This is a genomic window from Xylanibacter ruminicola Ga6B6 (assembly GCF_000687715.1).
Classification (GTDB): domain Bacteria; phylum Bacteroidota; class Bacteroidia; order Bacteroidales; family Bacteroidaceae; genus Prevotella; species Prevotella ruminicola_B.
Window position 1 is genome coordinate 1 of sequence record NZ_JHXD01000007.1, and the last position, 57,671, is coordinate 57,671.

Annotated in this window: 44 protein-coding genes and 4 tRNA genes (1 of these 48 running past the window's edge); 14 read left to right on the forward strand and 34 right to left on the reverse strand. The window is 49.0% G+C overall.

Annotated elements, in window-relative coordinates; all coding sequences use genetic code 11:
* Positions 1-118: 118 nt before the first annotated feature.
* From coaW to T500_RS0106010, 18 genes are all read right to left on the reverse strand, one after another.
* On the reverse strand, positions 119-946 hold the full coding sequence (gene coaW / locus T500_RS0105925; RefSeq protein WP_028907348.1) for a type II pantothenate kinase: 828 nt from the start codon (positions 944-946) through the stop codon (positions 119-121).
* Positions 947-1,045: 99 nt separating this feature from the next.
* Positions 1,046-1,118: transfer RNA gene (locus tag T500_RS0105930), tRNA-Phe, on the reverse strand.
* A gap of 110 nt (positions 1,119-1,228) precedes the next feature.
* A complete protein-coding gene (gene thiL, locus T500_RS0105935) occupies positions 1,229-2,293 on the reverse strand; it encodes a thiamine-phosphate kinase (protein ID WP_028907349.1) in 1,065 nt (354 codons plus the stop codon).
* Positions 2,284-3,156, reverse strand: a complete 873-nt coding sequence (locus tag T500_RS15290) for a purine-nucleoside phosphorylase (RefSeq protein WP_051611907.1) — start codon at positions 3,154-3,156, stop codon at positions 2,284-2,286. Before T500_RS15290 ends, thiL begins: the two co-directional genes overlap by 10 nt.
* Entirely contained in the window at positions 3,041-4,225 is a 1,185-nt protein-coding gene (lpxK, locus tag T500_RS16640) for a tetraacyldisaccharide 4'-kinase (RefSeq protein ID WP_028907350.1), read from the reverse strand. Before lpxK ends, T500_RS15290 begins: the two co-directional genes overlap by 116 nt.
* 15 nt (positions 4,226-4,240) lie before the next feature.
* Complete coding sequence (gene sppA, locus T500_RS0105950) at positions 4,241-6,037, reverse strand: signal peptide peptidase SppA (RefSeq protein WP_028907351.1); 1,797 nt, start codon at positions 6,035-6,037, stop codon at positions 4,241-4,243.
* A gap of 313 nt (positions 6,038-6,350) precedes the next feature.
* Positions 6,351-7,982, reverse strand: coding sequence for a chaperonin GroEL (gene groL / locus T500_RS0105955; RefSeq protein ID WP_028907352.1), 1,632 nt, complete (start codon positions 7,980-7,982; stop codon positions 6,351-6,353).
* 33 nt (positions 7,983-8,015) lie between these two features.
* The gene (locus T500_RS0105960; protein ID WP_028907353.1) at positions 8,016-8,288 is read right to left on the reverse strand and encodes a co-chaperone GroES; all 273 of its coding nucleotides are present in this window, start codon (positions 8,286-8,288) and stop codon (positions 8,016-8,018) included.
* 114 nt (positions 8,289-8,402) lie between these two features.
* A complete protein-coding gene (locus tag T500_RS0105965; RefSeq protein WP_155267453.1) occupies positions 8,403-9,185 on the reverse strand; it encodes a hypothetical protein in 783 nt (260 codons plus the stop codon).
* 81 nt (positions 9,186-9,266) lie between these two features.
* Positions 9,267-10,640, reverse strand: coding sequence for a phosphoglucosamine mutase (gene glmM, locus T500_RS0105970; RefSeq protein ID WP_028907355.1), 1,374 nt, complete (start codon positions 10,638-10,640; stop codon positions 9,267-9,269).
* Between the two features lie 18 nt (positions 10,641-10,658).
* Entirely contained in the window at positions 10,659-11,306 is a 648-nt protein-coding gene (locus tag T500_RS0105975; RefSeq protein WP_028907356.1) for a DUF4827 domain-containing protein, read from the reverse strand.
* Positions 11,307-11,369: 63 nt separating this feature from the next.
* Complete coding sequence (locus T500_RS0105980) at positions 11,370-12,401, reverse strand: DHH family phosphoesterase (RefSeq protein WP_028907357.1); 1,032 nt, start codon at positions 12,399-12,401, stop codon at positions 11,370-11,372.
* A complete protein-coding gene (locus tag T500_RS0105985; protein WP_013065641.1) occupies positions 12,402-13,343 on the reverse strand; it encodes a nucleotidyltransferase in 942 nt (313 codons plus the stop codon).
* A 93-nt stretch (positions 13,344-13,436) separates the two neighbouring features.
* Positions 13,437-15,719: a BamA/TamA family outer membrane protein gene (locus tag T500_RS0105990; protein WP_230580861.1), complete on the reverse strand. Its 2,283-nt coding sequence runs from the start codon at positions 15,717-15,719 to the stop codon at positions 13,437-13,439.
* A 43-nt stretch (positions 15,720-15,762) separates the two neighbouring features.
* Positions 15,763-20,391, reverse strand: a complete 4,629-nt coding sequence (locus tag T500_RS0105995) for a translocation/assembly module TamB domain-containing protein (RefSeq protein WP_051611908.1) — start codon at positions 20,389-20,391, stop codon at positions 15,763-15,765.
* A 94-nt stretch (positions 20,392-20,485) separates the two neighbouring features.
* On the reverse strand, positions 20,486-21,157 hold the full coding sequence (locus tag T500_RS0106000) for an RluA family pseudouridine synthase (protein ID WP_028907360.1): 672 nt from the start codon (positions 21,155-21,157) through the stop codon (positions 20,486-20,488).
* Between the two features lie 13 nt (positions 21,158-21,170).
* Complete coding sequence (gene fabG / locus T500_RS0106005; RefSeq protein ID WP_013064524.1) at positions 21,171-21,908, reverse strand: 3-oxoacyl-[acyl-carrier-protein] reductase; 738 nt, start codon at positions 21,906-21,908, stop codon at positions 21,171-21,173.
* A gap of 32 nt (positions 21,909-21,940) precedes the next feature.
* Entirely contained in the window at positions 21,941-22,534 is a 594-nt protein-coding gene (locus T500_RS0106010; protein WP_013065131.1) for a TetR/AcrR family transcriptional regulator, read from the reverse strand.
* Between the two features lie 213 nt (positions 22,535-22,747).
* Here T500_RS0106010 and T500_RS0106015 point away from each other — a divergent pair.
* A tRNA-Met gene (locus tag T500_RS0106015) sits at positions 22,748-22,820 on the forward strand.
* A gap of 138 nt (positions 22,821-22,958) precedes the next feature.
* On the opposite strand, the gene T500_RS0106020 is transcribed toward T500_RS0106015, so the two are convergent.
* Both T500_RS0106020 and T500_RS0106025 read right to left on the reverse strand, forming a co-directional pair.
* Positions 22,959-23,405 (reverse strand): lytic transglycosylase domain-containing protein, encoded by a 447-nt coding sequence (locus tag T500_RS0106020; RefSeq protein WP_410543878.1) that lies wholly within the window; start codon positions 23,403-23,405, stop codon positions 22,959-22,961.
* A 227-nt stretch (positions 23,406-23,632) separates the two neighbouring features.
* Positions 23,633-26,206 carry an endonuclease MutS2 gene (locus tag T500_RS0106025; RefSeq protein WP_028907362.1) on the reverse strand — a complete coding sequence of 858 codons (2,574 nt, stop codon included), beginning with the start codon at positions 26,204-26,206 and terminating at the stop codon, positions 23,633-23,635.
* Between the two features lie 206 nt (positions 26,207-26,412).
* Here T500_RS0106025 and T500_RS0106030 point away from each other — a divergent pair.
* The 3 genes from T500_RS0106030 to T500_RS0106040 all read left to right on the forward strand — a co-directional run bounded on the left by T500_RS0106030 (position 26,413) and on the right by T500_RS0106040 (position 29,115).
* Positions 26,413-26,497 (forward strand) — tRNA-Ser (locus T500_RS0106030).
* Positions 26,498-26,587: 90 nt separating this feature from the next.
* Positions 26,588-26,980, forward strand: a complete 393-nt coding sequence (crcB, locus tag T500_RS0106035; protein WP_028907363.1) for a fluoride efflux transporter CrcB — start codon at positions 26,588-26,590, stop codon at positions 26,978-26,980.
* A gap of 89 nt (positions 26,981-27,069) precedes the next feature.
* Entirely contained in the window at positions 27,070-29,115 is a 2,046-nt protein-coding gene (locus T500_RS0106040) for a sensor histidine kinase (RefSeq protein WP_028907364.1), read from the forward strand.
* A 15-nt stretch (positions 29,116-29,130) separates the two neighbouring features.
* Here T500_RS0106040 and T500_RS0106045 read toward each other — a convergent pair whose 3' ends face one another.
* Complete coding sequence (locus T500_RS0106045; protein ID WP_028907365.1) at positions 29,131-29,694, reverse strand: hypothetical protein; 564 nt, start codon at positions 29,692-29,694, stop codon at positions 29,131-29,133.
* Between the two features lie 141 nt (positions 29,695-29,835).
* Here T500_RS0106045 and T500_RS0106050 point away from each other — a divergent pair.
* From T500_RS0106050 to T500_RS0106075, 4 genes are all read left to right on the forward strand, one after another.
* Positions 29,836-29,907, forward strand: a tRNA-Arg gene (locus T500_RS0106050).
* 317 nt (positions 29,908-30,224) lie between these two features.
* Entirely contained in the window at positions 30,225-31,268 is a 1,044-nt protein-coding gene (locus T500_RS0106060; RefSeq protein WP_196243479.1) for a hypothetical protein, read from the forward strand.
* 88 nt (positions 31,269-31,356) lie between these two features.
* Positions 31,357-32,643 carry a M18 family aminopeptidase gene (locus T500_RS0106065; RefSeq protein WP_028907367.1) on the forward strand — a complete coding sequence of 429 codons (1,287 nt, stop codon included), beginning with the start codon at positions 31,357-31,359 and terminating at the stop codon, positions 32,641-32,643.
* Between the two features lie 252 nt (positions 32,644-32,895).
* Positions 32,896-33,105, forward strand: coding sequence for a hypothetical protein (locus tag T500_RS0106075; protein WP_028907368.1), 210 nt, complete (start codon positions 32,896-32,898; stop codon positions 33,103-33,105).
* Between the two features lie 77 nt (positions 33,106-33,182).
* Here the strand turns inward: T500_RS0106075 and T500_RS16880 are convergent, their stop codons facing one another.
* Together T500_RS16880 and T500_RS0106080 are read right to left on the reverse strand one after the other, a co-directional pair.
* On the reverse strand, positions 33,183-33,284 hold the full coding sequence (locus tag T500_RS16880) for a smalltalk protein (RefSeq protein WP_155267454.1): 102 nt from the start codon (positions 33,282-33,284) through the stop codon (positions 33,183-33,185).
* Positions 33,285-33,300: 16 nt separating this feature from the next.
* Entirely contained in the window at positions 33,301-33,873 is a 573-nt protein-coding gene (locus tag T500_RS0106080) for a hypothetical protein (RefSeq protein ID WP_028907369.1), read from the reverse strand.
* Positions 33,874-34,419: 546 nt separating this feature from the next.
* Here T500_RS0106080 and T500_RS0106085 point away from each other — a divergent pair.
* From T500_RS0106085 to T500_RS0106105, 5 genes are all read left to right on the forward strand, one after another.
* Complete coding sequence (locus tag T500_RS0106085; protein WP_196243480.1) at positions 34,420-35,472, forward strand: hypothetical protein; 1,053 nt, start codon at positions 34,420-34,422, stop codon at positions 35,470-35,472.
* A gap of 266 nt (positions 35,473-35,738) precedes the next feature.
* Entirely contained in the window at positions 35,739-36,431 is a 693-nt protein-coding gene (locus tag T500_RS0106090; protein WP_080694811.1) for a Rha family transcriptional regulator, read from the forward strand.
* Positions 36,428-36,712, forward strand: coding sequence for a hypothetical protein (locus T500_RS0106095; RefSeq protein WP_028907372.1), 285 nt, complete (start codon positions 36,428-36,430; stop codon positions 36,710-36,712). The genes T500_RS0106090 and T500_RS0106095 overlap by 4 nt, the downstream gene beginning before the upstream one ends.
* The gene (locus T500_RS0106100; RefSeq protein ID WP_036908636.1) at positions 36,667-39,045 is read left to right on the forward strand and encodes a BT4734/BF3469 family protein; all 2,379 of its coding nucleotides are present in this window, start codon (positions 36,667-36,669) and stop codon (positions 39,043-39,045) included. Before T500_RS0106095 ends, T500_RS0106100 begins: the two co-directional genes overlap by 46 nt.
* Positions 39,046-39,114: 69 nt before the next feature.
* Entirely contained in the window at positions 39,115-39,525 is a 411-nt protein-coding gene (locus tag T500_RS0106105; RefSeq protein ID WP_028907374.1) for a hypothetical protein, read from the forward strand.
* On the opposite strand, the gene T500_RS0106110 is transcribed toward T500_RS0106105, so the two are convergent.
* Both T500_RS0106110 and T500_RS0106115 read right to left on the reverse strand, forming a co-directional pair.
* The gene (locus tag T500_RS0106110; protein WP_028907375.1) at positions 39,522-40,361 is read right to left on the reverse strand and encodes a transporter substrate-binding domain-containing protein; all 840 of its coding nucleotides are present in this window, start codon (positions 40,359-40,361) and stop codon (positions 39,522-39,524) included. The two genes, T500_RS0106105 and T500_RS0106110, sit on opposite strands and share 4 nt — an antisense overlap.
* Positions 40,362-40,463: 102 nt before the next feature.
* A complete protein-coding gene (locus tag T500_RS0106115) occupies positions 40,464-41,210 on the reverse strand; it encodes an MBL fold metallo-hydrolase (protein WP_028907376.1) in 747 nt (248 codons plus the stop codon).
* A 199-nt stretch (positions 41,211-41,409) separates the two neighbouring features.
* Here T500_RS0106115 and T500_RS0106120 point away from each other — a divergent pair, with 199 nt between their 5' ends.
* Complete coding sequence (locus T500_RS0106120; RefSeq protein WP_028907377.1) at positions 41,410-42,192, forward strand: ZIP family metal transporter; 783 nt, start codon at positions 41,410-41,412, stop codon at positions 42,190-42,192.
* Here T500_RS0106120 and T500_RS0106125 read toward each other — a convergent pair whose 3' ends face one another.
* The 9 genes in view from T500_RS0106125 to T500_RS0106165 are tightly spaced (at most 51 nt apart) and all read right to left on the reverse strand, a layout consistent with a single transcriptional unit that may run on beyond the window.
* Positions 42,193-46,101, reverse strand: coding sequence for a hybrid sensor histidine kinase/response regulator transcription factor (locus T500_RS0106125; protein ID WP_028907378.1), 3,909 nt, complete (start codon positions 46,099-46,101; stop codon positions 42,193-42,195).
* Entirely contained in the window at positions 46,098-47,348 is a 1,251-nt protein-coding gene (locus T500_RS0106130) for a DUF6055 domain-containing protein (protein WP_028907379.1), read from the reverse strand. The genes T500_RS0106125 and T500_RS0106130 overlap by 4 nt, the downstream gene beginning before the upstream one ends.
* Before the next feature lies 1 nt (position 47,349).
* The gene (locus T500_RS15295; RefSeq protein ID WP_051611909.1) at positions 47,350-48,711 is read right to left on the reverse strand and encodes a CotH kinase family protein; all 1,362 of its coding nucleotides are present in this window, start codon (positions 48,709-48,711) and stop codon (positions 47,350-47,352) included.
* Between the two features lie 18 nt (positions 48,712-48,729).
* A complete protein-coding gene (locus T500_RS0106140; protein ID WP_028907380.1) occupies positions 48,730-51,048 on the reverse strand; it encodes a DUF6055 domain-containing protein in 2,319 nt (772 codons plus the stop codon).
* Positions 51,049-51,054: 6 nt separating this feature from the next.
* The gene (locus T500_RS0106145; RefSeq protein WP_028907381.1) at positions 51,055-51,465 is read right to left on the reverse strand and encodes a hypothetical protein; all 411 of its coding nucleotides are present in this window, start codon (positions 51,463-51,465) and stop codon (positions 51,055-51,057) included.
* 51 nt (positions 51,466-51,516) lie between these two features.
* On the reverse strand, positions 51,517-52,509 hold the full coding sequence (locus tag T500_RS0106150; protein ID WP_028907382.1) for a DUF4859 domain-containing protein: 993 nt from the start codon (positions 52,507-52,509) through the stop codon (positions 51,517-51,519).
* 51 nt (positions 52,510-52,560) lie between these two features.
* Positions 52,561-54,231, reverse strand: coding sequence for a RagB/SusD family nutrient uptake outer membrane protein (locus T500_RS0106155; protein ID WP_028907383.1), 1,671 nt, complete (start codon positions 54,229-54,231; stop codon positions 52,561-52,563).
* Positions 54,232-54,244: 13 nt separating this feature from the next.
* Positions 54,245-57,220, reverse strand: coding sequence for a SusC/RagA family TonB-linked outer membrane protein (locus T500_RS0106160; RefSeq protein WP_051611910.1), 2,976 nt, complete (start codon positions 57,218-57,220; stop codon positions 54,245-54,247).
* A gap of 40 nt (positions 57,221-57,260) precedes the next feature.
* Positions 57,261-57,671: the end of a glycoside hydrolase family 127 protein gene (locus T500_RS0106165; RefSeq protein ID WP_155267455.1), read on the reverse strand. It continues 1,992 nt past the right edge of the window; only the last 411 of its 2,403 coding nucleotides appear in the window; the start codon falls outside the window, past its right edge; its stop codon occupies positions 57,261-57,263.

Below are 57,671 nucleotides of genomic sequence, written 5' to 3' on the forward strand. Positions count from 1 at the left end.
AAAAGGAATGAGCCCGGCATTATACCGAGCTCACTACTATAGAGAGATAAATAATTAATGTTTAATTAATCGTCCAACTTTTCGGGGTCACATCATTGCTGGTTCCCATTTTTTCTATTTATTTGTGATTAGTGGTATAATCGAGGGCGGCGCCGATGGCGGTGCAGTACTGCGAATACTTGGGGATGTGGAAACGGATGTTGTAAAGCGTTTCGAGGGCAGGGAACACCTCTTTACACTGCGGCAGCAACGAGAGGTTGCCAATGAGTACGAAATCGCGTATATCGCTGCCTATAGAGGCGAGCCAGGCGGCTGAACCTATCGACTGCAGTACCATGTGGATCAGGCCTGCTGCAATATCCTCCTTAGAGGCATCGCTCTGGGCGTTGGCAAAGTTACTGGCGGTGGTATCCATGGTTAAGCCTGGCACAGGGATGGCGCTGATATCGCCAATCGTCAAGTCGATATTACGGATATTGCCATGCTTGGCCATGGTGGCCACCTGCTTGATATCGCTGGTGTTGAGCATAATGCGGGCCAAGCCGGCCAATGTGCCACCACCCACGCCAATACCGCCTATATGGCGCATATCGTTGCCATCGCAGCGCACAAACGAGGTACCAGTACCCATTGACACCACGATGGTGTGATCGAGCTTTGACTCGAAACGTGCACCTAAACCATCGGCAACGAACTCCTGACTCTTGGCCGTGGGCAGACCGTAGATGGGCTGATCGATATAAGCTGCACCTACGCCCGTGAGCATGACCTGATCGACATCCTGCAGATTGATATCATTATCGTGCAGATACTTGCCAAAGGCACCAAAAAGTGACGTGATAGGATCGGCTGCGGTGATGCTGATTGGAGCCGACACCTTGCCATTCTTGATTCCAACAATCTTTGTAGTTGAAATACCAACATCGATACCAATAACTATGCCCATAGGAAATGTAAAAATTCAAAAATGTAATAATTATAATTCAGTATATATACGAAAAAACCCGGCTGCATTACTGCAAGACCGGGCTAATGAAAGGAGGAGTGGTACCTCCAGGAATCGAACCGGGGACACACGGATTTTCAGTCCGATGCTCTACCAACTGAGCTAAGGCACCAACATTTCAAATTCGTTTTGCAAACATCCCTTCGTTGTTTTGCGGGTGCAAAGGTACGACTATTTTTTGAACCCGCCAAACTTTTAAACACCTTTTAACAAATAAATTTACTAAGATAACGGGTTCCATCCTTGCGCTTTTAACGCAAACTCCTGATTATCACGGGTTACCAGCACCTGGCCGAATTTTGCATCGGTAATATGACCAATGAGCTTAACGCCATCAATCTGCTGAATCTTCTCGTGATCGCCGATGGGAACGGTGAACAATAATTCGTAATCCTCGCCTCCATTCATGGCGCAAGTGGTAACGTTCATGTTCATTTCTTCGGCCATAACGGCTGTCTGATAGTCGATAGGAATATTCTTTTCGTAGATACGGCAGCCTACCCCACTCTGCTTGCAGATGTGCATGAGCTCGCTTGAGAGGCCATCGCTGATGTCCATCATAGCGGTAGGACGGATGCCTGCCTCGCGCAGCTTCTGGATGATATCGCCACGGGCCTCGGTCTGCAACTGGCGCTGCAACAGATACTCCTTACCGCTGAAATCGGGCTGGAAGTGCGACAGCTCTTCGAGAGCGCGCTTATCGTTCTTTTTACGTGCCTCCTCTACCTGCTGGTAGTAAACGCTCTTTTCGCGCTCGAGGAGCTGCAGGCCCATATAGGCTGCGCCCAGATCGCCACTAACGCACACCAGATCGGTATCCTTGGCACCATTGCGGTACACGATATCCTGCTTGGCTGCCTCGCCAATACAGGTGATGCTGATGGCCATGCCTGTGAACGACGAGGTGGTGTCGCCACCAACCACATCTACATTCCACTTATCGCAGGCCAGGCGCAAGCCGCTGTAGAACTCCTCGATATCCTCGACACTGAAACGCTTGCTGATGGCGAGCGAGACGGTGAGCTGACGGGGGGTGCCGTTCATGGCGAAGATATCGCTGATGTTTACCATGGCCGACTTGTAGCCCAGGTGCTTGAGGTCGATATATGTAAGGTCGAAGTGTACGCCCTCCATCAGCATATCGGTGGTTACCAATACCTGGTTATCGGGGTAGCTGAGTACGGCGCAATCATCGCCAACACCTTTTACGGTGCTGGCGTTCTTGATTGCGATATCCTTTGTTAAACGGTCGATGAGACCGAATTCTCCTAATTTTGCTATTTCCATCCTTCAGTTGGGTGATCGGTATTAAACTTGTCTTGGTTGTGAGCCTGGATACGCTCGGCTCGGATAATCATCTCGCGCATGATGGCAGTCATCTTAGGCTGTGCCATGTTGGCAGCCTCCTGCACCTCCTCGTGGCTTACCTCGACGGGCACGTCGAAGCCACCCAGGTCGGTGATGACTGAGATACCAAAGGTCTTGATGCCACAGTGGTGGGCTACGATCACCTCGGGTACGGTACTCATACCTACGGCATCGCCACCAAAGATGCGATACATCTTATATTCGGCAGGGGTCTCGAAAGTGGGGCCCTGAACGCCTACATACACACCGTGTTGCACGGGGATATCGAGATCCTTGGCGATGCTGTCGGCCTCGGCAATGAGGTTGTGATCGTAGGTCTCGTGCATATCCGGGAAGCGGGGACCTGTGGGGAAGTTCTTGCCACGCAGCGGATGCTCGGGGAAGAGATTGATGTGATCGGTGATAATCATCAGGTCGCCAATCTTAAACTGGGGGTTCATACCGCCTGCTGCGTTCGACACATACAGGGTGGTGATGCCCAGTTCGTACATGACGCGAACGGGGAAGGTGACATCCTTCATAGAGTAGCCCTCGTAGAAGTGGAAACGGCCCTGCATGGCCATGATGTCGACACCGCCTAACTTACCAAAGATGAGCTTACCCTTGTGGCCCTCGACGGTTGACACAGGGAAGTTGGGAATATCTTGATAAGGAAACTCGTAGGTATCAGTTATTTCTGAAGCTAATTGTCCGAGGCCTGTCCCCAGTACTATCGCTGTTTTGGGACTTGTGGTCATCCTTTCTTTTAGCCAGGATGCTGTTTCTTGAATTTTTGTATACATATCCTAAAATTTTTTGATTAAACTCTTTCTGCTGGCCTTGCATGATAGCAATACGCAGCGGTAACGCATAAAGATGGCGCTTCACGTCGTCGGTAAGTCCATCAACCACCATGAGGCGCGTGGCATCCTTTTCGGTGGTGAGCACCAGTCGCGGTTCGGGCAGCTGGGCAAAGGCCTCGTTGATGGCCTGGATATCCTTACGTTTGAAATCGTGATGATCGCCAAAGACGAGAGGGGTAATCTGCGAGTCATACTGCTGCAGATCGTGCATCAACTGCTCGGGCGAGGCAATGCCTGTAAGGAGCAATATATTCTTGCCTGCGAGCGCCTCCAAGCTATCTACGGGCGTGATATTAGGCTCGTTGGTAAACACGGGGCGCGGAGCATCGTACTCTAAGGTAGAGAAGAACAGCTGCTGATAGGGATACAGATTCATGGCCTTGGTGATGACACGGAACTCCATAGGCTTGAGATCCTTGGGGCACTTGGTGATAATCACGATGTCGGCCCTGTCCTTGGCCTTAACGGGTTCGCGCAAACGGCCGGCAGGCAGCAAGCGATCGTAGATAACCAGACGATGGTAATCAACCAGCAGGATGTTGATGCCAGGCTTGACATAACGGTGCTGGAAAGCATCGTCGAGCAGTACCACATCGATATCCAACCCGCTTTCGTCGGCAGTGAGCCTGCTGATACCACGGGTGCGCTTGCGATCTACGGCTACAGTGATATCGGGGAACTTCTGCTTCATCTGGAATGGCTCGTCGCCAATCATGGGCATGGGGGTATCCTTATCGGAGAGCACAAACCCGCTGCTCTTGCGCTTGTAGCCACGACTGAGCACAGCTACGTTATGCTTGCCCTTGAGCAACCGGATAAGATACTCAACATGCGGGGTCTTGCCTGTGCCGCCCACGGTGATATTACCCACAGAGATAACGGGGGTACTGAAGGAGCGGCTCTTCAAGATACCCATCTCGAACAGCAGATTCCTGATACCCACGCCCAGGCCATACAACCATGCAAAGCCCAGCAGCTTATTATTAATTTTGATGAAATCGCCTTCCAAAACTTCTTTTCTTTTTTACTTCACGCGGATGTCGTCGAGCATACGTGCCTGCATACGACTATTGTTCTTGAGATCGTTGCGAATCTGCATGAGTGGCAGATAGGCATCGCCCAACAGCTCGCGAATCTGACCATCGAGGTATGAACCCTTGGTGTCGTTGCTCATGAGCTTCTCGAACCAACCTGGCTCGGCAGGATAAGTGGCTGTGTGATACTCCTTGAGCTTAGCCAGCTCGGCTGCCTTCTTAACAGCATCGTCGAGGCTACCCAGCTTGTCGACCAGCTTGATGCCAAGGGCATCGCTGGCCAGCCATACACGGCCCTGACCAATCTCGTTAACCTGCTCGGGCTTAAGGCCACGACCCTCGGCTACTACATTCAGGAAATTCTGATAACCACGATTGATGTAGTTCTGCATCTGACGCATAATCTCCTGGGTATCCTTACCTGCTACCAACTCGGTTTCGTAACCAGCAAACTGGTGGGTCTTCACACCATCGAAGGTAATGCCCAACTTATCGGTAACCAGACCGCTGAAATTAGGAATCAAGCCAAAGATACCAATACTACCAGTGATAGTGGTAGGCTCGGCAAAGATATAGTTGGCAGGTGAGCTAATCCAGTAACCACCTGAAGCTGCTGCACCACCCATAGATACTACAACGGGTTTCTTGGCCTTGACGAGCTTAATGGCATGGCGGATATACTCGGAAGCCACAGCGCTACCACCGCCTGAGTTAACACGGAACACAACGGCCTTTACATCATCGTCGTCGGCCAGCTTGCGCAGGTCGTCGGCCACGGTCTTACCTACAATGCAATGACCACCGCCATCGAGCATATTCATGGCCTCGCTATCTACAATGCTACCATAAGCATAGTAAACAGCAATCTTCTCGCCATTCTCCTTCTGCTTGCTCTTTACGTTGAGCATGTCGCTCAGGGTAAGCTGATTCACCTCATCGTTCTTACCCAGCTTGAGGCGGGTTTTAATCTCGGCCTTTATCTCCTCGGGGAAGAGCACCTTATCAACGAGCTTGCTCTTGATGAGCTGCTCGGCAGGTGTGAATGCCAGCAGACTATCGTTAACCAGCTTGTCGAGTTCGTCGGCCTTTACCTTGCGGCCCTCGGCCATCTCCTTGAGCCAGTACTTCCAGATACCACCCAGGTAAGCCTGGCGCTGCTCGCGATCGTAATCGCTCATGCCTGCAAGGGTGTTACTCTCTACATAGCTCTTATATTTACCAACCTTGGCCACCTGGAACTTGATGCCAAGCTTATCGTACAATCCCTTATAATACTCGCTCTTGCCACCAAGACCGCGCAGATCAACAGAGCCCTGACCATTAAGGTAGATCTTATCGGCAACGGTAGCTACATAATACGAAGCCTGCGAATAGTTATTGGCATAGGCCACAATCCACTTACCACTGGTCTTGAAGTCCTTCAGTGCATCGCGCAACTGCTGGGCTGTGGCAGGACTATCGAAGCCAGCCGAACCACCCTCGATATAGATACCCTTGATATCATCGTTGTCCTTAGCCTTGCGGATGCTGGCAATGAGATCGTCGAGGCCCATAGAGCCTGTATCGCCCAAGCCTAAGAAATCGTCGAACGGTGTACCCTCTTCGGCACGCTCGTTGACTGAGCCACTGAGTTTAAGCACAAACACAGAGTTTTCCTTGACCTTAGTTGGAGCTGAATCGCTGGCAACCATGCCTACCAAAGAAATAACGAAGAACAGTCCGGTAATCAGACTGAGGATAACAATACCACAGATAGTGGCCAATGTCATTTTCAGAAATTGCTTCATAAAATGTCTTTTATTGGTTACGTAACAGTTTGCAAAGATAGCAACTTTTTTGCATACGGCCAACAAATAAACGAAAAATAACACAAAAAACCGGCTGTCATCACGACACCCGGTTCTCGAAAAACAAACTACTTAAAAACTAATCTACTAAAACAAATCAAAAAAATTATTATTTGCGAGTGCAAAATTAGCGTGTTTTTATGTAACCCGCAAAAATTTTGTGATTAAAAACCGCATTTTTTGGCTAAAATAACTAAAAAAGGGGACGGATTGCAGAATCCATCCCCTAAATTGTTATGCAAGGTTTGCAAAATTACATCATGCCGCCCATACCTGGGGCACCGCCCATTGGCATAGCGGGTTCCTTCTCAGGTTTGTCGCAAATAATGCACTCGGTAGTGAGGAACATACCAGCGATAGAAGCGGCATTCTCGAGCGCAACACGGGCCACCTTAGCAGGATCGATAACTCCTGCCTCGCGCAGATCCTCGTACTTGTCGAGACGGGCATTGTAACCAAAGTCGCCCTTACCCTCGCGAACCTTCTGAACTACTACGGCACCCTCGCCACCAGCGTTGGTAACAATCTGGCGCAGAGGCTCCTCGATAGCACGGCAGATGATGTTGATACCTGTCTGCTCGTCGGCATTGTCGCCCTTCACGTTCTTCAGAGCCTCCTGAGCGCGGATGTAGGTTGTACCACCACCAGCTACAACACCTTCCTCGATGGCAGCACGGGTAGCGCAGAGAGCATCGTCGACACGATCCTTCTTCTCCTTCATCTCAACCTCAGAGTTGGCACCTACGTAGAGTACTGCTACGCCACCAGCCAGCTTAGCCAGGCGCTCCTGCAGTTTCTCCTTATCGTAAGATGAGGTAGTATTCTCGATCTCCTTCTTAATCTGAGCGATACGATCCTGAATGGCCTGCTTGTCGCCAGCACCGTTAACGATAGTGGTGTTATCCTTGCTTACAGTTACCTTATCGCAAGTACCCAGCATCTCGAGTGTAGCCTGCTCAAGCTTCAAGCCCTTCTCCTCGCTGATAACTACGCCACCAGTAAGTGTAGCGATATCCTCGAGCATGGCCTTACGGCGATCGCCAAAGCCAGGAGCCTTAACAGCACAGATCTTCAGACCACCACGCAGACGGTTTACTACCAGTGTGGTAAGAGCCTCAGAGTCGACATCCTCGGCGATTACCAGCAAGGGGCGTCCGCTCTCGGCAGCTGGCTGCAGAATGGGCAGAAAATCCTTGATGTTTGAAATCTTCTTATCGTAAATCAGGATGTATGGGTTCTCCATTACGCACTCCATCTTCTCGCTATCGGTGATGAAGTAAGCTGAGAGGTAACCACGATCGAACTGCATACCCTCAACTACACCAATGTGTGTGTCGCGGCTCTTGCTCTCCTCGATAGTGATCACACCATCCTTAGATACCTTACGCATAGCCTCGGCCAGCAGCTCACCAATCTCCTTATCGTTGTTGGCAGATACGGTAGCTACCTGCTCGATCTTATCGTAGTTGTCGCCAACCTGCTCGGCACTCTTAGCAATGTGCTCAGTAACAGCCTTAACAGCCTTGTCGATACCACGCTTCAGGTCCATGGGGTTAGCACCAGCGGTAACGTTCTTCAAGCCCTCTGATACGATAGCCTGAGCCAGGATGGTAGCTGTGGTTGTACCGTCACCAGCGTCGTCGCCAGTCTTTGAAGCTACGCTCTTAACGAGCTGAGCACCTGTGTTCTCGAACTTATCCTCGAGCTCAATCTCCTTAGCTACAGATACACCATCCTTAGTGATCTGAGGAGCACCGAACTTCTTCTCGATAACCACGTTGCGGCCCTTAGGACCAAGTGTTACCTTTACTGCATTTGCCAACTGGTCAACGCCCTGCTTCATAGCATCGCGGGCCTCAATATTGAATTTGATATCTTTTGCCATAATGTTTCAAAATTAAAAAATTTACATTGCTATTTATTTCTCGATAACGGCGAGCACGTCGCTCTGGCGCATCATCAGATACTTGGTTCCCTCGAACTCAAGCTCTGTGCCACTATACTTACCATAGAGCACCTCGTCGCCCTCTTTCAGAATCATAGCCTCATCCTTTGTGCCCTGACCTACGGCCTTGATGGTTCCGTGGAGTGGCTTCTCTTTTGCGGTGTCGGGAATGATAATACCGCCAATCTTCTCTTCTGCAGGTGCTGGCAATACCAACACACGGTCTGCTAATGGTTTGATGTTCATAATACTACTTTATTTTTTATGTTATACTTTTAATTTCTGCCATGATAGCTGCCAAAACCGTGCCAAATACAGGTAACGGCACGGGTAATGTGACACATTGGCAGAAAAGAACACCTATTTCTGGCGGTGCGAGCCGTCGAGGCTATTAATCTTCATGGCATAAGAGGCAATCTCGATGACGCCACCATACTCGCTGACGGCATAGTAGATGAACCAGAACACCAGCATGCCGCCACCCGAAAGCAGAGTGTAAGGCCAAACCTGGGTAGGAAAGGCTGCCGTAATGGCGATACTGCCCAAACCAAAAATAACGATGAGAACGCAACCTGTGATAAACGAGTGGTGCTTGCTAAGCAAATGGCGTTTGGTTTCGGGCGTCCACCAGCTGGGAGCGTTAACCTCGACAGTGGTCTGCTCAATGCTGTTCTGCGTTTTAAAATAGTTGCTCAGGAACATATACGACAGATACACGCCATGCAGGAAGAAGATGGCAAACGGCCACTCGCTATAGGGCCTGAGCACAGGAATAACAACTGGCAACCAGTAGGTAATGATGCCAACACCTAAGATACAGATGTCGCGGATGGCAATCCGGCGGGTAAGATAATCGGGGCACATCAACGGGGTGTGGCTCCAGCTGAACATAACAGCACCAACGTGAAAATACGACACGCTGAGGGCCGAGGCTGCTACCGGGTTCTGAAAACGCAACGTAAGATAGCCATGAATAAAGAAACCTATGGCAAAGTTGATGTAGTTGATAGCTGTAATCTTACAACTACGGTGATACACATCGTACTTACGATAATCGTAGTTATTAAACAATAGCAAGAGTGCTAACAGAAAATTTACCAGGCATGCTGCATAAAGTACTGTTTGATATAATACCAGATCCATATATTTATAGTTGAATGTATAGTTAATAGAAGAATCCCCGCCACAGATTGGCGAGGATTCGAAATAATATTTATTGATGTATTATTGCATATCGTAAACCACCTGCATGAGCTGCTTACCAAGGTCGTCGGCCTGCTCCATGGTCTGAGCCTCGCTATATACACGAATGATAGGCTCGGTGTTCGACTTGCGCAAGTGTACCCAACGATCGGGGAAGTCGATCTTCACACCGTCGATATCGTTAACCACAGCGCTGCTATCCTTAGCAAACATCTCCTTAACCTTAACCAGGATGGCGTCAACATCAGTCTCAGGAGTCAGGTCGATGCGGTTCTTGGCAATCTGATACTCAGGGAAGGTAGCACGAAGCTCGCTTACCTTGCACCCCTTCTGTGCCAGACTCGACAGGAACAGGGCGATACCTACGAGGGCATCACGACCATAGTGGCTCTCGGGATAGATTACTCCACCGTTACCCTCGCCACCAATCACAGCACCTACCTCTTTCATCTTGGTAGTTACGTTAACCTCGCCTACGGCTGCAGCGGTGTACTGACCACCGTGCTGCTCGGTAACGTCGCGCAGAGCACGGGTTGAGCTGAGGTTAGAAACAGTATTACCAGTAGTGTGACTGAGCACGTAATCGGCAACTGATACCAGTGTGTACTCCTCGCCGAACATGGTGCCATCCTCGCAAATAAAGGCCAGACGGTCGACATCGGGATCAACTACAATACCCAGGTCGAAACCACCCTTCTTCATCTTATCCATGATACCATGCAGGTTCTTCTCCAATGGCTCGGGGTTGTGGGCAAAGTCGCCTGTGCACTCGCCATTCAGAATCTCGTAATCTACATCAAGCGCCTTAAACAGGTCGGGCAGGATAATACCACCTACAGAGTTGATGGTATCTACACACACGCGGAACTTGCGCTTGCTGATAGCCTCGCGATCAACCAACTTCAGTGCCAGCACTGAGTCGATATGACGCTGGTTAAAGCTATCATCGATGGTGCAAGAACCCAACTGATCAACTTCGGCATAATCAAAATCCTCAGCCTCGGCCAGACGGAGCACCTCGGCGCCATCGGCTGCTGTGAGGAATTCGCCCTCGCTGTTGAGCAGCTTCAGGGCATTCCACTGACGGGGATTATGCGAGGCGGTAATGATAATACCACCATCGGCACCTGCCATACGTACAGCCAACTCGGTGGTTGGTGTAGTGGCATAACCAATATCGATTACATCGTAGCCCATACCCATCAAGGTTCCAACTACTACGTTACGAACCATCAGGCCTGAAATACGACCATCGCGACCCACTACTATCTTCTTGCCACCAATAAACTGGGCATAAGCAGTGGTAAACTTTACTATGTCTAAAGGATTAAGCGTGTCACCTGTGCGTCCGCCGATTGTACCACGGATGCCGGAAATAGATTTGATTAATGTCATAATATGTTTATAATTCTCTTAAGATTCACGTTGGAATGTGAGCTCATAATAATAGGGTGTTACATAGCTCGAAGCTGTGGCATGACCCTGAGAATGAGGCACAATCAGGCGCACCTTGGCGCACTCGTCGGTAAGCGACTGAGGGCGGCCCACCTTTACATAAGTAAGGGGGACCAACCAGCCTGAAGGTACCGAAGCACTCGAATAAGCCTTATACATTAGTCCGCTCTCAAACGATGCTGTGAAAGAGCTGCCTGAACGAGATACTGATATAATGTCGGGCAGAGTTACTACCGAAACACCATTATAAGCCAAGCGGGGATCGCTGTTGCTGATAGTAGTGGTATCCTCAAGGATATTATACTCAGCGAATCGGGCTACCAGACGAGTGCTCTCGCCATCCTGCAGCTGGGTGCCACAGCCTGGGCGAACAATCTGCATATACACACCACTCTTATCAAGCTTTACATACTGGTTCTTAACCGTATCGGTGGTATAACCCTGCTGGTTAAACTGATCTTCGCTAATAACAACAATCGAGCGGTCGGAAATGAACTTTGCAATGGCAGTACGTTCCTTTTCCTTCTTATCGCCGTAGGTCTCATAGTCGTTACAACTGCTGAGAACAGCGGCCATGGCTATCATGATAAACAGTATCTTCTTCATCTTGCATTTACTATTTGATGGTGCAAAAATACGAATATTTTCGTAAACACCAACAATATTAGGCTACTTTAACTTGTTTTCATAGGCAGAAATTGCCTTTTTGGTAATTTCTATCGCCTCTTCGATGGTTCCTTCTATCTTTCCACCCGATGCATTCAGGTGTCCACCACCATTAAAGAACTCCTCGGCCATCTGGTTACAGGGGAAGTCGTCCACAGAGCGCAGACTAACCCAGACCAGGTTTTTCTCGGTATCCTCGCGCAACGAGATCGACAGCTTAAGGCCCTTAATCTGCTGGGGCATGTTTACCAAACCCTCGGTATCGCCCTTGATATAGTTGAAACGCTTCAGCTCGTCGCGAGTAAGCGAATAGAAAGCGGCATGATACTCAGGCATATAAACCAGCTTCTCGTACATCACATAGCCCATCAGGCGGATACGATTCTCGGAATAATTATGATAAACGTTACGATAGATACGATCCTTATCGATGCGCTTGGTGAGCAGCTCGCTGATAATCTGGAAGATCTCAGGACGGGTGCTGTTGAAGGTAAAGCCACCTGTATCAGTCATCATTCCACAATACACGGGTACGGCAAAAGCCTTATCCAGCTGGGCAAAGGCGCCCATCTGCCATACAATGCGGAACACCAGTTCGCAAGTGCTCGAAGCCTCGGGCTGCGACACAATCAGGTCGGCAGCTACATCGGGCTTCAGGTGGTGATCGATGAGCACCTTCTTGGCCTTGCTGCTTACCAGGGCCTGCTCCATCTCGTCGACACGACTTGGAGTATTGAAGTCGAGACAGAACACCAGGTCGGCAATCTTAAACAGCATATCGCACTTTTCGCGATGCTTATCGTAACGCACAATCTTATCAGTATTGGGCAACCACATCAGGAAGTCGGGATACTGATCGGGCACAATCACGGTAACATCCTTTCCGCGTAAGCGCATATACTCGGCCCAACCTAACGACGAGCCAATAGCATCGCCATCAGGACTTTTATGACAGGTAACAAGTACCGTATTTGCATCAGAAATCAGCTGGTCCATCAGGGCCAGCTGATTAGTATCTAAAATGTTTATATTCATTTAGAACAATTTGTTAGGATATACACCCTCGTCGACCAGCTGCTTGATACGAGCAACAGTAGCGTCGCGATCGGCTGCATAGGTTACACCGAACCACTTGCTGGTGGTATCGAGTACCTCAACGGTAGCTGTACCGTCGTTGATGAGCTTGTTAACCATGAGGGGGATAAAGAACTCGGCCTTGAGGTTCTCGAGGTTCTTTGGATCGCTCAGGAACTCCTTGAAGTACTCCTCAGAATACTGGAAGTAATCGGGTGTGAAGCCCCACATATTCATTGATACAGGGGTATTATCCTCGACAGCTACCCACTTGCCGTCCTCGTCCTTGTAACGAACAGGCTCGTTAGCAGCACCTGCGTTTGAACCATCCTCAGCGCAACGTACAATCTCAGTGCGCTCTACTACAGTTGTGAGGTGACCCTTTTCGTTCTTTGAGCATACGCCACGTGCTACAGTACCATTCTCAGAGAGAGTATTGCCTACACGGAAACCTACCATAGCATACTGGTTCTTAGCACCCTCGGGCAGATTTGCCAGGTACTTACCAATAACCATGAAGGCATCGCGATTGTAGAAGTCGTCGCAGTTAATTACACAGAAAGGCTCCTTGATAACGTCCTTACCCATGAGTACAGCGTGGTTGGTACCCCATGGCTTCTGACGACCTTCGGGAACGCTGAAGCCCTCGGGCAGTGCGTCGAGTGCCTGGAAGCAGAGCTCACACTTTACCTTACCCTCGTACTTAGCGAGAATCTGAGTGCGGAACTGCTCCTCGAAATCCTTACGGATAACCCATACAATTTTGCCAAAGCCAGCCTGGATGGCATCGTAAATACTATAATCCATAATGGTCTCGCCATTTGGGCCCAGACCGTCGAGCTGCTTCAAACCGCCGTAACGGCTACCCATACCAGCTGCGAGCAAAAACAAAGTCGGTTTCATTTTTTCTTAAAATTTTTGAGTTATATCAATTTTTTGCGTGCAAAGGTACAAAATATTTTGGACTTAAGCACAAAAGAATCGAAAAAAAATGCGTTAGAACGGATAACCAACTGCAAAATGCAAAGTATGGGCACCACTAAAGCTGGGCACATTAAAATAGCCCGACTTACCCGTTTCGTACGGGCAGTGGATGGCCAAGCCCCAGTCTAAGCGGATAACCAGGAAGCCCAGATCGTATCGCAAGCCCACACCAGTGCCAAGCGCCGTGGTCTTTACCAACTGCTTGAGCGATGTGGGGAATTTGCCACCCTCGACATACTCATCGGTAAAGTCCCATACGTTACCTGCATCCAGGAATACGGCACCATTCAAATCGCCAAACAGCTTGGTGCGATACTCCAGGTTGCCCACCAGCTTTGCCTCGCCAGTCTGTATCAGGTAGTCGAGCTGGCGACCTAACCCACGACCATCGAAGGAACCAGGACCAATGGAGCGTACACCAAAGGCACGGATGGTATTGGCACCACCCACATAGAAGTACTCGCTATAAGGTGCCTCGCTACTATTACCATAGCAATAGATAACGCCACCATTAAAATGACCTATCAGCTGCGAGGTTGGGGTGAGATTCCACGTTTTTGAAAAATCGGCCTCTAAACGCAGGAACTGCGAATATGGGGTCTTAAACAGCTCTTTATCCTTCTCGTTGAAAGAACGTCCAAAAGCATAATCCCAAAGCGACACCAGATTGCCCGACTCTTCGAGTGTTACCTCCCAACGGACGGGATGGCGCAACGACGACGGACTGGTGTACATATAGGTATAGCGCATCTTGGGCATAAAGCAGTCCTCCATCGAGGCTGCCAGATAGGGATTCTCAACAATCACCGAGTCGAACTTCTCGGTATGGCTGTTTACAAACTGGTACTTGAGCGTGAGGGGCGAGAACTCGTGACGACTATTGGCCGACGACTGCCAGCGATAGGTCCACTCACCACTAACGATATGCATCTTATAATAATCCGGGCGACGAATCACATCGCTCGACACCTTGGCATAGGTGGTAGGCGTAGAATAGAAATGGCGACGGATGACACGACCATTCTTATCGCGACGCACACGATCGCTATGAATAAAAGGTGCAATGATACGTGGGAACTCAATCGACACATCGGCACCATACTGATAGCTGTTCATATCCGAATCGGCACCCTTCTGCCACTCGTAGGCACCATGCAGGTTCAAATCAAGCTTCTCGCCAGCATGGAAAGCATTACGACGGGTAAGACCGATTCGGGCCTGAGGACCATAACGACCACTGGTACGTCCGATGGCATTACACTCGATATAGAAATCGTAGGGTTTATCGAAGGTGCAGTTCAAACGCAGGTCGAGGGTATCAGAATCGGGACGAGGCGTGAACTGGAAGTCGGTACTGCTGAATACGCCTGTGGCATTAATCCTACTGGCCGACTCCATATACTTCTCGTAGCTGTACTCCTGACGTGGGCGCAGACTGAGGTTACGCAGCACCACGCGAGGCATGATAGGCGACTTTTTGCCATTGAAATGAATGGTGAGATAACGACGCTGTACAGAGTCGGTAAGCACCTCGCGGGCCGACTTACGGAAGTTAACATCCAGCTTGCCGATATACCACTTGCGCAGGGCCACATCGGGCAGTCCGTGCGCCAGCTGGAATCGTAGCTGCGCCTTGTTATCCACAGCAAATGTATCAGCCAGGTACGAGGCATAGCTGGGACTGTAATAATAGTAGCCATTGTTACGCAGCAGTGTGCTGATACGTGTACGCTCGGCATCAAGGTTATTGATACTGAAAGGCGACTGACTCTTGATGAGACTCTCGTCGCGGGTTGAATCGATGAGTGCCTGAATGGGCGCTGGGAAGTTGACATAGCTCACTGAGTCGAGTGTAAACAGCGAGTCGAGATGTACGGTATAGCCAATCTTGCACTTTTTGGCATTCTTCTGTGGCACCAGCTCGTAAGTTACATCACCACGGAAATAGCCGTTGTTGCGCAATACCGAGCGTGCCACACTACTGCGAAGCTCTGGGTTAACCTGACTCATCAGCACAGGTGGCTTACCAAACGTTTTGGTCATCCAGCGTGCAAAGCCCGAGTCCTTACCCGCGTACTTATTATATACCCACAGGTGCCACGACCAAGGCACAGTGTAATAGCTACTGCCAAACAGCGATCCGTTGGGTTCGGTAGCCAGGGCGGCCTCGAGCTCAACCTTGGTATTCTCCAAGTGGGTGCCGTAAGCCTCTACGTCGTAATCCTTCGCATCTTCGTAGGCAATCTTGGTAAGTCCCGTAAAGAGCTGCTCGCCTTCAGGGATATTCTTTGTCATTGAGCACGAAGCCAGACAAAGCACTAGGGGTATATACTTGATATTATTTAGCATGGCGTTCTCTGTTTGTGGCTGGAACACTATCCCTACGGATGGTATCGCGAGGCGTGGTGGTTCGTGGCATCAGCATGGGCTGTTCCTTCTTCCAGAAGCTAAACACATCCATCAGCGAGTTCAGCTTACGGCGCCAAACAAAACCTATACCATATTCGCCTGTGTAGCCCTCCAGCCAATCGTAAACGTTCTGGTTATAGAACAGCTTCAGGTTCTTGGTAGCATCCTGATTCAGGCGATACTCCATCGTGACGTTATCGAAGAACGACTGGTTCTGACCACCCATCGCATCATTGGCACCCGACGATACTTTTCCACCCAATTCTATGCGCAGGCGATTATTGAAGAATCGCTTGGCAAACTTAAACGAGTAGTCGGTATGCATCGCACCCGAAGCATCAGTAGTGTTATCGATACCCAAGCTCAGGTCGAGTGTCTTCAAGGCCGAACCTGCTATCGTATTAATCTCGCTCTGTAGGAACGAGCTCAAGGCCGAGTTCATCGAGAAGGCACTGGTGTTGGTATCAGCCAGATACATACCGGTGGTAAGCATCGCCACAGCCATTTTTCCACGTTCCTCTTTCGACATCGTAGTCAACTCGCCACTCACCGTCTGATCCTCAGGTGCATCGATGATAAACTCCAGACCCATATCGTTCAGTGTCTTGGTGATTATCACACCACAATCAAACAGCACTGAACGGGTACCACCAGCCTCGTTGGTGACATTAGCCTTAGTACGCTCGGTAGCCGTGATGTTCAGTTTAGGATTCATTGGATCGCCTGTAAACTCTACGTAGCTGCCCTCCTTAACGGTAAAGGTCTTGAGCGGGATAACAGGCAACGAATATTTCATCTCGCCACTCGACAAGGTATAACGACCAGTAAGGTTGATACCCTCAGCATTATACTTCATACGCAGGTCGCCACCACCCATCAAATCTACGTAGTTGCTCTCATCTACATTCAGGGCGCAAACCACATGGGCACCCTGCGATACATTGATAGTAAGATCAACATTCAGGCCCGATGGTGTAGGACGGGTAACCACCGTAGTGGTAGAATCGCTGAAGTCGGTAAACTTAACCAACTCGTCCAAACGGTTATCAGTTGAAAGTGGCGAATCGAGCAGCATATAGGTCATATCGGTAGAACCCAGCACATCCAGACGACCACGCATGTTCAGCGCCTCGAGCGGACCTTGCAAGCGACTCATAAAGTTAACGTATGCCTTACCCCACGCCACACTCTTGGCCTGACGCTTAGAGTTGATAAGCAGGAAATTATTGGCACGCATACGCATATCCATCATGATATGCTCGGTATCCGAGAAGTCGATGTTACCCATCAGGTTCAGCAGGTCGTTATTGCTCGAGTAGAGTCCGAAGTTCTCCAGCATCAGCTTAGAACCTACGATACGCACGGGGTCGTTATCAAAACGCATGCGGATACCATAGGGGATGCTGACCAGATAAGCCGAATCTACATACATCTCACCATTCACCTCAGGATGAGTGGTGGTGCCACGAATGGTTACACTCCCCTCGCCATAGCCCTCCAAGCCTACCAACTGGTCGGGTACAAATCCATTTACCAACGACAAAGGCAGACGCGTCATCGTAAAGTTGGCATCGATAAAACCCTCGCCCTGACTCTTGTAGATACCACTCAACAGACCAAACTCCTCGTCGTCGAGCATCAGGCGGGCCTCAACGGCGTGGGTATCATCCTCCTTCATCAGATAAACCAACTCGGTACTGATATTACCAATGGGCGAACCCTCGTAGGTCATCTGGCGCACAGCCATATCGCTGGCCACAGAGATATTCTCGTTCTTATCCTGCAGGATATGATAATCGCCATTCAGCTTACCTGTAATGCGTGGCAGATAGGGGATCACAGAGGTGAGTTCGCCCAAATCAAAGCTGTTCACACTCAGGGTGATGTCCTGCAGCATGGTAGAATCCTGGTTCTCGGTATAGAGTTTGATACCCGTCTTATCGTCGGCAATCAAATCCACCTTAGCCTGCAAGCGTTTGTTGCGACCCATAAACAGGAAGTTATCCTTATTCAAGTTAAACTCCTTATAACCAATAGTTGGGCGCTCGGGCAACAGCTTAAAGCGGATACCATCGCTCTCCATCTCGGCTGTAACGCCTAAGCGCAAGCCCATTTTTTCGTGCTGGTCGAAAAAGCGCAGACCTACCAAAGCACCATGCTGGTGAACAGTACCATCAATCAGCGCATTGAAAATAAACTGCGGATTACGCTTGTTATTGCGCACCTGACCTTGGTAGGTTAAGCGATCACCCTTCTGCGTCAGATTCAAACGGATGGTATCAATACGGGTACTATCGTAAACCAACGAGTAGAGATAGCTCTGACCATTAATACCTGTTACAGGAGAGGTGTTCACATCCAGCATCAACTCCTTAAACTGCACGTCGAGCGCCTTCAGCAAGCTGGCCATCGGGTTGTCGCGCTTACTCTCAACATGCAGTTTCATCTCGGGCAGCAGACGCTTGATGGCTGGCTGGTCGATAATGCGCTTATCAATCTGCGCCATCGTTGAGTCGCCTAAGATACTGAGTTTCTTCAGCAGGCGCTCGTAGTTGCCATGAGCATCCAGCTTCACAATAAAGTCGCCACTCTGAATACGGGCAATCACCGTATCAACGGTAGTATTGATATGCAGTCCGATAAAATCGGGGCGCAGGGTTTCGTTCTTACCTTTGATGTAGATTTCATCTACCAATCCTGTTACACGGTGCGTGAGCTTCATATCCGATACCACATCAACCGATCCGCACATACCTATGGCCAAAGGCATGTCTACCAGGCGCATACGATACAAATCGGCCTTATCCAGATCGGCACTGATGGTAGCCATCAGTTTTTTGGTATTCAGCATGGCGTCGACACCTATGGTACCCTGCAACAGTTCGTTATGTCCTGTGATAGATGCCAATGCATGTCCGTTTGCCAAGGTGGCTTCGGCATTCATCTGCTTCAAGTCCCAACTGCCATACTGCAACTGATATACCTTAGCACTGGCAGTCAGCTTGCTCTTGTTCGACAGGAAATCGGTACCATATCCCTTGGCCTTCACATCGGCTGTGAGGGTATAGATCGAGTCACGAGGCATAAAATGATGCAGATTCAGGCGGTTGATACTCACATCAGCATCGTAGCTCATAGCAGCAGTCAACAAGTCGCCTTTGGCATTAGTTGGTATGCTGGCGCTACCCTTCAGCTTTACTGTGCCTGCACCCTCGCGCAGTGTGAGATTGGTGGCATAGCGGGTGCCATCGGCCTTCAGCTTACCATCTATCGCCATACCTGGCAAACGATAATCGCGCATAAAGGAAGGATCGGCCAAAGCCAAGGCAAAGTTCAGATTCTCGGTCTTGGCATTCAGGGCGATATCAGCCTTCAGCTTGGTGATATCTGTTACGTTATCAGCCGTACCAGTAGCTGTGATACGGAAGGCAGTTGGCAGATGGATGTTGAGTCCCGTAAACGCCATGTGCTGCATGTTACCATTAACAGAGCCCTTGATGCTGATGGGATGGTTAGGATAATTACGCACAAAGGCCTGTGGCATATCACCAGCAATGCGCATCACGTCCTGCTTACCTATCTGCGCATTCAAACGCAGCTTCATCGCACCAGGTTGTTGTTCATCGAAGGTATTAAAGTCCATCGCCAGCTCAGTCTCGATATCTGTATCAGGCGTTTGCAATCTCAGCTGGGGAATGGTCAGTCGCTTGTCGTCCATCGTGACGCGGGCCGACAGGTGATTTACCTGCAAGCCGCTTTTCTCCTTCGCCCTCAGGTCCCTAATAATAAGAGAGGTGTTAGGCTCCACGTATTCAATCGAATCGATACGCAGGTTGATATCTGTAAGTGCCAGATGGTTATAATCCAGTCCGCTCACCTCTGGCTCGTAGCGGTTGTCGTAGTTCAGGCGTCCTTCGTTCCAATCCAGACTGCCCACTTTATAAATCTTGTTACCAAGGTCGGCCAGCACCTCGCGTGCCACTGCCCTACCCATATAGGCCTGGGCATTCAATGTGTCGCCTGGCAGGTGAACCATGAAACTACTCTTCAGGATACTCACCGAATCGGCATTTACTATCCATTTCATTGTCGATTCCGTGGTGTCAACAGCCGCTGTATCGCTCAGGGCGATATCCAGTTGGGCTTCTGAAAGTCGGGCACCATTCACTTCTACGGTTTCCTGATCAAGGTCGATACCTTTCGACGATAGCCAAAGCTCCTGCAGATTACCTTTGATACGCAGGTCACCAATAAAGCCATTGGTATTCAGTTTGGCATCAGTCAGCGATAGCTCGTCTATCACCACACGCTTGCTAAACAAGGGTATCAAGCGCACATCGCACACCATCTTGCGCACATCGGCAATGGTGTCGGTCTGGTTAGCTATCGAATCATTCTTGGACGAGCCAAGCGGCAAAGCCGAGCGCGGGTGTAAAGCACGAAAGCCCTCGATGCCTAAGTCGAGCGGAAACTCCAGGCATACCCGTTCCACAGTGATGTCCATGCCCGTTTTCTCCGAGGCGACGGCGGCCACCTTCTTTACCGCCCAATTTTGCACAGGCGGCAAATAAAGTAGCGCGGTTAAAATCACAATAAGCAGTATGGGTGTCAAAACCGCTACTCCCAACCACTTCAGGACTTTCTTCATTTGTTTATCTGGTTGATGCAGCCTGCCACAACGGGTCGTTGGGCAACGGTGCCTCTACGATAATGGTTTCTTTCGAAACAGGATGTACGAACTCCACCCTTCGCGACATGAGCGAGATACTGCCATCTGGATTGCTGCGAGGCGCACCATATTTCAGATCGCCCTTGATGGGACAGCCCATAGCAGCCAACTGACAGCGTATCTGGTGATGACGACCCGTCATCAGGTTCACCTCAAGCACCGTATAGTTATCCGTCTGTCCTATCACACGATACTTCAACAGGGCTTTCTTGGCATTGGGGCGCTCCTTATCGTAGGCATAGCTCTTGTTCTGTTTCTCGTTACGCACCAGCCAATGTTCCAGTGTTCCCTCGAGGGCCTTAGGACGATTTTTTACTATCGCCCAGTAGGTTTTATGCACCTGCCCCTCGGCAAACATCTTGTTCAATCGGGTAAGCGCTTTCGAGGTACGGGCAAACACCACCAGCCCCGAAACAGGACGATCCAGGCGGTGCACCACACCCAGGAAAACAGCACCTGGCTTGGCGTACTTTTCTTTGATATAGTCTTTCACCAATTCAGAAAGGGGGCGATCGCCAGTCTTATCGCCCTGTACGATCTCCCCACTCTGTTTGTTGACTATGATGATATGGTTGTCTTCGTAAACGACCTCCATAATTATCAATTGATTACATGTTCATACCACCATCAACCTGGATAACCTGACCACTTACATAGCTTGAGAGGTCAGAAGCCAGGAAGGTAGCAACGTTAGCGATATCCTCAACCTGACCACCACGACGCAGAGGAATCTTGTTGATCCACTCCTTACGGATATCGTCGGGCAGAGCCTGAGTCATTGCTGTATCGATGAAACCAGGAGCGATGGCGTTAGCACGGATACCCTTAGGACCCATCTCCTGACCGATACTCTTAGCCAGAGCAATCAAACCAGCCTTTGAAGCAGCATAGTTAGCCTGGCCAGCGTTACCATGAACACCTACTACCGAAGCCATGTTGATGATAGAACCACCACGCTGACGCATCATAACGGGTACACAAGCGTGAATGAAATTGAAGGCCGACTTCAGGTTTACTGCGATTACAGCATCCCACTGCTGCTCAGTCATACGCAGCATCAGTCCGTCCTTGGTGATACCAGCATTGTTAACCAGAATATCGATTGATCCGAACTCTTCCTTTACAGCCTTAACTACTTCCTCGGTCTGAGCAAAGTCGGCAGCGTTCGAAGCATAGCTCTTAGCCTTTACACCCAGAGCAGCAATTTCCTTTTCGGTCTCCTCGTTCACCTCAAGGTCGGTGAATGCGATGTTACAGCCTTCAGAGGCATACTTCAGTGCGATAGCCTTTCCGATACCGCGTGCAGCACCTGTAATCAGCGCTGTCTTACCTTCTAATAATCCCATAATTGTTTTCTATTATTAATAATGTGTAATGTTTATCTTTTCTGAATCTTTCCCAGCGCGCCATAAACCACCTTGGCCACCTGGGGTTTGGTATCCTCTTCCTTCATACCATGGGCAATACGTCCATATATATAAGGTACTTCGAGGCCCTTGATACAATAGTGTGTAATATCAGCCACCAGGTCCACGTTGTCGATATCAAACTCGCCATCGTCCTTACCCTCGGCATAAACCTTGCGGAACAGCTCAATCTCGGCATCGTCGAAATGGCGACGCACTTTCTCTACCATCCAGATGTTACGGAAGAACTCTGCACGCAGGTTACCGTTACGTACCACCGTTTCGCGAATCATACTGAGATGGGTATAGATCAGCTCGATAATCTTGTCCTGTGGACGGATCTTTCGGGCAGCCACCTCATCGAGTTTATCGCTCAATCGCTCCAACTCGCTCTCGATAACAGCATAGTAGATTTCCTCTTTCGACTTAAAATAGGTATATAGCGTACGACGCCCCTTACCCGATTGCAGGGCAATATCGTTCATCGTCGTATTCTCCAGTCCGTTCTTGGCGAACAGCTGGCGTGCTACATCTACCAGTTTCTGTCTTGTCTTGGATATAGACATGTCTGTTTCCTCCTAAATTTTAAAATTGCACACTATTCTACGATGTGCAAAAGTAAGCCTTTTATTTGAAACTGACAAGAAAAACGAGGAAAAATATTACAAAAACAACAAATTTACAAAAAAATGGCCGAAAAATTTGGTCAATTCAAAAAATAGTCGTACCTTTGCACCCGCAAATCAGGAAACACCCTGAAATGCAGCGAAAATTAACATCGCGGAGTGGAGCAGTTGGTAGCTCGCCAGGCTCATAACCTGGAGGTCGCACGTTCGAATCCTGCCTCCGCAACTAACGAGGAGATGCAAGCTGAAAAGCTTGCATTTTTTGTTTGTATCTCCCACCCCGACTTACTGCAAGATTAAACTGCATACAAAAAAAATGATCCGATCGTCAGGGCTTAGGCCCTCGACAATCGGATTATCAGATTTACTTTTTCATTCTTGCTATAACCTTTCGGTAGTAACTGTTAGTAGTTTTTATACCATAATTCATACCACCATTCCAAGAACGTATAGCCTTCTCGACGCTGTTCTCCGGGTTAAAATAGCTTTGAATCAACAGAAACATCTCCTTCGATTTTTCTACACTATAACGATCGTCTAAAGTGTAGCGCTTCTTACTTTTGCGTTTACTCAGGATGTTATTGCATTCCTTAACGAGTACTGGAGTAATCTGCATCGCGCCTACTGAGTTTCCACTCACGGCTCGGGGATTTCCTTCGCTTTCAACTTTAATGATAGCATCCATCACTGGATTCCAGTCAAAGCCTAACGCTTTTTTGCTCCGAGTAGCAAAATCTTCGGCCGAAACCGATAAAGTTACTAAAAACAGAGCCATTAAGCTCAAACCAGTCTTCTTAATAAAACCAATCATAATTCTCTATACTTTAGGCGGAGGGTTCTCGCGAACAAACCGCGTTATCCTTTAGATAAATTCATTGAAATTGAGAGTACCGACTTCACGTCGGAATTGCGTTCATATCAGCGCTTAGTTACGCTTAACTGGCGCAAAGATACGACGAATAACCCAACCTCCCAAATATTTTCAGGTTTTTTAAGCATTATTGGGAAGTTTCACGATTTAAATCAAGTATTGTATTTTTATTCTAAATCCACCACTGTTATGCCTGCGCCACCAAACTGCACATGCTCATCACGATAGTGCGAAACGTTAGGAATAGTGCCTAAATACTGCCTGATTAGCTGTCGTAAAATTCCTGTTCCAGTACCATGCAGAATGCGCACTCTGCTCACACCTACCAGTATAGCATCGTCTATAAAATAGGTAATAGCGTTAATAGCCTCGTCGCCACGCATACCTCGTACATCTATATCCTGTTTAAAGTTCAGTTTGCGATTATCAATCACATTGCGGGTATCCTTCGATACCACGCCATACGACCCGGCAATATTACTGTTACGTTCCTCGGCCTTGGTCATCTGCTCCTTGGGTTTCTCGGCATGTTCCAGACGCTCCAAGCGCATCTTGGTTTTCATGCCACCAAATACAACCACAGCCTTTCCGCCATCGATACTGTCGATAACACCCACACTGGTAAGGCCTTTGATACGTACGGTATCGCCAACTGCCAATGGCGCCTGGCTAGCGCTAGCATTACTAGAAATACTAGTATCTCTAGTGCTGGCCGCGGCCGATTCGGCCGCTTTACTAGATTTTTCCTGCTTACGCTTTTCTCTGCGCTCCTTACGTTCCTGAATCTGGCGCATCTTCTTGGCAATGGCCTCATCAGTAGCACGGGTATCAACCTGGGCCAACTCTTCCTTAAAGGTATCCAGCTCCTCGCGAATCTTGCGGGTACGCTCCTTCTCGGCCTGAGCCTCACGTATCTCACGGATGGCGTTTTCAATCTTCTTGTTACTCTCGCGCAACAGCTCCTCGGCCTGCTCTCTGGCCTTACGCAGAATAGCCTTGCGCTCTGCTTCAATCTCTTCTACAGCAGCCTCCAGACGCTCGCCGCTGGCCTGCAGTTTCTTCTCGTGCTGGTGAATGGTCTGTCGTTTACCCTCCCAGTAACGCTTATCGCGCACAATATCCTGCAGGTATTTATCACTCTGGATATAATCCTGACCCACGATATCGCTGGCATCCTTAATCACCTCTTCGGGGATACCCGTCTTACGGGCAATCTCGATGGCAAAGCTCGAACCAGGCTGACCAATCGACAGCTGGAACAAGGCCTGCATCTCATGTCGGTCGTACAGCATGGCGCCATTCACCACACCCTCGTGATCGTCGGCAAAATGCTTCAGGTTCTGATAGTGAGTGGTAATCACACCAAAGGTACGCTTCTTCCAGAACTGCTTCAGCATGGCCTCGGCAATAGCACCACCAATGGCGGGCTCGGTACCGCTACCAAACTCATCTATCAGCAACAGCGAGCGCTCGCCAGCCTGTTTCATCATCTGCTTCATGTTCATCAGATGACTCGAGTAGGTACTCAGATCGTTCTCGATGCTCTGCTCATCGCCGATATCAATCATGATACTCTCGAAGATACCTGCGGTAGAGCGATCACCGATAGGAACAGGCAAGCCGCACTGCAACATATATTGCAGCAAGCCAACCGTTTTCAGGCATACCGATTTACCACCAGCATTAGGACCACTGATAAGCAGCAGTCGCTTTGCACGGTTCAGCATAATATCCAGAGGCACCACATGCCCACCCTTCTTCTCCAGCGAGAGCTGCAGCAAGGGATGGATGGCACGAATCCAGTCGATAACAGGTTCGGCCTTTACGGTTGGTTCAAAAGCCTGAGTCAGCTCAGCCCACTTGGCCTTGGCCTGAATCAGGTCGATCATAGCCAACAGCTGATACGAGTCGATTATCTCGCGCACGTGCGGGCGTACCTCATCAGTAAATACCGTCAGAATACGAATCACCTCACGACGCTCCTCAGCCTCCAGCTGTCGCACCTTATTGTTTGCCTCAACCACTTCGGTTGGCTCAATAAACACCGTCTTACCAGTAGCACTCTCATCGTGCACAATACCGTTAATACGGCGCTTTACCTGTGGAGCCACTGGTATCACCAGTCGTCCGTCACGCATAGCGGGGGCTGCATCCTTATCTACCAACCCATCGCGCTGGGCCGCATGTAATATAGTATATAATGTACGCGAGATACTACCCTGCGTTTTCTCTAAGTCGTGACGGATACCAGCCAGCGTCATCGAGGCCGAATCCTTTACCTTACCAAATTTATCCAGAATAGAGTCGATACGACGAATCATAGCGGGGAAGGTAGCCACGCCATCAGTTAAACGGTACAGGGCCGGATACGGATACACCACCTCGCCGTTAGGTTTCTCGTCGCCATCGCGCTGCAAAAAGCGCACAATGTTGGCAATTGTTTCCAACGAGCGACGCAAATCCCACACCTCATCCTCTTCAAGATGGGTATTCTCCAATCGTATGCGCGCAATGCTCTCGCGCACATCAAAGAAGTATTGCATGGGAAAATCATCGTGTTCGGCAGTCAACCTACGGAACTCGCGCACCTGCGTTAACCATTCATTTACTACATCGGCATCAACCGAGAAAGCCATTTCGTCGACTTTCTCCTGCCCCAAGGTGCTCTGGCAACGTGCCTTCAGCAACCTACGAATCTCATCGAATCCGAGCTTACGCTCAAAGTTATTTGGATAAATCACGGGTGCAAAGGTACGAATAAGTGAGTAAAATACCAAATTTATTTGGGTATTTTCGAGCGTGAGTACCTTCGAGCTTACTCAAAAGTACGCATTTTCGGGCGAAAAACCACTAATTTTGCAATTTATTTATAAAAAGTTAGCGAAAAATTTGTTTATTCCAAAAATTCTCCTTACCTTTGCACCCGCTTTCGAGACAGAAGAGCACTGGAGAGATGGTAGAGTGGTCGATTACAGTAGTCTTGAAAACTACCGTGCTGAGAGGCACCGGGGGTTCGAATCCCTCTCTCTCCGCTGAATAATCCGCGTAACTGATTAACAAATTAAGTTACGCGGATTTTCTGTATGTTCAAAGTGCAATGTTGATAGTTAAAGTTTTATAGCATGAAGGAATTACTCTTGGTCTGCATTGGCAGCTTCTTTGGAGGTGGTGCTCGCTATCTGATTAGCAAGGCTGTTCAGTCGTGGGTAGCCACATTCCCGGTCTTCGACCGCCTACCCGTAGCCTTTCCTTGGGGAACGATGGCAGTCAATGTCATTGGCTGTTTTCTGATTGGTCTGCTTTCCGGACTGTCACTCGGAGGACAGATCTCACCAACTACCAAGCTGGTATTAGTTACAGGCTTTTGCGGTGGCTTCACTACGTTCTCTACATTCATGAATGAAAATCTGCTGTTGGGACGCGATGGCGCCATGCTTTCCGCAGTGCTATATACCCTGCTCAGCCTCGCCCTTGGACTCATTGCTGTAATCGCTGGTTATCAGATTGTGAAATGATCAGTGAGTGATCCATGCAGAAAACTCGATTTTCGCTTGCGAGTTTCGTTCCTTTTTTGTACCTTTGCGCCATAAAAAACAACTTAACGATGACAAAACTCTGTATCAGACTGATATTCATTACTTTAGCACTGTCAACTCTTGGTAGTTGCGAGCAAAAGCAACAAAATAATAATTTCGAGTCAGCTGAAGGTTATGGGATAGCCGACTCGATTGTTTCGGCTATTAGCGACGAACGCGACTGGCCCAAATTCCTGGCTACCTGCGACAGTTTCCAGCAGGCAGGCGACATATCGAGAGTAAAAGCTATTTTTTATAAAACTGTAGCCTATAACCTGATGGGCAAATACCGTGCCTCGTTGAGTCTTTACAACCAGTTGGCCGATGTAAGCGTGAACGAACTGGTAACCGAGGCCGATCTCGAATCGTTCATCTACTCAAGTAAGGACTATGTACGTATGTTGTGCGATATGCGCCGCTACGATCGTGCCCTGCGACAGGCCCGTAATGCCGACCGCAAACTCAGGGCTGCAGGCTACAATGAGTTTACCAACCATCAGGATATCGCCCAGATGATTGGCGAGTGTCAGCTCTGTCTGGGACAGAATGCCGATGCGATGCGTAACTTCGACAAGTCGTTGGAAGCCATCAAGAAGCGTCTGAAGACCAACAACGGCGACCTAGACCTGCGCGAATGCCAGAAAACCATGAACGCCATCGCCACCGTTTACATGCGTCGTGGTCACTTTAGCGAGGTTACCCCATGGATTCTGCGCCAGGACACGCTGTACGCCCAAGCCTTAAAGCTTCCCCACCCCGACTCGGTTTATCTGGATGAGATGAAAGCCGAAATAAGCTACACGCGCGCCATGCAGGCACATGCAATGGGACGTATCGAAGATGCCGAGAAGGCGTTTGCCGACTACTCATCTACAGCCACATCCAAACAGCCAAGCAGTCTGATTAACAGCTGCCGATACCTGATGGCCACCCACCGATACGAAGAGGCTGCCAACAATATGACCCAGCTTGATAAGTTTATGTCCGAAGGTGCTTACGAAGAAGCCGACCTTGAGAATATCGGCAGATTTATGATACCCAAATTCCACGTCAACCTGATGGCAGGTCATCGCGACTCAGCACTCCAGGTAGCCACCAAGATTGCTAATCTGTACGATTCGGCCCTGGTACGTCAGAAAATTATCGATGCCGATCTGCTTTCTACCGTTTACGATACCGAGGGTAAAGAGCGCGAGATAGCCGAGCAGCGTGCCAAACTGAGCCATCAGCGCATGCTTTGGGTTATTGGCGTAAGCCTGGTATTCATCATTCTGCTGCACCTGCATCTGGTACAGCGTCGCAAAGCCTACAAGAAGCTGAGCGACACCAACAAACAGCTCATCGAGGCCAACAAGCGTGCCGAGGAATCGGAGCGCATGAAGAGTAAGTTTATCCATCAGATATCACACGAGGTGCGCACACCGCTTAATGTACTTTCGGGCTTTACGCAGGTACTGGCAGCCCCTGATATCGAGATCAGCGCCGACGAACTGCAGTCAATCAGCAAGAAGATTGTAGAAAACAGCGAGCGCATCACCCGTTTGGTTGATAAGATGCTTGACTTGAGTATGGTTAACGCCCATACCTGTGCCGAGTGTAACGATAAGATATGCCCTGCCGACATCGCCTATCAGGCCGCCCAGCTGGCAGGCATTACACAGGCCACCCACCTCGACTTTAATCTTAAGCTGGGTGCACGCACCAGTCAGGTTATCCTCACCACCCATCTCAAATCGGCTGTCAAGGCCTTGGCATTGCTGCTCGACAACGCCCAGAAGTTTACCCAGCCCATCGCCTTTAAGGGCAAGGCGCCCGAAGGCAAGGCCAGCGTGGTACTCAATGTAAACATCGACGGACAGAACGTGATTTTCAGCGTAGAAGATACAGGTATTGGTGTGCCAGCCGATCAGGCCGAGAATATCTTTACCGAGTTTGTGCAGCTCGACGAGTACACCGATGGTACAGGTATCGGTCTTTCGATAGCACGCTCACTGGCACGCAATTTAAAAGGTGATATCAAACTTGATACCACCTATACTGCCGGCGCACGCTTTATCATGCAGCTACCGATTTAATAATCAAATATTGTTTTAATCGTATACCTCTATCTCAATGCGATAAAAATCGCCCTCTTTTGTAATTGGGTACAAGGCAAACTGTGTTTCATAATTGCCGTCGCCCCAAGGGTTGGTAATATACAGGCGCTTATCGTCGGGCTTGGTAATCACGTTAAAGGTCTTACCGTTAAACTGCACCGTTTTCTCCTGAGCAATTCGTGCCAGGAAACGTTCGGCATCGCCCTTGTCTACGTAATAAAGACCTGCTGTTACTGACGAATCGAAACTCATGCAGAAGAAATAAGCATGAGGCGATGAGGTAGTAATCTCGTAGCCCACATCTTTCTTGTCGCCCTTCTTCACGCCGTGACCATAAACTACCTCGGCATAGTGTTTGTCGCCTTCCTGCACATCGTCTCTACAGATAAACTGCAGAGGTGTATTAGGCCTCCTGCCTGTGCCCTCGTAGTTGTACAGCAAGTCGAGCAGATTGGTAAGAGAAATCTCCTGTCCCGTATCATCCGACGATGACGAGAGCGAGAAAACGCCCGCTGCTATAACAGCCAGAACCACGATTGTTGTTATAACCTTTTTCATTTTACCTTTTTTACTTGTTATTTGGTTTTATTGAATTGCGGCACAAAAGTACTAAATTAAACTTAATCCACCAACATTTTTGGTATTTATATGCTTAAATTATTTTTTTTTAGTACCTTTGCACCGCATTTGGCAACACATGCACCCGTAGTTTAAAGGATAGAATAACGGATTCCGGTTCCGTTGGTCACGGTTCGATTCCGTGCGGGTGTACTGGTTTTTCAAACACAACGCTAATTAATGCTATCGCAAACATACCAAGCAGTACCACATATCCAATCAGATGCACGATTACCCCTAAAATCTGTTTCATTTGTATTTTTGTTTATTTGTTTAATTACGCTGCAAAAGTAAAACAACTAATTTATTTACCCAAATAAATTCAGCCAACGGGCTTTTCTAATCAGTAAAATGCCACGCACAAAAATACAACATAAGTTCTAAACTTTCCTAATATTCGCTGCAAAGGCACGTTTTATCGTAGTTTTTTATTTACCTTTGCCCCTGATTTTAATATGTTATGTAATATGATGAAGAAGATTATTTTTGCGTTGCTGGCAGGAATGTTGGTTTGCCAGCCCGCCGATGCACAGTTTTTAAAGAAGATTTTCAAGAAGAAGGCCAAGACCGAGAAAAAGGCAAAGAAGAGTGCCGATGGTATCGATGATGCAGCACAGATTGCTATGGCCGATATAGCCACACTGGCCGATAACTCCAATAATCGCAATGCTTTTATGGGCATCCCCTTGGGCATCAAGGCCAACCTGTTCGAGAAGCAGCTGCTTGAGAAAGGATTCACCGAGCGTGTACTCGAAGGCAAGCACACAGCCAAGTCGTACATCTACGATGGCGAGGTGTACGGCGCCAAGTGTACTGTTACATTGGCCGTAAGCGATGGGACCGACCGCGTATATGCCGTTGATGTAACCGAAGATACCATCTACCCATCTTTAAAAGAGGTAAAGACCCGATTTGCCAAAGTAAAGGCCGAACTGCTTAAGGTTTATGGTCGTGGCTTTGTAGATAATCAGGGCGAGGCCTACACCATCCAGACCCAGTTAGGCACCGTTAGCCTGCATTACGAGCGTGGTTCGCTCACCAGCAGCTATACCTTCGGTTTTGCACTCGACGATGCCAAGGCCTACCAGATGGCCTATAACGAGATGGACGACAAGGAGTACGAAACAGCTCCACGCACCATCGCCAGCGGACTGGCCTCAGCCTGCAACCATACCGATTTGGTAGGCTTGGGCGTGCTGCTGTATCAGAACCGCACCCTGAAAGGCGCGCAATCTGTACTCTCCAGCTACGATTACACCGTAGGCAAGGCCACAGCCAAAGTGCTGCCTGCCTCGTTTAAGATGGATGGCTATCAGGCCACAGCCTCGCTCGCCCGTCGCAAGCAGGCCATCACCGCCGTCACCCTCACCGCTACCGACGATGCCGAAGCCCTTTGCAAGGACCTCAAAACCTATGGTTTCACCAGCAACGATCAGAAAACATGGCGCCAGGGCAAGATGACGGCCATCGTAACCACCAACACCCAGGGCCAAGTAGTGCTTACATTTAAATAATTCACTATATTTTTAAAACTATCACCCCCACCCTCGCAATACCGAAAAGGTAAAGTTTATTAAGTAATACCCACATAAATTTGATATTATGCGCGTAAAAAGATTATTAGATTTCCTGGATGCTTCGCCAGTAAACTTCCTGGCAGCACAAAATATCGCCACCGAACTTGAAAAGGCTGGCTATCGTAAACTCGACCCTCGCGAGCCGATTGGCAACGTGAAGGCAGGCGACAGACTGTATGTAACCAAGAACGATTCGTCGGTCTATGCCTTCCATATCGGCCTTAAGCCTATGGCCGAGGCTGGGTTCCGCATGATTTGCGCCCACTGCGATTCGCCTACCTTCCGCATCAAGCCCAATGCCGAGATGCTGTGCGAAGGTGGCATCGTAAAGCTGAATACCGAGGTGTATGGCGGTCCCATCATGTCAACCTGGTTCGATCGTCCACTCACCATCGCAGGTCGTGTAATCGTGCGTGGCCAGGATGCACTCAACCCTCAGACACTGCTGCTGCACGTAAAACGTCCGCTGCTGCAAATCAGCAACCTCGCCATCCATTTCAACCGTCAGGTAAACGATGGCGTCAAGCTCAGCAAGCAAAAAGATATGCTCCCCATCTTGGGCATCATCAACGATGAACTCGAAAAGGGAAATCTGCTCATGAATATCATCTGCGGCGAACTCAGCATCAAGCCCGAGGAGGTACTCGACTTCGACCTGTATCTGGCCGACGCCACCCCCGCCTGCACGTTTGGTGTACACGATGAGTTCCTGTCGTCGGGTCGCCTCGACGATCTGTCGATGTGCTTTGCCGGACTTGAGGCCATGATTGATACCGATACAGCCGATGCCACCAAGGTGCTGGCCATTTTCGACAACGAGGAGACGGGCTCGCAAACCAAGCAGGGTGCAGGCAGTCCGTTCCTGGCCATGATGCTGCAGCGCATCGCCCTCGCACAGAGCGGTAGTGTCGAAGCCTGGTATCAGGCCATCGAGCGTGCCTTTATGATTTCGGCCGACAATGCCCACGCCTGGCATCCCAACTACAGCGAGAAATACGACCCCACCAACCATCCCGTGCTGGGTGGCGGACCCGTTATCAAGTTTAATGCCGCACAGAAGTATGCCAGCGATGCTGTTTCGGCAGCCGTATTTGCCGAGATCTGTCGCCAGGCCGACGTGCCCTGTCAGCGCTTTGTCAACCACTCCGATGTGGCAGGTGGCAGCACGCTGGGAAACATCCTGGCATCATCCATCCCCCTGCGAGGCGTGGATATGGGTAATGCCATTCTGGCCATGCACAGTTGTCGCGAAACAGGCAGCGTGGCCGATCACCTTTATACGGTTAAGGCCTTTACGCAGTTTTTTAAGTAACCCGATACAATGAAGAAGATAATAGTTGTGGCAGTAGCTGCGATGATGGCCATCATAGTGCCATCATCGTGCAGCCACAAGGCCGACTGTATCCGCCACATCGCCGAAACACGATGATGGTGCGGGATACCAACTTTTGATTAAAACAGTTTGTACCCACGGGTGCGCAATGCTTTAAACACCGAGTTTTAGGTATTGCGCACCTTATTATTTTGCCGTAATTTTGCACGCAGTAATCAAATATAAACAAGAATGGGATTATTAAAGTCGTTTTTTAATCAGTGTGCACGACCTGAAGGATCGCTGGGACGTGCCATGTTGTGTTTCATGAATTATACGCATGCACCACTTACCAACTGGGGCCTGAAGCTTGTGAACGTACAGGATGGATGGACGATGCAGGATTTATACAAACAGAAATCCATCGCAAAAAGCCGACTTATGCTACAATTATGGGCTTAAAAGCATAATCAGAAATTAGCACCCTGCCTCGAATATTTCACGAAGCAGGGTGCTTACTTAATAGGCCAGGTATAGTTTTATGCCCCCATGCAGCTGGTAGCGCCCAGCGCCGTAACAATCGCAGTAGCGATGCTGGCAATCATCTGGATGATGAACTTAACAGTTTCCTTCTTACTCATAACTCACCTCCTTTCGTTAGTTCATGTCCGAGCCTCCGCTGCCAGGCTGATTGCCGCCTCCGGTATTGCCACCGCCACCTGTGTTGCCACCTGTGTTGCCACCGGTATTGCTGCTCTGGTTGCCGCTGCTACCCGAGCCCGATGACGACTGTTCGTCGTCGAGGGTGCCGGCAAACGTCTCGGCATTAACAAACTCGGCCTTCTTGATGAACTCGCGACTCGAGATGTCGGTCTCGGTGCTCGAATCGGGCAGGAATCGGATGTGCAATCCCTTCAGGTTCTTCTGAGGCAGGAACTTGTCCTTGCTCTCGGCACCGCCCTCGGTGTTCTCCAGGGTGGTGAAGAAGATACCCAGACCGTCGATCTTCACTCGCTTGCTCTCCAGCAGCATCTCCACCAGACAGCTGCGGAACTTCTCCAGCACGCCGAACACCACGTCGGGGGTGTAGATAGAGCCGTGCTCACTAATGTGGTTCGCCAACTTGCGGGTGTTCAAGGTCTCGATGGTCTTCTGATGGGCGAACCACTTGCCATTTACCTTCGAGTTCTTCACCTTGTTCTGCTTCAACAGATAAAATACTTTTGCCATAATGTGTGTGTATTAATTAGACTTAAGTGCGACTGACTACATCGGGCAGCCGCTTCCCGTGTGTGCGTTTCATATCTGATTTGCACTGCAAAGGTACAAATTATTTTTGAAACTACCAAACATTTTGGTAATAATTTTACAGATACACAGTAAATTTTTATAACCATCACACCAGACAATCTGAACCGTAACTTTCAGCGCCCAGAAATTACGTTTTTAACCCTCAGAAGTTACGTTTCTGCGATCGGGAGCAAACGAGCAGTTTTATTCACTATTCATTTATTCACATGTACAGGAAGGTTTTTAGTTTTACCAAACTATATATTTATATTATATAATTATATTATAATATAATTATATAATATATTATTAATACACAAGTACACCAATCAATAGCAGTTTTTATACTAAACTGTTCCTGTACATGTGAATAAATGAATAGTGAATAGTATTTATCACCTTAAAAATTTGCACAGATCGCCAATATTTAGTATCTTTGCAGCCCGACAAATAACAACCAATTAATTAAAAATTTATACTAATAATATGAACGAAGAAATTATTTCAAAAATTAAAAATGCTGTAGACACCCTAACAAGCCTTATAGCGCCTGATAGTCCAGTCATGTCAATCGTGCCAAATGCTGCGCATGAAATGTTACGCCACGCTGTTGGCGAAATAATGGCCATTCTCAAATCATCCGAGATGAGCAGTAACAGCGGTGGTAACATCAACTACCAGGAACTATATGATTTGCTTAAACCTATATTTACCGATGATGCGGTTATAGAGGAATACAACAATTGGAAGAACGACCTTTGTCATCTTTCTACCGACGCTCTGAAGAGCAAGCGCATGCAAAAGATTATGAATGTATTGGAGCACGATATCATGAAGTATGATAAAGATGTTTTCAACTGGGAACTTGAAAAGGTAAACGAAGCCGAAATACTGCCATGGCTTTCGGTAAAGAGCTTAACCGATCAGCAAAAGCGGGAACTCGCCAAGCTAATCCGCCATCTCATCCGCGAAGGCGATATCGTGATGATCGATCGTCAGAGTTTCGGGAAATATGCATCCGACCATATGCAGCAGTTTTCCGATCAAGATGCCAAAGCTATGTTTGCACTCGAGGCGACACTTGACATGGTTAATGCAGACCTTGTGGCACAGAATCCCAAACTACAAACCATTATCAACAAGTATCGCCCGCAGCCTAAACCGCTAAACAACTTTGCACCAGCCATCATCATCAAGAAAATACTCACCCAACCCGATGTGATGAAACTGGTAAGCGACACCAAGAAGTACACCACCCAGTGGATAGAGCAATTTATCGTCAAGCTGCTGGCATCAGATAAAGGCAAGAGCATCATCGTCGACTGGGCCAACACCAAGAAACGTATCAAGATTCCAGCCCTGGTGGCAGGCACACTAATAAGCGCAGGCGTTTTCAATTGCAGCAAACCAAAGTTGGCCCGCGCCATCCGCGTACAACACGACTTCACGGTAACAATCGACAGCTACGCCACCTACATGGGCTGCAAAAAGGAGCAGCCCTACCTGGAGTGGGTACAAAACTACGTAAAATCCAATTAACCGTATCCCAATTCTGTCCAACTGGCTTCTCCCGATTGGGGGAAGCTAATTTTTTGTTTTTTCTGATACGGCGATAAACACACGCAAACCACAGCAATTCTACACGCCAACCAACTGACTGCCGCCAAAAAAGTTTTGGCAGTTGGATAGTTGGACTCTACTTTTGCACTCGCAATCCTATTGCAAGCGATCTCATACATGCTGATACAATATAGACCTACGGTTTTTCGGATGATACAGTTTGTTTTTCACCAATTTATATTTATATGAAACAGAAACGTTCATTATCAATGCCGATGGATGCGCAACGCATCACATCGCGCGAAATCGCAAACATTACAGGTAAGCCACACAAAGATGTGCTGAAAGCCATCAGAGCGATGGAACCTGCATGGGAGAAGGAATGTGGGCGAAAATTTTCGCTCACATCCGAAATGATCAGAATGCCACAAGGCGGCGTGCGAATGATACCGGTGTTTTCGCTCACCAAGACCGAGAGCCTCTTCGTAGCCACCAAGTTTAACGACGAGGCACGCGCCCGCCTGGTACTACGATGGGAACAGTTGGAGTTCGAACAGGCCATCAATGAGCATCTGTCGCACCAGCCGCAGCCTCATCTCCTTTTGGAAACCGAGCGCGACATTCTGCAACGCAGCGACGAGATTCGCCAAGAGCAGATTGCCACGCAGAACGCCCCGGCCGATGGATGTATGACCACCAAAGAACTGGCCGAATTGGTCGACATGTCGTTTGGTAAGTTAGCAAAGATCCTGGTAAAAGAGGGACTGCTGATATTCCGCGGCCACCACTACTACCTAAGCGAAAATTACAGCGGCATGGGCCTGGCACAGGAGCGCGTGTACCAATATTACACGCTAAAAGGCGAGGTGCGCAAAACCACCTATCCCGTTTGGACCCGTCTGGGCTGCCAGAAGATTTTAGAACTTGTAGCAGAATGACATTAGAGTATTTAGAAATAACCGAAGACATGAAGAAGCTGAAGAAACAACACCGAAAGCAGGTGGCCGCCGTGCCACCTGCCCCACCCTTCAGTAAGATGCTGATGAACAGGCAGCACCTGAAGATTTTATTTGAACAGAACTCACGCCTCGTAACCATCTACCAGAAGTTCGAGGTAAACACTCTCAAGGATTTACGACAGAAACTATATCAACAAACAAGTGAAATTGACAAATGTTTAGTTATCAACAACAACTTACTGACTCGCGAACGCGACTGATTACACCCGAGGTATTCTGGACCTACTGCCGCGCACCACGCACGGCAAAACTGGTGGCCGAAGCCCGACAGGCACTGGCCAACGGCGACGAGAAGACCTACAGTCAGAAGAAGAAAAAGCTGGCGCTGATGATATTTGTAGGCACCTTTGAGGAATGGGAGAAGGAACTGGAGAACAAACGCACAGGCGAAAAGCGAAAGGAAACGGCGATGTGGCGCAGTCAGAGTCATGTACACCTGAACGGACTGGTGGTGGCCGACTACGACCATCTGAAGGGCGACGTTCGAAAGATTTGGGCCGAAGCCTACGAGCGCCTCTCGCCCGAAGACCAAGCCCGCATCGTGCTGGTTTACGTTACCCCATCAGGCCAAGGTTTGAAGCCCGTATTCACCGCCGATCCCGCCATCGGCAACCTCATCGACAACCAGCTCGACTTTTCGCGCAAGCTGGGGCTGCCCCTCGATGAATCATGCAAGGACGGTAGCCGAGGGGCCTTCATGACCACCGCCGATGACATTATTTATATTAACGAAGAAAAACTGTTTACCTATGAAGATGAAACATTTTCTGCGCGATTTGATGCTCTATATCGAGACGGTCAGTCGCAGGCTACGAAAGAGAATAAAATAGGCACGGATGACGCGGCTTTTTGTAAAAAAGACACGGCTGATAATACTTACGATGGCGTGCCGGTATCAGATATCATCAACAAGTATCTGGAGGGCGTGAACCTATCCAACAACCGTCATAACACTCTGGTCGACCTGGCCAGCAAGCTGCGCTATATCGTGGGGCGTAACGCCAAGAAGATTACCGAAGTGGTAATGACCCTGCCCTGGGTACAGGAGCTGGCACACGATGGCGAGGATGTGGAAGGCACGGTGCGTTCGGTGATGGACTTTAAGTTCTACGAGCATATGCCAAGCAAGTTGAGAAAAGCCATCGATCCGACAGAACAACAGGCCGACATCTATGATCAGTTGCCGCTGGATAAGTGGGCTGCCGAACTGCTCGAGATGTCCCAGTACTACCCCTGCATGAAGGAGTTGTTTGTTAACCTGCATCCACATAAACTGCCCGCAGTACTCTTCTCGTCGGGCGCCCTCTTCGGCACGCTGATGACCCGCGCGTGGTACCACTTCTGGTTCGACCCAAAGATTATACGCCGACTCAACTACTGCATCTTTATCATTGGCGATCCTGGTGCGGGCAAGCACATGATCGAGGAGTTTTACCGCTTGATAGCCGACCCTATCATACAGGCCGACCAGTGCATGACCGATGCCCTGAATCGCTATAAGGAGAGCCGCACCGAGCGTACCACCAGCACCAAGGCACAGAAGGCCGAGGCGCTCAAGAAGCCCGAAGTAGGCATACGCGTTCACCCCGCCCGCACCGCCACCGGCGAGTTTATCCGCCACATGCTGGCAGCCAAGGAAATCATCCAAGGCCAGCCGCTGCAGCTGCACATGTTCTCGTTCGACTCGGAGTTGGACAACGTAAACAAGAACAACAAAGGTGGCGACTGGAAGGACCGCGAGATTATGGAGCTAAAGGCCTTCCATAACGAGGAGGACGGACAGATGTACGCCAATCAGGAGAGCATCAGCGGCATGTTTAATGTGTACTGGAACTTCATCTACACCGGCACGCCCTACGCCCTGCATCGCAAGGTAAACCAGCGCAACTTCGGTACCGGCATGAGTAGTCGACTGGCAGTTATCCCCCTGCCCGACCGCGGCAAAGCCAAGCGCCATCAGGAGGTGATTGAGGGTGCCGACGAAACGCTGAAGATGTGGGCCTACCGGTTGGATAAGGTGGCTGGCGAGATACCCATCGATGCACTGAACGACGAAACCTACGAGTGGCAGACCGAGCACATGGAGATAGCCGAGTTTAACCACGACAAGGCCGACCGCATGCTGCTAAAGCGCATACCCTATTACGGCATCGGCATCACCCTGCCTTTTATCGTGATGCGCCATTGGGAGGAATGGGAACAGAACCGCACACTGACGATGGACGACATGGACCGCCGATTCTGCCGCATGGTGATGGAGATACAGTACCGCAGTCAGCAGTTCTTTTTCGGCGAGATGGCATTCCACTATTTTGCCGACCAGGACAAGGAGTTTGTGGTTCGTCGCCGCACCACCCGCTACGACGAGTGTTACCGCCAGTTACCCGAGCAGTTCAAGGCCAAGCACGTAATGGAGGTATTCGGTTGTTCGCAACCCACCGCCTCGCGTAACATCAGTCGCCTGAAGGCCGACGGCATCATCGAAGACATCGGCAACCACATCTATCGCAAAGTGCTTATAGAATTACCCTAAATGTTTCGCTCGGCTTTGCCGCTTGGCTTGTCCAAGAATTATTCATTTATTCACATGTACAAGAACATTATGGAATCAAGAGGAATCAGAAATTGTAATCCACTTAACATCCGTCGCAGTAGCGACCAGTGGAAGGGCCTACGCGCCCAGCAGACCGATGCAGCGTTCTGCCAGTTCAAACAGATGGAGTATGGTTGGCGTGCAGCTCTGGTGCTGCTAACCCGCACTTACTACCGCAAGTACCGCCTTTACACTATCCGCAAGATAGTGCAGAAATGGGCCCCGACCACCGAGAACAACACCGAGGCGTACATAAATAATGTGGCCGCCAACACCGGCATAGGTCCCGACGACGACCTGGGCGATCCGCAGCAGCACCCCGTCAACTGGCTACTCCTGGCCGCCGCCATGGCCATCCAGGAGAACGGTCCCAACTGTCGCGATCCCATCCCTCTGCTCCGCGCCTGGCGTATCGTTTAATAAGCATACACCAGGCCGTATTTATCGTGTAGCTGGCGCAGGGTGCCGTCGGCCTTCATCTGGTGGATAACGTCGTTCACCAGTTGCAGCAGGTCGTCCTGCCCCTGACGCATCAGCACACCTATCTCGCCATGAGTAAAGGGGGCATTCAATAGCGGGGCTGCCAGTCGGGTGTCGGTCTGTATATAATAAGGTGCCTCGGTAATCTCGGTTATCATCACATCGGCTTGTCCCTCGGCTATGAGCGATGGTATCTCCTCGTTCTTATCATGCACAATAATGGTGGCATGAGTAAGATTCTGGTTGGCAAACTTCTCGTTCAGTCCGCCAGGGTTCACCATCACACGTACATCGGGCTTGTCGATATCAGCCAGCGACTGGTAGCGGTCGGCCTCGGATGCCCGGCACAGAATGGTTTTACCATTAGCCAGATAGCCATCGCTCATCAGCATGGTTTGTTTGCGGGCATCGGTGATGGTGATGCCGCCAATGGCCAGATCGAATGCTTGCGGATTGGACGTAACATCGGTAGAAAGTGTAGGCCACGAGGTTGGCACAAACTGTATGTTTACGCCCAGGCGCTTGGCAATCTGACCTGCCACCTCGATACCGAATCCCCAGTAGGTGCCGTCGGCCTCGCGGAAGGTTAACGGACGATAATCGCCCGTAGTGCCAATCAGGATGGTGCCACGCTCCTGAATACGGTTGATGGTGGGCTGGTTTACTATGATAGTATTATCCTTGCTTACCGTACACGAGGCAAACGATACCATACTGCCTAACAATACGGCGCTAAGGAATAAAAGGATAAATCTTCGTACTTGTATTCTCATCATCTGGTATTAATGTTTTCATAATGCGCGGCAAATATAAACAAAAAATCCCAAAGCCATACCATTTGGCCTTGGGATTTAACTTTTGTTGAATTCTGTCTCTAATTACAGAGTCATTACCCGTTTCATCTCAAGATTCTCGTAGCCCTCGGGACAGTGGGTTGAGAGATAAACGGTGGGATTCTGCTGGATAAACTCGCGTACACGATCGAGTGTGATGCGGGCAGCCTCGATATCCTCGAACACGATACTTAGCTTATTGGCTTTCAAGGCTGCATCGCAATAAGTCACGTCGCCGTGCATCATATAATAAAGTCCATCGTTCTCAGCAATGATAATGCTGTTGCCCTTGGTGTGCCCCTTGGCCTCGATAAACCAAATGCCATCGGCCACTTTTTCGGCTCGTGGGAAGTTCTTGAACGATTCCTTGTATTCCGAACGGATGATGTTTCCACCTTCTGGTAGTTTCATGGCGTCGGCATCCTCGGGCGAAATATACACCTTGGCATTGGGGAAATACTGGATGGCAGCCGAGTGGTCGGGATGCTTGTGCGTGATAAGAATCTTTGTTACCTGCTCAGGCTTGTAGCCCAACTCGGCAAAGGCCTCCATATAATCCTTCACTTTCTCGCCCATATAGAGTGGCGCGCCCAGTTTCTTCTCGGGTGCCTTAAAATCGTTCTGGAATCCAGTGTCAACCAGAATCACCTCGTTTCCAGTGCCAATCAAGAAGTTCTGCAAACTGCTGCGGTAGATAATCTGTTCGTCTGTACCTTCCTTACCTTCACCGCCAAAGGCAAACTGCTGGTTCATAAAACCGCCATCGAACATGCGAATTGCTTTAATCTCCATAATCGTACTTGTTTTGTTTGGGTTAGTAATAAATCTTCGCAAATATAAGAAAAAAATCCCAAAGCCATACCATTTGGCCTTGGGATTTATGATTTATTGTGTTATCACCCAGTTCGCTGAACGAATCATTTCAACAAAAGTTAAATCCCAAGGCCAAATAGTATGGCTTTGGGATTTTTTGTTTATATTTGCCGGCGTTATGACTACAACATTAATCATAGGATTGCTTATTCCGCTGCTGGGCACCATGCTCGGTTCGGCTTTTGTGTTCTTTATGAAGGGCGAAATGTCGGACAGACTGCAGAAATCCTTGTTGGGATTTGCTTCGGGTGTGATGGTAGCGGCATCGGTATGGTCGCTGCTGATTCCGGCGATGGAGATGGGAGCCGATAGTGGCAAGTGGAGTGTGATGCCTGCAGCTGTAGGATTCCTGTTGGGTATGGGATTCCTGCTGCTTATCGACGAACTGACGCCACACTTGCACATAGGCACCGACAAGCCCGAAGGTATGCGCTCGCATCTGTCGAAGACGGCCATGCTGGCCCTGGCAGTAACCATCCACAACCTGCCTGAGGGAATGGCTGTGGGCGTGGTGTTTGCTGGAGCCGACAGTGGCACTACCAGTATCTCGCTGGCCAGTGCGGTAGCCGTATCATTGGGTATCGCCATCCAGAATGTGCCCGAAGGTGCCATCATCTCCATGCCTATGCGTGCAGCAGGCAACAGTAAGTGGCGATCGTTCCTGATAGGCTCGTTGAGTGGAGCCGTTGAGCCCATCGGTGCCATTGCCGTATTGTTGCTGGCATCGCTACTCATGCCCATGATGCCCTATATGCTGGCCTTTGCCGCAGGCGCCATGTTCTATGTGGTAATTGAGGAGCTTATCCCCGAAGCCTCAAGCGGTCAGCACTCCAACCTCAGCACCATCGGTTTTGCCATTGGTTTTGTGCTGATGATGGTGCTCGACGTGGTGATGGGATAATCAGTTTTTACCGTTTGATTTCATGTATTCGGCAGGACGGATGCCGAATTGCTTTTGGAAGCATTTGGAGAAATATGAGGGATTTGTGAATCCTACCATATACCCCACTTCGCTAACCATGTGGCCACCCTCGTGCAATAGCTGGGCGGCACGTTTCAGACGCACAATCTGTATCATCTCGTTGGGCGTTACATCGGCCAGGGTCCTAATCTTAGCAAACAATCCGCTACGACTGATATTAAGGCGCTCGGCCAGGAAATCAACATTTAGTTCGGAGTTGGAGAAGTTCTCCTCGATAATCTGATTCATCTTCTTAAGGAACTCGTTATCGGTGGGGTTCTGAGCAATCTCTGTTACAGGCTCAAGCGGCTGTGTAGAGAATTTCTCCATCAACTGGCGACGTATCTGAAGGATATTGCGGATACAGGCTTCGAGATACTGCACAGAGAAGGGTTTTTCGATGTAGGCGTCGGCACCAACATCCATACCCTTCACCTTCGAGTTGTCGTCGGTCTTGGCAGTAAGCATCACAAACGGGATATGACTAGTGAGCGGATTCTGACGCACACGACGGCAGAATTCGGCACCATCCATACGGGGCATCATCCAGTCGCTGATGATAATGCTTACCTGGTGTTGCTGTAACAAGTGGAGCGCCTCGATACCGTCGCCAGCAGTAATAATATGGTACTTATCCTTGAAATTATTCTCGAGGAACTGGCGCATGTCTTCGGAATCGTCGACGATTAACATAGACTGTTGATTGTTGACAGTTGACTGTTGATAGTTGATAGTTGTGTTGGACGATTGAGCAGGAGCGGTGTGATCGTCGATCGCCTTTGGCTCCGACGGATTTGCAGGTTCGATGGGCTCGGTAACGGTCTGGATTACGGGCAGGATGATGGTAAAGGTACTACCCTTGCCTATCTCTGAATCAACACTGATGGTGCCGTGGTGCTGGGTAACGATATTCTTAACGATATTCAGTCCGATACCTGTGCCGGGCTGGTTGCCCTCGGCCTGAAAGAAAGGCTGGAAGATGTGCTCCTGATCGACCTGCCGGATGCCCACACCATTATCGCTCACACTGATACGTAAGTGCTCGCCATCGGGGTCTTCGCTACATGATAGGCGTACCTGGTCCTTCGTATATTTGTTGGCATTAGTCAGCAGATTACTGATGGTCTTGATGATGGCCTCTTTGTCGACAATGGCAGTGAAATGCTCATCGGGATAGATGACTGTGAACTGTTTACCGTTCTGTTCGAAGGTGGGAGCAAAGCGCTCGCTCACTGATACTATCAGCTGGTAGATATTCTGCGGTGCAAAGTGCATCACCAGGCTCTGCTGTTCAACCTTACGGAAGTCGAGCAACTGGTTTACAAGTTCCAGCAGGCGGTGGGCATTGCGGTCGATAACCTTCAAGTCGGCCGTTGGGGCACCTTGCTTCATCAATTTCTCCAATGGTCCGATAATGAGCGACACCGGGGTACGAATCTCGTGGGCTATCATCGTAAAGAAGTTCAGGCGGGCCTCGCGTACCTCCTTCTCTTTCTGTTCATTCAACAGCTGTAACTCGCGCTGGTGCTGTCGTTCGGCACGTTTCAATCGCAGCTGTACATAATAGTAAACCGCCATAACCATCAGCACCAGATATAGCAGTTTGGCATACCAACTCCACCAGAACGGAGGATGCACGATGATTTTTAGTTCGGCCTCGTTGTCGCTCCAGATGCCGTCATTGTTGGTGGCCTTTACACGGAAGGTGTAAGTGCCTGCGGGCAGGTTGGTATAGGTGGCGCGGTTCTGATTACCCACGTAGTTCCAATCACGGTCGAAGCCTTCGAGCATATAGGCATACTGAATCTTCTCGGGCGAACAATAGCTGAGTGATGCAAACGACAGGGTGACCATCTTTGAATCGCTATAGCCTATTGTTATCTGCTTGGTCAGCGTCAGGTCGATGGGCAATCCATCGGCATTACGCTCCTCACAATTCAGAATCTCCAACGAGGTGACATAGACAGGTGGCATCACACTATTGGCCTTGATCTGATAGGGATAGAAACTGTTGAATCCGCTTGTGGTGCCTAAATAAACACGTCCGTCGGTAGCTTTCATTCCGCTGTTGGGTTGGAACTGCTCGCTAACCAGACCATCGTGTAGCGTAAACCGCTGTACGCCCTCTTCAGGCACATATTTCACAATGCCTCTGTCGGTTGCAATCCACAAAGCTCCGTTATCCTCAATCACACTGAGAATATTCTGGCTAGGCACATTTAGCGTGATACGACGGAAATTATCGTGCTGCTTATCGTACACACATAGACCGGCAAATGTACCTATCCACATTTTGCCACTCTGATCAATCATACAGCAGTTAACCTGATTATCGGGCAAGGTTGTATCATCGCCATCAGCGGCACGATAGTTCTTAAGTTTACGGCTTTTACTGTTGTATAGCCACAGGCCTTCGCCCTGCGAAGCAAGCCACAGGTTACCCTCCTTATCCTCATCGATATCGATGGTGATGGCGTGGGTTTTACCGATACGCACAAAGGCATCGTGCTGTTTGTCGTAGAGATTCAAACCCTCCATCGTAGCTACCCATATACGGCCATGCCTATCGAGATGAATGGCATAGGAGCTGGAATTATCCAAACTATTAACAGACGATGTCTGCATGTATTGTCGCAGTTGACCAGTAGCCAGGTTTAATACCATTACACCATCGGTATATGTGCCTATCCACAGGTTATTATCGCTATCAAGAGTAAGAGCATGCACATTGCGTTTTGACAACACATCCTGATGAGGATAGCCTACAAATCGTTGCTCCTTAGGCGAGTAGCACATCAGTCCCCCATCGTCGCTACCAACCCACACACGCCCCTGACGGTCCTCGCAAAAGCGAGAAATGACATTGCCGGTAAGTCCATCGGCCATCGAGAAGCCCTCGAAACGCTTACCTACAGGTGATATGTAGCGAACACCATTATAGAAGGTGCCGATCCACATACCGCCCTCGGTATCGGTAGTGATGGCATACACAAATCGATCGCCGTACTTTTGCCACTCTCGCGTTTTGGTATTCAGTATTATCATACCATCGTCGCAACCTATACAGATGTTTCCATCAGTCTGTTCATACAGGGTATGTATGTGCCAGCCTACCTTCGACGATTGCGGATTAAGCACCTGCTCTACTCTGCCGTCGCTATGCATCAGCAAAAGTCCCTGCTCCCACGATCCAAGCCACATCCTACCATCTTTGGTTTGTAGCATGCGGAGCGAGATATACATGGAAGGAAAACTAAGACTAACTGGTTCGAAACGATTATGCAAACGGTTAAGGCGATAAACGGATGGCGTTGCCCAGTTGGTTACAGCCCAAATCTGGTTACTGTTGTCGACCAACACCTGAGCCACAGCATTTTCTATATCCTTAATTTCATAGTGCTTAGTCTGGCTGGTTTTTACCATATACTGCCAAACCCCTTGCCCCATTACAGACACCCACAATGCGCCCTCCTTATCGAACGAGAGATAAGTCACCGTGGAATGAATATCCAAAGGTAGCCTTTCGTACTTTTGACGTTCGAAATCGATAAAGAAAACGCCTTTATCAGTGCCTACATATAAACCTTTTTCGGATGACAGCAGGGCCGAGATATACTGATTGATGCCGAGTTCTGCAATACGGAACGGTACCATCTGCCTACCGTTATAACGACATAAGCCATTGTCGGTACCAAACCAAATGTAACCATTCTTATCTTGAACTATATTGCGTACTGCGTTAGCCGTTAAACCATCGTTCATGGTCAAATTGCGGAAACTATAGTCGGCTTTGGCTTCTGAATTCAGAATACCAAGCAAACACACCATCAGTAGCAATATCTTTCTCATCGGGTGGCAAAAATACGAAAACTATATGGAAACTCCAAAAGTTTTTGTGGATTTTTATAATTATCGTCTGTAGGCATCGGTATGTGATAGTGCTGCAAAGGAGCTCCCATCACAATGAGATAGAGGTGAGAAAGGCGTTTTGATTTTGGTACGACGAACTCTGTGGCATTCACATCGCTATAAACCGACTGGCCATCGGTAGTTATGCCTACAAAACCATAACGCAGGTTATCGCCCTGTATATTCAGTCTGAACTTTCTGGCATTAAGGTTTACCTTATCATCTAGTTTGATGGCGTTGAATCCGTATTCCTCAGGATAGTTCTTGGGGCGCAGCCACTTTCCGCCTTCTGTCTCGGTATCGAATGTGCAGGCATATTGGCGGGTTTCTTTACGGGCATGGTTGAAATCGAAGTTTACCAGATGCTGATAGCCGCGGAACATCTCGTCGCAGAACTGCTTTTGACTCATATTGTACATGCGCTTATAGGTCATCACAGGATCCTCGCCTATCCTACCCTGGCGATACAGTTCGGCTATCGACTTGCGCCCGTGCAAATCGCTCCACCACTGGATAACAAAGGGCGAGTGATAGATATTATCGAGATGCAGATAGGCCTTGTGGGTGAGCTGCTTGAATGCCTCGAAGTGGTAGTTCTCATCGGTTAACCAACCAGGATTAACCTGCCACAGCATCCACTGCGATGTCATCTCGAAAAAGCCAGATCCTCCCCATGCGTCACCTACACTATCGGCGGGTATCTGCAACTGGAACGAGTGTCCCAGTTCGTGCGCCATGCAGTTCATCTTGGCATCCTGTATACGGTTGGGGGCCACCCATAGGGCGCCAATAAAATTGTCGTAGGTGCCACCATAGGCCGTACCGTCGAGCGAGTAATTTACCATCACCATCATCTTATACTTATCGGCCTTAGACCCAGGCAACGAGAAAGCCAGCGTATCGCGGAAGAAGTGATAAAACTCCTGCACACGGTCGCGCAGATTAGTGAGGTTGAAACTCATAGGTTTGCCCTCAAGCATCGGCGGATTGCTTGTATCGCTGCCAAAACCTCGCTCCCACATCAGTATCAGATCGTCGGTCTCGATACTACGCTTAAACGACCACTGCGAGGTATCAGCCTGCAAATCCATCTTTCGCAGGTCCTCAGGGATGTATATCTTCTTCTGGGCGTGCAATGCTGTATAGCTTGCAAATACGCACGATGCCAATAGTATTATTCGTTTCATATCAGTTTCCACTTGGATAGTTGCTTACAATATTGTCCATATAAACAGCTCTTGAGTTGAGCCATTTCTCCATTCGATTGATTTCTGTAGTGTATTTCTTGTCGATGGGCCAGCGCTTAGCATCGCGCTCCATCGCCTCGGCTGCAGCGTCGGCATAGCGCTTGGTCTCTGCCCAGAACTCAGCGATAATACGCGGTTTTATTTCCTTCCAACGCGCCTTTACATCGCTGACGAATGCCTTGTTCTTCCACATGTCAGTAAAGAAACTCGGCACATAATCGTAATTGCTGACATGACGGGCAGGATCGGTACCAAGAACCGTCTCGCGATAATCAGCGAAATAGCCGTGTCCATCGTACATATGTCCCCAGTCGAAATCAAAACCGGCATCAAAGTCCCATAGCGGTCCGAAAGTCCAGAGTGCATCACCTTTATCTTTGTGGATGTAGATGCTACGCGGTGCAGACACTTCGACATTGTAAACGTACTCCTGAATCAGCAGATAGTCAATCATCGACTGAACATTCAGCACCTTCTTAAGTGCTTCGTAGTCGTGACTATGTATTACGTTTTCAAGGTCGCCAAGTGCCTTTTTTGCATCATCTAATAGGGTTTCGGGGGTAGCATAATCCTCAGCTTCAGGACTCTTTACACATACTGGCATACGGTATACCTGCGACCAGAAATTGTCGCCTGCGGTAGGAGCCTCAGCAGGGCCGTCGTCGACATCAAGTGATAGTAGCCATCCTTTCTTCTTACCAATATCCACACGACTCTTTCCTACTTCTATCTGCTCCGTCAACTGATACAGACCGATATAATCGCCATTAAGCGTAACCTCTACATAGCGTGTATGATTGGTAAAAGGCATATTCAACCCATACCCCATCTCGAACACAAAGGTGTTCATCAGATGGGTTGGGTCGCGATAGTTGGCCAGCAGCACCCAGTCTTTATTAGCATCAAGACCAAGTACTGATGCCTTTTCGTCGAGTTTAATACGGTATGGTTTCTTGGGATACCAGAGCCATGTTGAGTTACCTCTGCCGCGAATACGTCCACGGCCCTCGTAGTTCCATGCTGCCGTATCACTCTCTATTTTAATCGTACAATTGCGATAATCAGCTTTCTCTTTCGAGTCGACAGCCTGCTGTCCATCCGTTGTAATCTGCATCTTTGCCACTCGATACTTGGCAGCAAACTTCACCGCAACAGGATTCTGATCGGTTTTTGAAGTATCTACCTTAGTTGTATCAACTGTCGACGGCGTAGGTACAACGGGGCTTGGCTCCGGCACATCGCTTCCCGACGAACAGGCAACCATCAACAGAACCGCCAAACTCGAAAGAAAAAACTTCTTCATCTTAGAATATCCAAAAAATTAGAATTGCATATTCAGTGTGAACGTGGCTTTATACTGCTTGCCACCCTTGGTGTAAACCCAAGTGGGCTTCATGGTGTAAGTCTTACCAGCCTCAACGGTGCCGGGCTTAAAGCCGATGGGGAAGTTGTAAGAAGAGCCATCATACTCGTAGTAGAGTTGGCCCTCGCCCCATGTAGCGGCATAACCGTCGGCATTAATCCATGGACCAATGGCGTTAGTAGAGCAGGCGTAGCTGATAGTGCCGTCGGGCTGTGTCAGACCAATGGCAATCTTACCTTCGACAGGTGTGACGGCATCGCCATCGCGTGGAGCCAGATTAGCCAGAATCTCAGCAGGCTGCAGCTTGAAGGCTTTCGCCATCTTCTCCATATAGCCCTCGCCCAACAGGTCGATAGCACCAACCTCATAACCTTCGTAAGCAGCATCCAGTCCATTCAGATTATGGGTGAAAGCCACATTCTCAGGTTCGCCGGCAGGAATCTCTACAAAGCCCTTCACGCCAGTGCCACTGAACTTCACGTTGTAAGGCCATTGCTGATCGTTGGTCTCATCATCGTCCCAAGCCTGGCGCTGGTAGTCGGTTGGTGTAGCTACTACCACCAGATAGAGTTTGGTGGTACCAGCAGGCACAGTCATCTCGGCTACAGCATCCTTACCCTTAGCCATATCGCCATAAACACTCTTATCGCCACATACGGCCACAAAACCGATACGATAAGCCGAGGTGGTGTTACTCTGCTGATTGTAGGTAGTTACATTGCCCTTGGCATTACCGTCGCCATCAACCACCTTACCTGCATCGCCGCTAACCAGGGCACTACCAGGTGTTACAGCCTTCAGGTCGGCCTTGACGGTTGTACCAGCAGCAGGAATATTCAGTTCGATAACATTAAAGCCTGTGGTACCAGGACAGTTGTCGTAGGTAGGCTGGAATCCGCCATTGTTAGGCAGCATATTGGTGCTGTAGTTGGCGGCTGAAGTGTTAAGACTAAGATACTGGTGAACAGCATCGAAATCGTAGTTGACGGCACGGGCAGCATAGTCGTAATACTCGTCGTAGAACTTCTCCATATCATTGCCACAGAACAGGCGGGCATAGGTCTGGATAGGATCCTCGGGGAAGGTGCTCTCCTGCCAGATACGACCATAGGCCTCGATGCCATGCTTCTGGGTGAGGTAGTACTGCAACCAGTAAGAGGCATAGCGCATAAACTCGTGATTGAAGTGGCGGTGGTGATTACGCATCCATACCGAAGGATGTGGATTCTGTGTGAAGCACTCCTCGGGATAATCCTGGAACGACTGCCACTGTGCGCACTGCTCCCAGTAAGCACAACCGCCTGCACCGTTCTCGCCAAAGCCATAGCGGAAGCCACCATTCATACCATAGTCGGTCTCCTCAGACTGTCCGTTAAGCAGCTTATCGCAACCCGTCTGATACTGGAATGAGTGTCCAATCTCGTGGGCAATGGTAGAGCCTACTGGCTGACAGGTTGATGGGTTTACCCAAAGGGCACCAATGGTATTATCGTAGCCCGAACCTGTTGCCAACCAATCCTGCTGGTAAAGCAGATAGATTTGCATCTTGTACTTATCGAGCTGACTCTTGCCCTGACCAACGGTAACCATCTTCAGCTTCTCAACATTGGTGGTATAGAACTGCTCAGCTTTAGCCAGCAGGTCGTCGATATCCACACGCAGGGCAGTAGGCACGTCGCTGCCATTAGGATCGTAGCCAAAACCAGGCTCCCAGAATACAAAGAAGTGCTCGCTCTGTTTCATGCGCCAGAAGCTCCACTTGGCATCGTCGCGCAGCATGTATTCTACACCTTTCTCAAAGCCCTCGTTCCAAGTGCCTGGACAGATATACTTGTCGAAGTTCTCAACCTGCGACTTGTCCATGGTGTGCACAGCATCAGGGTTCTGATTCTGGTGCACGTTGATGATTGAGGTTTTATCGCCACAATGGATGGCAATCTGAGCATCGCGATAGAACTCAGAGTCGTTCTTGGTGAGGCAGAACGGCATCTTTACCTCGCCAGCATCGCCACTGTTAACAGTTAGTGTGAGCCACTCTATCTTGGTATTGGCGGCACGGGTAGTAACATCGCTTACGCTGGCTGTCCACTTATCGTTGGCAGTAAACGTAATGCTGCTCTCCACCTCATCCCACTCTACGGTCTTGTTCAGTTCGGTCTCAGCAATGGTGATGTTACCAACAATCACCTCGTCGTCGCTAGTGCAACCCGAGAGACCGAGAGCCAAGAGCGCAACCAAGGCGCTCTTGCTCATTAGTTTGCTGATATGTAATAACATAAAAACCTACTTTACCGAGATGTATACCATTGGGGCTGTTTTCCCAGATGGAATAGGAATAAAGGCTTGAATATTTGCTTGACCATTTTCAAGAGAATATGACTCTCTGAAACCATTTATAGTACAAACAATTTCCACTTTTTCAGCAGATGAGTTATTCGGAACAGATACTGTAAAATACAGGAGGCAGCCACCAATATTAGTATAAGAAACTTCTTGCATAGATGAAGATGAACCTACAGTCATCTGAATATCAGATGGTTGTACAAAATCTAACACCGTACCTATTGGAGCAATTACACATAATTTTACTGTAGAAGTACTACTTTGAGCATTCATGTTTTCTGCCTTTGCATTAACTACATTTGCCATTGTCATGACAAAAATCAAAACAAATAAACTAAGAATTTTTTTCATAATTGTTAGGTTTTAAATGTGCAGGGCAGAGCCCTGCGCATGAGTTAATAATTAATCTATAAGAACTGCTTTAAATACAAATTGGATAAATTTTGAATTATCAGACTTAAGCGTATATACGAAGCGGACTCTGAATTCCGTCCCAGCCTCTTGGCCAGGATATGCACCGATATATACAGCTCCTTCATCTCCATGACTTTCAACAAAATAGTTAGGTTTATCTGCCCACTTCATGATATTGCCATCAGCATCACACCAATAGCCCATACCACTTGCAGTATATGCCTGATCTGTAATCCAATTTCCGTCTTTATCAAGCATATATAGAACCATATCACCATCTGTACTTTGAATAGCGTTACAAAACTCTTTGACCGTCATACCAAATGCATCTTTGATATTATCCTCATAGGCATTAAGATCAACAACATAAGGTGTATAGTCCGTATTTGGCACATTAATCGTTACGATATTTGATGAAGGATCACTAACCTTATATGAGATAGAGAATCGCACATACATATCGTAGTCTTTCTTATTATCAACGGCAAAACCTACATTAACAGTACCGTTCATACCATCTTCAACCGTCTCAGGTACAGATACCACGATTTGCTTATTTGCTTTATCAAGTTCTACAGCAACCTGAGCATTAGTTTCTGTGGTCACACCGCCTGCAGAATTGTAATACCATCCTGTAGTTCCTTTTGTAGGAGCAGTTTTGTCCCAGGCACCTCGCGATGGGTTGATATTATAAAATACAATATCACCTGTCTCCAAACCTGCAAAGACATCGTCAACAGTCATCTTCAGTTTTGTCTGAATCTGCTCAGCATAATCTTTAAGATTTATTGTTTGAGCAGCTAAATGTCCAATCTTAAACTCCACCGAATTGCTAATCGTGGCACTGGCGTCGGTGCGCAGATAAGGAGCCTCGTTGGGACCATACACGTGCTTGGTGACGGCATCGTTGGGGTCGTCGCTACAGGCGGTAAAGCCCAGCGCCAAACAAGCCATTGCTATATATAATATGTTCTTTTTCATAATTTTCAATTGTCAATTATCAATTATCAATTTTCAATTTTCAATTTATAATCAGTTCGCAGCTGTATAGCCAGGATTCTGCTTCAGCTTGGGGTTACCGTCGAGGGCATCCTGAGGGATAGGGAAAATGTCGGTATGTCGGTCGGCCTCGGGATCCTTACAGAACCACGATTTACCGCAGTACACGTTCATATTCGTTCCTTTAATCGTAAAGCGGATGATATCATCGCGACGATGGGCCTCGCAAACAAACTCACGAGCCAGCTCGTCGAGCAGTCCACCCAGTTCTATGTCGTCGCCACCCTGGTAGTTCTCTACCCAGTTGTCGGCACCACCCAGTTCACCAGTATTCTCGCGATGTCCGTAGTTGTACTTACTGCCACCCTTCAGCTGGGCTGCGGTAACCTTGGCCTTCGATGGGTCGGCCTTGAAGTTACGGGCACGTACCTGAGTAACCAATGCAGCGGCATCGTCCTCAGTCTCACCATTATAACCACCTAAGCGCAGCAGGCACTCAGCCTTCATCAGCAGGGCATCGGCATAGCGATAGTAAGGCACATCGTCGTAGCTGGTACCATAGTCGCCACTCTTGATCTCATACTTAATCAGGCGCCAGCTCTCCATGGGATAGCAGCCAGGATTGTCGATGCTATGCAGTTCGCGGGTGTAGTCGAGGGGCTCGCCATCCAGCAGGATAGGACTACCATCCATCGCATACTGTGGGCCGCCTGCCCAGGTGTTCTCCAAACGGGTGTCGCCATCCTCGTAGATATCCAGGAACTGTGGGAACACGATACCACCGCCTGTAGCCCAACCTGAGAAGTTCCAGCGGGCACGGCCTGCATTGTGGATCCAGAGGTTAGCCATGAAGTTACCACCGGCATACTTATTCTCGAACACAATACCGAAGATGATTTCGGGCGAGGCCGAGATGTCCTCCAGGAAGTTATCGCTGTAGTTGGCAGCCAGTGAGAACTTACCCGAGTTGATGATGACGTTCAGGCAGTCGATACACTTCTGATAGTAACTATTATCCTTATTGTTAGGGAACCAGGCGTCGTGGTTCAGATAGAGCTTGGCCAACTGCATGTAGGCAGCATACTTACTGAGCTTGCCCAACGAGATGTCGTCGCCGCACTGGTCGGCCACTTCCTTCAGCTCACTCTCAATCCACTTATAAGTCACCTCGGGAGCTGCCTGATCAGGTGTCCATCCATCAGGGTGAACGAAAGTGGTATCCAGAGGGATGTTACGGAACAGGTCGAACAGATTATAGTAGTACATGGCACGATAAGCACGTACCTGTGCCTTAATGAGTTCGCTGCTAGCCACCTGCTCGTTAGCCAGAATCTGGTTGCAGGCATTTACACCAGCATAGTTATTGGACCAGTTTACCGAGAAGTGACCAATACCCGAGTTGAACTCGTGCTTATGCATTGAGATATACAGGTCGCCCCAGCCGATACCAATACGGTTTGGGATACCCCATACGTCGGAACTCTCGTCCATAATGTCGGCCATACCGAACCATCCCCAATACACGTCGCGCAGACTGCTGTAAACAGGTGCAATGGTAGCTTCGAGGTCGGCATCAGTAAACTCGTACTTCTCAGAGGCCAGGCGTGAGTAGATGGTCTCATCGAGGTTAGTACATCCACCGATGGTAAGGCCAGCGGCGCCCACCATAGCGGAAACGATGATTTTGTTGTATATTGCTTTCATTGTAGTAACAGTTTTAGAATGTAACATTTAAACCAAATGTATAAGTGCGGATAGTGGGATACTTGTCGCGGCTGTCGATACCAGAGTACTGGGGATCGCCATTCGAGAGCTCAGGATCCAGACCATTGTATGAGGTAATGGTGAACACATTGTCGGCCGAGAGGTAAGCGCGGATGGCTTTTACATACTTGTTGGCCTTCAATGGCACGTTGTAACCCAATGTAACGTTCGAGAGCTTCAGGTAGTTACCATTGCTCAGGTAGTAGCTGACGAATGTCTGCTTCTGGGCAGCCTTCAGCACGTTGCCATCTCCATAAGGAGCCACAGCAGCATCCTTCAAACGGTTATAGGTAACGGCATTGTTCTGATAGTAGGCACGGGCCTCGTTCAGAATCTTGTAGCCAAACTGACCGGTAAACTGCATGTTCAAATCAAAATCCTTATACTTAAAGGTGTTGCTCCAACCAATATTAAACTTAGGAATGGCGTTACCCAGGTTCTGATAGTAAGTCTCCTTATCGGTCAGCATGTTATCATTAAACTCCTCAACCTCGCCGGTGGTAGGATTCTCAATCAGCCAGAGACCATTCTCGCTAACACCAACCGACTTCAGGCCGTACCACTGTCCGAGTGGTTTGCCAACTTCCATAATCTGTGTCGACAGTGAGATAGGCTCGCCAAGGTAAGCAATATAGTGCTTGTTGGCAGTCTCGTAAAGATCGTTACTCAAGCTGAGCAGCTTGGTAGCGTTGTGCGCAAAGGTAGCAGTGGTTTTCCACTCAAAATCCTTGGTACGTACGGGAATGGCATTGATAGCCACCTCGATACCCTGGTTGCGCATCTCGCCTACGTTAGCCAATGTCTGGTTGTAGAGGTTTGGTGGAACAGGCACATCGTAATACCAAAGCATATCAACGGTCTTTTTGTGATAAGCATCAATGCTACCCCAGATACGATCGCCAAGCACGGCAAAGTCGATACCAACGTTATACTCGGTACTCTTCTCCCACTTCAGGTCGGGGTTAGGGTTCTGGTCAACCTTCAAGCCCTGCTTCCAGGTACCATTATCATAATAGTAAGGCGAACCCAGTGCCCAGGTGGTAAGCGACAGATAGCGACCACTTGGGATTACACCTGTAACACCCACGCCAGCACGCAGCTTCAAGCTATTGAGCCAACTCTTAGTGCCCTGCATAAACTTCTCGTTAGAGATGGTCCAACCCAAAGAGGCTGATGGGAACGAACCCCACTTGTTGTTTGCACCGAACTTTGAAGAACCCTCGCGACGCATTGACAGCAGCACGTTGTACTTATCGGCAAAACCGTAGCTTACACGACCGAAGAAACCTACCAGCGTGTCGTCGCTCTTGCCGCTACCCATGCCGGCCTTACCATCCTTCAGGTACTGACCAACACCCAGGTTGTTATACTGGAAGAAATCGTTCAGGAAGTTAGTATTATTGGCATAGAAGTTCTCATCTACCTGATACTGGTAGCTGTAACCTACGAGTGCCTCGAAACGGTGGTCGCCCCACTGGTGCTTGTAGGTTGAGGTGAGCTCCAGATTGTTGGTCTTGTTGTATGCATAGCTATGGTAAGCATAACCTGTGCGATACTCAGAACGCTGACCATAGTAGTTCGACGACTGGTAACCCTCGTCGTGAGCATTGTAGCGCTCGGTAGAGAGCATCAGGTTGGTTTGCCAACCACGGATAGGCTCCACGGTGATATTACCTGTAAGTCGGGTGGTCTCGGTCTTGTACTCACCAGTCTGCTCGTTCAGTATGCTTACTGGGTTATAATAATAGTTGATACCAAAGTTCTCGTACCAGTTGCCATCCTCGTCGTAGATAGGCTCGGTGGGGTTACGCATCAGGGCCTGGCGATATACCATCTGTCCGGCTGCATCTACAGGACCATTCTCGTGCCAACGCTTCAGGATGTTGAACTGCAGCTTCAGCATATCGTTGAACATCCAGTGACTCAATCCACCATTAAAGTGCATCTCCTTGCTATAGGTGTTGATGAACACACCCTGCTGGTCGCGATAGGTAAAGTCGGCATTATAAGAGGTGCTCTTGTTACCACCGCTGATGTTTACATTATGATTATGTGTGAGGGCTGTACGCGATACGGCATCCAACCAGTCGGTATCGTAACCACGATCGGTATAGTTGGTCAATCCGGCACGGATATCGTCGCCATCCATCATATCGAGTTTCTTGCCGAATGCGGCCAGCGATACATAGCCGCTGTAGTTGGCAGTTGTTTGGGCCTCGCGCTTGCCAGCCTTGGTGGTAATCAGGATTACGCCTGCAGCACCACGTGTACCATAGATAGCGGCAGCCGAAGCATCCTTCAGTACGTCGATACTCTCGATATTCTCAGGAGCAACAGAGCTCAGACTGCCTTCCAGACCATCTACCAATACGAGTGGCGAGTTACCACCATAGAGCGAGATGATACCACGCAAACGGATAGATGATGCAGCGCTGGGGTCACCCGAGCCGTTCGAGATAGTCAAACCTGCCACCTTACCTTTAATCAGCGCACCTGCATCGCGAATGTTACCCTGTGCAAAATCCTCGGCCTTAACGCTGGTAATAGCCGATGTGATGTCGCCCTTACGCTGGGTACCATAACCAATCACAACCACCTCGTTCAGCAGGGCATTGTCTTCCTGCAAAACGACGTCAGTACCGGCTTGCACTTCCTGATTGATGTAACCCACATAAGAGATAACGAGTACAGCATTACGGCTTGACACATTTAATAAGTAATTTCCGTCAAAGTCGGTAACGGTTGCATTCTTGGTGCCCTTTTCGGTTACCGTAGCGCCGATAATCGGTTCGCCCTTGGCATCCTTAACAACACCTTTCACTTTCACACCTTGCTGAGTAATGGCAGCAACGGCTGGTGATGTGCTTTCGGAGGCGTAACCACAGAGTGTACCGCCCATCAAAAGCAAGCATAGAAGATTTCTATTCATACCAATTTTACTTTTTAGGTTTATTAATGTTATACAATAGTTATTTGTTCACTTTCCACTCCAGTACGCCACCTGAGTTACCAGGCTGCAACTTAGCGATAATCTTCAGTCCAGTAGTTTTTACGGGTTTGAAATCCACGCTGTTATAGCAGTCCTTCAGCACCGTGTAAGGGCTATGGTTCTCAACTTCCTGCCACTCATCGTTGGCATCCTTGTAATAGAGAGCCCACGAGGCAGGCATACGGAAATTACCATCGTAATGGTCGAACTCCAACCAATAAACCTGTACGTTGCTCACCTCGTAGGCTTGATCGAACTGGTAGCTGATAGCTTCGTTGGTTCCCTGCTTCAGCCACCAGTAATGGTATGGTTTTGATATATCCGACGAACGCTTGGGCTCCCACTGATCGTTCACACCACTGGCCCAGGTATCAACAGGAGCTGTCTCGGG

Coding starts and splice junctions, on each gene's coding strand:
- coaW (WP_028907348.1), bottom strand. CDS start 946: ATGGGCATAGTTATTGGTATCGATGTTGGTATTTCAACTACAAAGATT.
- thiL (WP_028907349.1), bottom strand. CDS start 2,293: ATGGAAATAGCAAAATTAGGAGAATTCGGTCTCATCGACCGTTTAACA.
- T500_RS15290 (WP_051611907.1), bottom strand. CDS start 3,156: ATGTATACAAAAATTCAAGAAACAGCATCCTGGCTAAAAGAAAGGATG.
- sppA (WP_028907351.1), bottom strand. CDS start 6,037: ATGAAGCAATTTCTGAAAATGACATTGGCCACTATCTGTGGTATTGTT.
- groL (WP_028907352.1), bottom strand. CDS start 7,982: ATGGCAAAAGATATCAAATTCAATATTGAGGCCCGCGATGCTATGAAG.
- T500_RS0105960 (WP_028907353.1), bottom strand. CDS start 8,288: ATGAACATCAAACCATTAGCAGACCGTGTGTTGGTATTGCCAGCACCT.
- T500_RS0105965 (WP_155267453.1), bottom strand. CDS start 9,185: ATGGATCTGGTATTATATCAAACAGTACTTTATGCAGCATGCCTGGTA.
- glmM (WP_028907355.1), bottom strand. CDS start 10,640: ATGACATTAATCAAATCTATTTCCGGCATCCGTGGTACAATCGGCGGA.
- T500_RS0105975 (WP_028907356.1), bottom strand. CDS start 11,306: ATGAAGAAGATACTGTTTATCATGATAGCCATGGCCGCTGTTCTCAGC.
- T500_RS0105980 (WP_028907357.1), bottom strand. CDS start 12,401: ATGAATATAAACATTTTAGATACTAATCAGCTGGCCCTGATGGACCAG.
- T500_RS0105985 (WP_013065641.1), bottom strand. CDS start 13,343: ATGAAACCGACTTTGTTTTTGCTCGCAGCTGGTATGGGTAGCCGTTAC.
- T500_RS0105990 (WP_230580861.1), bottom strand. CDS start 15,719: ATGACAAAGAATATCCCTGAAGGCGAGCAGCTCTTTACGGGACTTACC.
- T500_RS0106000 (WP_028907360.1), bottom strand. CDS start 21,157: ATGGAGGTCGTTTACGAAGACAACCATATCATCATAGTCAACAAACAG.
- fabG (WP_013064524.1), bottom strand. CDS start 21,908: ATGGGATTATTAGAAGGTAAGACAGCGCTGATTACAGGTGCTGCACGC.
- T500_RS0106010 (WP_013065131.1), bottom strand. CDS start 22,534: ATGTCTATATCCAAGACAAGACAGAAACTGGTAGATGTAGCACGCCAG.
- T500_RS0106020 (WP_410543878.1), bottom strand. CDS start 23,405: ATGATTGGTTTTATTAAGAAGACTGGTTTGAGCTTAATGGCTCTGTTT.
- crcB (WP_028907363.1), top strand. CDS start 26,588: ATGAAGGAATTACTCTTGGTCTGCATTGGCAGCTTCTTTGGAGGTGGT.
- T500_RS0106040 (WP_028907364.1), top strand. CDS start 27,070: ATGACAAAACTCTGTATCAGACTGATATTCATTACTTTAGCACTGTCA.
- T500_RS0106045 (WP_028907365.1), bottom strand. CDS start 29,694: ATGAAAAAGGTTATAACAACAATCGTGGTTCTGGCTGTTATAGCAGCG.
- T500_RS0106060 (WP_196243479.1), top strand. CDS start 30,225: ATGAAGAAGATTATTTTTGCGTTGCTGGCAGGAATGTTGGTTTGCCAG.
- T500_RS0106065 (WP_028907367.1), top strand. CDS start 31,357: ATGCGCGTAAAAAGATTATTAGATTTCCTGGATGCTTCGCCAGTAAAC.
- T500_RS0106075 (WP_028907368.1), top strand. CDS start 32,896: ATGGGATTATTAAAGTCGTTTTTTAATCAGTGTGCACGACCTGAAGGA.
- T500_RS16880 (WP_155267454.1), bottom strand. CDS start 33,284: ATGAGTAAGAAGGAAACTGTTAAGTTCATCATCCAGATGATTGCCAGC.
- T500_RS0106080 (WP_028907369.1), bottom strand. CDS start 33,873: ATGGCAAAAGTATTTTATCTGTTGAAGCAGAACAAGGTGAAGAACTCG.
- T500_RS0106085 (WP_196243480.1), top strand. CDS start 34,420: ATGAACGAAGAAATTATTTCAAAAATTAAAAATGCTGTAGACACCCTA.
- T500_RS0106090 (WP_080694811.1), top strand. CDS start 35,739: ATGAAACAGAAACGTTCATTATCAATGCCGATGGATGCGCAACGCATC.
- T500_RS0106095 (WP_028907372.1), top strand. CDS start 36,428: ATGACATTAGAGTATTTAGAAATAACCGAAGACATGAAGAAGCTGAAG.
- T500_RS0106100 (WP_036908636.1), top strand. CDS start 36,667: ATGTTTAGTTATCAACAACAACTTACTGACTCGCGAACGCGACTGATT.
- T500_RS0106105 (WP_028907374.1), top strand. CDS start 39,115: ATGGAATCAAGAGGAATCAGAAATTGTAATCCACTTAACATCCGTCGC.
- T500_RS0106110 (WP_028907375.1), bottom strand. CDS start 40,361: ATGATGAGAATACAAGTACGAAGATTTATCCTTTTATTCCTTAGCGCC.
- T500_RS0106115 (WP_028907376.1), bottom strand. CDS start 41,210: ATGGAGATTAAAGCAATTCGCATGTTCGATGGCGGTTTTATGAACCAG.
- T500_RS0106120 (WP_028907377.1), top strand. CDS start 41,410: ATGACTACAACATTAATCATAGGATTGCTTATTCCGCTGCTGGGCACC.
- T500_RS0106125 (WP_028907378.1), bottom strand. CDS start 46,101: ATGAGAAAGATATTGCTACTGATGGTGTGTTTGCTTGGTATTCTGAAT.
- T500_RS0106130 (WP_028907379.1), bottom strand. CDS start 47,348: ATGAAACGAATAATACTATTGGCATCGTGCGTATTTGCAAGCTATACA.
- T500_RS15295 (WP_051611909.1), bottom strand. CDS start 48,711: ATGAAGAAGTTTTTTCTTTCGAGTTTGGCGGTTCTGTTGATGGTTGCC.
- T500_RS0106140 (WP_028907380.1), bottom strand. CDS start 51,048: ATGTTATTACATATCAGCAAACTAATGAGCAAGAGCGCCTTGGTTGCG.
- T500_RS0106145 (WP_028907381.1), bottom strand. CDS start 51,465: ATGAAAAAAATTCTTAGTTTATTTGTTTTGATTTTTGTCATGACAATG.
- T500_RS0106150 (WP_028907382.1), bottom strand. CDS start 52,509: ATGAAAAAGAACATATTATATATAGCAATGGCTTGTTTGGCGCTGGGC.
- T500_RS0106155 (WP_028907383.1), bottom strand. CDS start 54,231: ATGAAAGCAATATACAACAAAATCATCGTTTCCGCTATGGTGGGCGCC.
- T500_RS0106160 (WP_051611910.1), bottom strand. CDS start 57,220: ATGAATAGAAATCTTCTATGCTTGCTTTTGATGGGCGGTACACTCTGT.